This is a genomic window from Cetobacterium sp. 2G large, assembly GCF_014250655.1.
Taxonomy (GTDB): Bacteria; Fusobacteriota; Fusobacteriia; order Fusobacteriales; family Fusobacteriaceae; genus Cetobacterium_A; species Cetobacterium_A somerae.
This window is the reverse complement of record NZ_JACHTH010000005.1, coordinates 1,526,273-1,583,943: the sequence shown is the minus strand read 5'-3', so window position 1 is coordinate 1,583,943 and position 57,671 is coordinate 1,526,273. Positions and strand designations below refer to the sequence as shown.

54 protein-coding genes, 1 pseudogene and 1 riboswitch (1 of these 56 cut by a window edge) are annotated in these 57,671 nt (G+C 27.9%); of the genes and pseudogenes, 33 read left to right on the top strand and 22 right to left on the bottom strand.

The genetic code is table 11. The annotated features are described in order from the left end of the window. Nucleotides 1-177: 177 nt before the first annotated feature. Both H5J23_RS10335 and H5J23_RS10330 read right to left on the bottom strand, forming a co-directional pair. The gene (locus H5J23_RS10335; RefSeq protein WP_185892045.1) at nt 178-531 is read right to left on the bottom strand and encodes a hypothetical protein; all 354 of its coding nucleotides are present in this window, start codon (nt 529-531) and stop codon (nt 178-180) included. A 156-nt stretch (nt 532-687) separates the two neighbouring features. Continuing rightward, nucleotides 688-1,659 (bottom strand): LacI family DNA-binding transcriptional regulator, encoded by a 972-nt coding sequence (locus H5J23_RS10330; RefSeq protein WP_185892043.1) that lies wholly within the window; start codon nt 1,657-1,659, stop codon nt 688-690. Nucleotides 1,660-1,891: 232 nt separating this feature from the next. Between H5J23_RS10330 and H5J23_RS10325 the strand changes: the two genes are divergently transcribed. The 4 genes from H5J23_RS10325 to H5J23_RS10310 are packed head-to-tail and all read left to right on the top strand — an operon-like array spanning nt 1,892 to nt 6,751. Continuing rightward, entirely contained in the window at nt 1,892-3,649 is a 1,758-nt protein-coding gene (locus H5J23_RS10325; RefSeq protein WP_185892041.1) for a beta-galactosidase family protein, read from the top strand. 13 nt (nt 3,650-3,662) lie between these two features. Further along, the gene (locus tag H5J23_RS10320) at nt 3,663-4,946 is read left to right on the top strand and encodes an ABC transporter substrate-binding protein (RefSeq protein WP_185892030.1); all 1,284 of its coding nucleotides are present in this window, start codon (nt 3,663-3,665) and stop codon (nt 4,944-4,946) included. Between the two features lie 16 nt (nt 4,947-4,962). Then, nucleotides 4,963-5,949: a carbohydrate ABC transporter permease gene (locus H5J23_RS10315; protein ID WP_185892029.1), complete on the top strand. Its 987-nt coding sequence runs from the start codon at nt 4,963-4,965 to the stop codon at nt 5,947-5,949. Further along, nucleotides 5,915-6,751, top strand: coding sequence for a carbohydrate ABC transporter permease (locus H5J23_RS10310; protein WP_221892801.1), 837 nt, complete (start codon nt 5,915-5,917; stop codon nt 6,749-6,751). Before H5J23_RS10315 ends, H5J23_RS10310 begins: the two co-directional genes overlap by 35 nt. Nucleotides 6,752-6,801: 50 nt before the next feature. Here H5J23_RS10310 and H5J23_RS10305 read toward each other — a convergent pair whose 3' ends face one another. The 4 genes from H5J23_RS10305 to H5J23_RS10290 form a co-directional block, all read right to left on the bottom strand. Then, nucleotides 6,802-7,620, bottom strand: coding sequence for a carbohydrate ABC transporter permease (locus tag H5J23_RS10305; protein ID WP_185892028.1), 819 nt, complete (start codon nt 7,618-7,620; stop codon nt 6,802-6,804). Between the two features lie 9 nt (nt 7,621-7,629). Continuing rightward, on the bottom strand, nt 7,630-8,511 hold the full coding sequence (locus H5J23_RS10300) for a carbohydrate ABC transporter permease (RefSeq protein ID WP_185892027.1): 882 nt from the start codon (nt 8,509-8,511) through the stop codon (nt 7,630-7,632). Nucleotides 8,512-8,513: 2 nt separating this feature from the next. Continuing rightward, nucleotides 8,514-9,767, bottom strand: coding sequence for a sugar ABC transporter substrate-binding protein (locus H5J23_RS10295; RefSeq protein ID WP_185892026.1), 1,254 nt, complete (start codon nt 9,765-9,767; stop codon nt 8,514-8,516). A gap of 76 nt (nt 9,768-9,843) precedes the next feature. Further along, nucleotides 9,844-10,815, bottom strand: a complete 972-nt coding sequence (locus H5J23_RS10290; protein WP_185892025.1) for a LacI family DNA-binding transcriptional regulator — start codon at nt 10,813-10,815, stop codon at nt 9,844-9,846. A 157-nt stretch (nt 10,816-10,972) separates the two neighbouring features. Here H5J23_RS10290 and H5J23_RS10285 point away from each other — a divergent pair, with 157 nt between their 5' ends. After that, nucleotides 10,973-12,241: a Gfo/Idh/MocA family protein gene (locus tag H5J23_RS10285; protein ID WP_185892023.1), complete on the top strand. Its 1,269-nt coding sequence runs from the start codon at nt 10,973-10,975 to the stop codon at nt 12,239-12,241. A gap of 38 nt (nt 12,242-12,279) precedes the next feature. Here the strand turns inward: H5J23_RS10285 and H5J23_RS10280 are convergent, their stop codons facing one another. From H5J23_RS10280 to H5J23_RS10270, 3 genes are read right to left on the bottom strand one after another with little or no spacing between them, the layout of a single operon-like run. Further along, complete coding sequence (locus H5J23_RS10280) at nt 12,280-13,464, bottom strand: PLP-dependent aspartate aminotransferase family protein (protein WP_221892800.1); 1,185 nt, start codon at nt 13,462-13,464, stop codon at nt 12,280-12,282. Between the two features lie 32 nt (nt 13,465-13,496). After that, complete coding sequence (locus H5J23_RS10275) at nt 13,497-14,957, bottom strand: Na+/H+ antiporter NhaC family protein (RefSeq protein WP_185892022.1); 1,461 nt, start codon at nt 14,955-14,957, stop codon at nt 13,497-13,499. Nucleotides 14,958-14,985: 28 nt separating this feature from the next. After that, a complete protein-coding gene (locus H5J23_RS10270) occupies nt 14,986-15,942 on the bottom strand; it encodes a LacI family DNA-binding transcriptional regulator (RefSeq protein ID WP_185892020.1) in 957 nt (318 codons plus the stop codon). Nucleotides 15,943-16,168: 226 nt separating this feature from the next. Here H5J23_RS10270 and H5J23_RS10265 point away from each other — a divergent pair, with 226 nt between their 5' ends. After that, entirely contained in the window at nt 16,169-17,038 is an 870-nt protein-coding gene (locus H5J23_RS10265) for an ABC transporter substrate-binding protein (RefSeq protein ID WP_255494376.1), read from the top strand. A 13-nt stretch (nt 17,039-17,051) separates the two neighbouring features. Here the strand turns inward: H5J23_RS10265 and H5J23_RS10260 are convergent, their stop codons facing one another. Beyond that, nucleotides 17,052-17,930: a replication initiation protein gene (locus H5J23_RS10260; protein ID WP_185892019.1), complete on the bottom strand. Its 879-nt coding sequence runs from the start codon at nt 17,928-17,930 to the stop codon at nt 17,052-17,054. Nucleotides 17,931-18,171: 241 nt separating this feature from the next. On the opposite strand from H5J23_RS10260, the gene H5J23_RS10255 reads away from it, so the two are divergent. The 8 genes from H5J23_RS10255 to H5J23_RS10220 all read left to right on the top strand — a co-directional run bounded on the left by H5J23_RS10255 (nt 18,172) and on the right by H5J23_RS10220 (nt 24,543). Continuing rightward, the gene (locus H5J23_RS10255) at nt 18,172-18,492 is read left to right on the top strand and encodes a PTS lactose/cellobiose transporter subunit IIA (protein ID WP_185892018.1); all 321 of its coding nucleotides are present in this window, start codon (nt 18,172-18,174) and stop codon (nt 18,490-18,492) included. 4 nt (nt 18,493-18,496) lie between these two features. Beyond that, nucleotides 18,497-19,453 (top strand): N(4)-(beta-N-acetylglucosaminyl)-L-asparaginase, encoded by a 957-nt coding sequence (locus tag H5J23_RS10250; RefSeq protein ID WP_185892017.1) that lies wholly within the window; start codon nt 18,497-18,499, stop codon nt 19,451-19,453. After that, complete coding sequence (locus H5J23_RS10245; protein ID WP_185892016.1) at nt 19,454-20,755, top strand: PTS sugar transporter subunit IIC; 1,302 nt, start codon at nt 19,454-19,456, stop codon at nt 20,753-20,755. After that, the gene (locus H5J23_RS10240; RefSeq protein ID WP_185892015.1) at nt 20,755-21,063 is read left to right on the top strand and encodes a PTS sugar transporter subunit IIB; all 309 of its coding nucleotides are present in this window, start codon (nt 20,755-20,757) and stop codon (nt 21,061-21,063) included. The genes H5J23_RS10245 and H5J23_RS10240 overlap by 1 nt, the downstream gene beginning before the upstream one ends. Nucleotide 21,064: 1 nt before the next feature. Beyond that, nucleotides 21,065-22,468 (top strand): dipeptidase PepV, encoded by a 1,404-nt coding sequence (gene pepV, locus H5J23_RS10235; protein ID WP_185892014.1) that lies wholly within the window; start codon nt 21,065-21,067, stop codon nt 22,466-22,468. Nucleotides 22,469-22,703: 235 nt separating this feature from the next. Beyond that, nucleotides 22,704-23,294 (top strand): sigma-70 family RNA polymerase sigma factor, encoded by a 591-nt coding sequence (locus H5J23_RS10230; RefSeq protein WP_185892013.1) that lies wholly within the window; start codon nt 22,704-22,706, stop codon nt 23,292-23,294. A gap of 97 nt (nt 23,295-23,391) precedes the next feature. Then, nucleotides 23,392-23,925: a DUF2250 domain-containing protein gene (locus tag H5J23_RS10225; protein ID WP_185892012.1), complete on the top strand. Its 534-nt coding sequence runs from the start codon at nt 23,392-23,394 to the stop codon at nt 23,923-23,925. Between the two features lie 15 nt (nt 23,926-23,940). Further along, nucleotides 23,941-24,543 (top strand): DedA family protein, encoded by a 603-nt coding sequence (locus H5J23_RS10220; protein ID WP_221892798.1) that lies wholly within the window; start codon nt 23,941-23,943, stop codon nt 24,541-24,543. A 21-nt stretch (nt 24,544-24,564) separates the two neighbouring features. On the opposite strand, the gene H5J23_RS10215 is transcribed toward H5J23_RS10220, so the two are convergent. The 4 genes and pseudogenes from H5J23_RS10215 to H5J23_RS10195 all read right to left on the bottom strand — a co-directional run bounded on the left by H5J23_RS10215 (nt 24,565) and on the right by H5J23_RS10195 (nt 28,683). Further along, a complete protein-coding gene (locus H5J23_RS10215; RefSeq protein ID WP_185892011.1) occupies nt 24,565-25,311 on the bottom strand; it encodes a MipA/OmpV family protein in 747 nt (248 codons plus the stop codon). A gap of 131 nt (nt 25,312-25,442) precedes the next feature. Next, nucleotides 25,443-26,441: pseudogene (locus H5J23_RS10210) on the bottom strand (PTS sugar transporter subunit IIC). 22 nt (nt 26,442-26,463) lie between these two features. Then, nucleotides 26,464-27,627: an aminotransferase class I/II-fold pyridoxal phosphate-dependent enzyme gene (locus H5J23_RS10200; protein ID WP_185892008.1), complete on the bottom strand. Its 1,164-nt coding sequence runs from the start codon at nt 27,625-27,627 to the stop codon at nt 26,464-26,466. Between the two features lie 12 nt (nt 27,628-27,639). Continuing rightward, the gene (locus H5J23_RS10195) at nt 27,640-28,683 is read right to left on the bottom strand and encodes an iron-containing alcohol dehydrogenase family protein (RefSeq protein ID WP_185892006.1); all 1,044 of its coding nucleotides are present in this window, start codon (nt 28,681-28,683) and stop codon (nt 27,640-27,642) included. 378 nt (nt 28,684-29,061) lie between these two features. On the opposite strand from H5J23_RS10195, the gene H5J23_RS10190 reads away from it, so the two are divergent. Beyond that, nucleotides 29,062-29,832, top strand: a complete 771-nt coding sequence (locus H5J23_RS10190) for a MetQ/NlpA family ABC transporter substrate-binding protein (protein WP_185892004.1) — start codon at nt 29,062-29,064, stop codon at nt 29,830-29,832. An 18-nt stretch (nt 29,833-29,850) separates the two neighbouring features. Continuing rightward, on the top strand, nt 29,851-30,594 hold the full coding sequence (locus H5J23_RS10185; RefSeq protein WP_185892003.1) for a transporter substrate-binding domain-containing protein: 744 nt from the start codon (nt 29,851-29,853) through the stop codon (nt 30,592-30,594). Between the two features lie 38 nt (nt 30,595-30,632). Here H5J23_RS10185 and H5J23_RS10180 read toward each other — a convergent pair whose 3' ends face one another. After that, a complete protein-coding gene (locus tag H5J23_RS10180; protein ID WP_185892001.1) occupies nt 30,633-32,027 on the bottom strand; it encodes a hypothetical protein in 1,395 nt (464 codons plus the stop codon). Nucleotides 32,028-32,113: 86 nt separating this feature from the next. Continuing rightward, nucleotides 32,114-33,508: a hypothetical protein gene (locus H5J23_RS10175; RefSeq protein ID WP_185891999.1), complete on the bottom strand. Its 1,395-nt coding sequence runs from the start codon at nt 33,506-33,508 to the stop codon at nt 32,114-32,116. Nucleotides 33,509-33,720: 212 nt separating this feature from the next. Here H5J23_RS10175 and H5J23_RS10170 point away from each other — a divergent pair, with 212 nt between their 5' ends. Continuing rightward, nucleotides 33,721-33,921: a cold-shock protein gene (locus tag H5J23_RS10170; protein WP_023052283.1), complete on the top strand. Its 201-nt coding sequence runs from the start codon at nt 33,721-33,723 to the stop codon at nt 33,919-33,921. A 128-nt stretch (nt 33,922-34,049) separates the two neighbouring features. Continuing rightward, a riboswitch (cyclic di-GMP riboswitch) is annotated at nt 34,050-34,125 on the top strand. 115 nt (nt 34,126-34,240) lie between these two features. After that, a complete protein-coding gene (locus tag H5J23_RS10165; RefSeq protein ID WP_023052284.1) occupies nt 34,241-34,531 on the top strand; it encodes a winged helix-turn-helix transcriptional regulator in 291 nt (96 codons plus the stop codon). A gap of 35 nt (nt 34,532-34,566) precedes the next feature. Here the strand turns inward: H5J23_RS10165 and H5J23_RS10160 are convergent, their stop codons facing one another. Both H5J23_RS10160 and H5J23_RS10155 read right to left on the bottom strand, forming a co-directional pair. Further along, nucleotides 34,567-35,961: a hypothetical protein gene (locus tag H5J23_RS10160; RefSeq protein WP_185891997.1), complete on the bottom strand. Its 1,395-nt coding sequence runs from the start codon at nt 35,959-35,961 to the stop codon at nt 34,567-34,569. A gap of 84 nt (nt 35,962-36,045) precedes the next feature. Then, nucleotides 36,046-37,446 (bottom strand): hypothetical protein, encoded by a 1,401-nt coding sequence (locus H5J23_RS10155; RefSeq protein WP_185891995.1) that lies wholly within the window; start codon nt 37,444-37,446, stop codon nt 36,046-36,048. Between the two features lie 316 nt (nt 37,447-37,762). Here H5J23_RS10155 and H5J23_RS10150 point away from each other — a divergent pair, with 316 nt between their 5' ends. Continuing rightward, nucleotides 37,763-38,197 carry a CAP domain-containing protein gene (locus H5J23_RS10150; protein ID WP_185891994.1) on the top strand — a complete coding sequence of 145 codons (435 nt, stop codon included), beginning with the start codon at nt 37,763-37,765 and terminating at the stop codon, nt 38,195-38,197. Nucleotides 38,198-38,230: 33 nt separating this feature from the next. Here H5J23_RS10150 and H5J23_RS10145 read toward each other — a convergent pair whose 3' ends face one another. Further along, entirely contained in the window at nt 38,231-38,593 is a 363-nt protein-coding gene (locus H5J23_RS10145) for a YbaN family protein (protein ID WP_023050678.1), read from the bottom strand. Nucleotides 38,594-38,683: 90 nt separating this feature from the next. Here H5J23_RS10145 and H5J23_RS10140 point away from each other — a divergent pair, with 90 nt between their 5' ends. The 3 genes from H5J23_RS10140 to H5J23_RS10130 all read left to right on the top strand — a co-directional run bounded on the left by H5J23_RS10140 (nt 38,684) and on the right by H5J23_RS10130 (nt 43,778). Further along, nucleotides 38,684-39,238: a LemA family protein gene (locus H5J23_RS10140; protein ID WP_185891992.1), complete on the top strand. Its 555-nt coding sequence runs from the start codon at nt 38,684-38,686 to the stop codon at nt 39,236-39,238. Continuing rightward, nucleotides 39,219-40,904, top strand: coding sequence for a DUF2207 domain-containing protein (locus tag H5J23_RS10135; protein ID WP_185891991.1), 1,686 nt, complete (start codon nt 39,219-39,221; stop codon nt 40,902-40,904). The genes H5J23_RS10140 and H5J23_RS10135 overlap by 20 nt, the downstream gene beginning before the upstream one ends. A 90-nt stretch (nt 40,905-40,994) precedes the next feature. Then, a complete protein-coding gene (locus tag H5J23_RS10130) occupies nt 40,995-43,778 on the top strand; it encodes an EAL domain-containing protein (RefSeq protein WP_185891989.1) in 2,784 nt (927 codons plus the stop codon). 22 nt (nt 43,779-43,800) lie between these two features. Here the strand turns inward: H5J23_RS10130 and H5J23_RS10125 are convergent, their stop codons facing one another. Next, the gene (locus tag H5J23_RS10125) at nt 43,801-44,136 is read right to left on the bottom strand and encodes a hypothetical protein (RefSeq protein ID WP_023050674.1); all 336 of its coding nucleotides are present in this window, start codon (nt 44,134-44,136) and stop codon (nt 43,801-43,803) included. A 184-nt stretch (nt 44,137-44,320) separates the two neighbouring features. Between H5J23_RS10125 and H5J23_RS10120 the strand changes: the two genes are divergently transcribed. From H5J23_RS10120 to H5J23_RS10110, 3 genes are all read left to right on the top strand, one after another. After that, nucleotides 44,321-45,244, top strand: coding sequence for a CBS domain-containing protein (locus tag H5J23_RS10120; protein ID WP_185891987.1), 924 nt, complete (start codon nt 44,321-44,323; stop codon nt 45,242-45,244). A gap of 17 nt (nt 45,245-45,261) precedes the next feature. Continuing rightward, nucleotides 45,262-46,539 (top strand): ArsB/NhaD family transporter, encoded by a 1,278-nt coding sequence (locus tag H5J23_RS10115; protein ID WP_185891985.1) that lies wholly within the window; start codon nt 45,262-45,264, stop codon nt 46,537-46,539. A gap of 98 nt (nt 46,540-46,637) precedes the next feature. Then, a complete protein-coding gene (locus tag H5J23_RS10110; protein ID WP_185891983.1) occupies nt 46,638-47,837 on the top strand; it encodes an NRAMP family divalent metal transporter in 1,200 nt (399 codons plus the stop codon). A 46-nt stretch (nt 47,838-47,883) separates the two neighbouring features. On the opposite strand, the gene H5J23_RS10105 is transcribed toward H5J23_RS10110, so the two are convergent. Next, nucleotides 47,884-49,005, bottom strand: coding sequence for a replication initiation protein (locus H5J23_RS10105; RefSeq protein ID WP_185891981.1), 1,122 nt, complete (start codon nt 49,003-49,005; stop codon nt 47,884-47,886). 208 nt (nt 49,006-49,213) lie between these two features. Here H5J23_RS10105 and H5J23_RS10100 point away from each other — a divergent pair, with 208 nt between their 5' ends. From H5J23_RS10100 to H5J23_RS10090, 3 genes are all read left to right on the top strand, one after another. Beyond that, a complete protein-coding gene (locus tag H5J23_RS10100; RefSeq protein ID WP_185891980.1) occupies nt 49,214-51,031 on the top strand; it encodes a fructose-specific PTS transporter subunit EIIC in 1,818 nt (605 codons plus the stop codon). Nucleotides 51,032-51,107: 76 nt separating this feature from the next. Beyond that, the gene (locus H5J23_RS10095) at nt 51,108-52,061 is read left to right on the top strand and encodes a PTS fructose transporter subunit IIC (RefSeq protein WP_185891979.1); all 954 of its coding nucleotides are present in this window, start codon (nt 51,108-51,110) and stop codon (nt 52,059-52,061) included. Further along, complete coding sequence (locus H5J23_RS10090; RefSeq protein ID WP_185891978.1) at nt 52,054-52,611, top strand: N-acetyltransferase; 558 nt, start codon at nt 52,054-52,056, stop codon at nt 52,609-52,611. Before H5J23_RS10095 ends, H5J23_RS10090 begins: the two co-directional genes overlap by 8 nt. Here the strand turns inward: H5J23_RS10090 and H5J23_RS10085 are convergent. Continuing rightward, nucleotides 52,598-54,721, bottom strand: coding sequence for an HD domain-containing phosphohydrolase (locus tag H5J23_RS10085; protein WP_185891977.1), 2,124 nt, complete (start codon nt 54,719-54,721; stop codon nt 52,598-52,600). The two genes, H5J23_RS10090 and H5J23_RS10085, sit on opposite strands and share 14 nt — an antisense overlap. A 198-nt stretch (nt 54,722-54,919) precedes the next feature. Here H5J23_RS10085 and H5J23_RS10080 point away from each other — a divergent pair, with 198 nt between their 5' ends. From H5J23_RS10080 to H5J23_RS10060, 5 genes are all read left to right on the top strand, one after another. After that, a complete protein-coding gene (locus H5J23_RS10080; protein ID WP_185891976.1) occupies nt 54,920-55,690 on the top strand; it encodes a fimbria/pilus periplasmic chaperone in 771 nt (256 codons plus the stop codon). A gap of 56 nt (nt 55,691-55,746) precedes the next feature. After that, nucleotides 55,747-56,268, top strand: coding sequence for a hypothetical protein (locus H5J23_RS10075; protein ID WP_185891975.1), 522 nt, complete (start codon nt 55,747-55,749; stop codon nt 56,266-56,268). Between the two features lie 61 nt (nt 56,269-56,329). Then, nucleotides 56,330-57,166 carry a hypothetical protein gene (locus H5J23_RS10070; protein ID WP_185891974.1) on the top strand — a complete coding sequence of 279 codons (837 nt, stop codon included), beginning with the start codon at nt 56,330-56,332 and terminating at the stop codon, nt 57,164-57,166. 14 nt (nt 57,167-57,180) lie between these two features. Beyond that, nucleotides 57,181-57,456: a hypothetical protein gene (locus H5J23_RS10065; RefSeq protein WP_185891973.1), complete on the top strand. Its 276-nt coding sequence runs from the start codon at nt 57,181-57,183 to the stop codon at nt 57,454-57,456. Between the two features lie 18 nt (nt 57,457-57,474). Next, nucleotides 57,475-57,671 carry the beginning of a hypothetical protein gene (locus tag H5J23_RS10060; protein WP_185891971.1) on the top strand. It continues 2,431 nt past the right edge of the window, so 197 of the gene's 2,628 nt are visible here — the first part of the coding sequence; it begins with the start codon at nt 57,475-57,477; its stop codon lies off the right edge, out of view.

Below are 57,671 nucleotides of genomic sequence, written 5' to 3'. Positions count from 1 at the left end.
TGTATCCTCCTAAAATTCTCTATAATTAATGTATAAATATCTCTGTAGTGATGATATTTATTATATATGTATGAGAAAAAAATATCAATTTGAAATTAAAGACTAAAAAAATGTTATAAAATTTCAAAAGAGAAAATAATAAAAAAAGACTGAACGTATAAAGTTCAGTCTTATTAATTATCTTCTTATTTTGTCTAACTCTCTTTCAGTTACGAACATTGAGTTGTTTTTAGATTTAATCCAAAGTCCGTCACCTTTTCTATCTAAAGTAACAACTACTTTTCTATCAACATCTAAAATAATTCCATTTCTTTCAAAATCAGCAACTGACATAACCTTTCCATATCTTGTCATAGCTTTAAAAATATCTACTTTTTTAACTTTGAAAGTTACATTAGGTATTTTAGATTCGAAGCTAATTTGGTTCCCTTTTTCATAAGATCTTATTTTTGTCATTTTCCCATTAACTAAACCAGCAAAAGCAGTGAAACTTAGTGTAGCAGCAAGTATAAGCATTTTTAATTTTCTCAATTGTATCCTCCTAAAATATGTATAAATATTATATTGTTTTTATTTGTATTAATAATCTTGTATAATATTATACGATTGTTATGAAAAAATATCAATTTGAAAAAAAGTGACAAAAAAGTTGTATAAAATTTCAATAACTTTATATAATTTGAATTTTTATTTCAAATTATAATGGCAACTAGATCTTTTAATTAAAATAGGATCAAGACTTTTTTGTATAAGAGTTTTATTTCCATTTAAAAGATAGTCAATGGCATCTTCCATCATTAAATCCACAGGATGTCTAATACTTGTAATATTTAAAGCTGTGGATATGATAGTGTCATCAAAACTTAAAATAGATATATCTTCAGGAATAGATAACCCTTTTTTTCCAAGTTCTTTTATTAAATTTAAAGCAATAACATCATTAGACGTAATAAAAGCTGTGGGAAAATCTTTTAAGGAGTTTAGCTTTGAAGATAAATTATCAAGATTACTATTAGTTACATCAGTTTCTATAAACCATTCATTTGAAAATTTTAAACTCTTTTCAGAGAAAAACTCTTTTATTCCTAAAAGTTTTATATTTTTTTTATCAGCTCCAATAAAACCTATTTTTCTGTGATTTAAATTATAAAGATGTTCTGTAGCAATTTTTCCACCTTGAAGAAGAGAAGTATAAACACATGGATAGTTAGGCAGACTGCAATCTACAATTACGAAATTTTCATTTTGTTTTTTTAAAAATTCAAGATTTTCTTTTGCTACAGGAGCAATGATAATTCCATCTACATTTCGAGCTTGTAAATTTAAAATATGCTCTTTTTCCAAAGTTTTATCTCCCCCAGAATTGAGGATGATAACTGTGTAGCCATTTTCTCTAGCTGCTTTTTCAACATATCTAATCATCTCTAAGTAATAGTAGTTAGATAGATCAAAAAGTATAACTCCAATTATTTTAGAAGAGCTACTTCTTAAAGTTTTAGCACTAGAGTTTGGTTTAAAACCTTCATCTAAAATTATTTTTTCAACACGAGCCCGAACTTCAGGGTCTACAGTTGGATTTCCATTGACCACTCTTGAGACAGTGGGTTGAGAAACACCAGCTAATTTTGCTATATCTTTCATAGTTAAAGTTTTTTTCATAGAACCACCTTTCAAAAGTATTAAGAACTCAATTAAAGTATTTTTTTCTAAATTTGTCAAACAATTTTTTTTATTAAATATTAATCTTGACAAAAAGAGATTCATAGAATAAACTCATATCAAGAATACGTATTCTTGAAAAATATAGTTTTTTATAGAAGGTATTCAGTTAAAAAAGGTTTGAAATAAAACATAATTTTAAAAAATAGAGTAGTGAAAATAGGGAGGAGAAATGAAATTTGTAGAGGAACATATAGAGATAGATGGAGAGAAAACTCTTATTATATCTGGAGCGATGCATTACTTTAGAACTTTACCTGAGCAGTGGAAGGATAAACTTGAGAAAATAGCATCAGCAGGTTTTAACTGTGTAGAGACTTACGTACCTTGGAATCTTCATGAACCTAAAGAGGGAGAGTATAACTTTTCAGGCATACTAGACCTTGAAAGATTTATAACTTTAGCTGATGAAGTGGGACTTTATGTTATTTTAAGACCATCTCCATATATATGTGCTGAATGGGAGTTTGGAGGACTACCATCATGGTTGTTAAAATATCCAGGTATAAGACTTCGTACTATGGATTTAACTTATATGGAGAAAGTTGATAGATATTATGATACTTTAGTTCCTAAGTTTACGAAACACCTTTCTACAAATGGAGGCCCTATAATAGCTGTTCAAATTGAAAATGAGTATGGAAGTTATGGAAATGACCATAAGTATTTAAGTTATATAGAAGAGGCTTTAATAAAAAGAGGCGTTAGTGTGCCACTGTTTACTTCAGATGGACCAACTCATTGGATGTTATCTGGAGGAACACTACCACATATTTGGAAAACAATAAATTTTGGTTCAAAGACAGAGGAATCATTTGAACTATTTAAAAAATATCAAAGTAATATGCCTAAGATGGTTATGGAGTTTTGGATTGGATGGTTTGATCATTGGGGGCAAGAGCATATAACTAGAAAGGGTGAAGAGGTAGCAGAAGAGTTTAAGTATATGTTGGAAAACAATATCTCTGTAAACTTCTATATGTTCCATGGAGGAACTAACTTTGGCTTTATGAACGGAGCAAACTATCATGATGAGCAACGTTGTACAGTAACAAGCTATGATTATGATGCTCTTTTAACTGAAGCTGGAGATTTAACTAAAAAATACCATTTAGTAAAGGACACTATTGATGGATTAAAAGGAAAAATAAATATTAAAAAACATAAAAATTACAAAGAGTATGAAATAAAAGATTCAAAAAAAATAGCTTATGGAAAAGTAGAGTTTAAAAAAAGTGCATCTCTTTGGAATAATTTAAATATACTATCTAAACACTATACTTCACCATATGTAAAAACTATGGAGGAGTTAGACCAAGATTATGGTTTTATACTTTATAAGACAAAAGTTAAAGGAATTATTGAAAATATGCCACTTACTTTACAAGAGGTTAGAGATAGAGCTCTAATCTATTTAAACGGGGAGTTTAAAGGAGTTATTGATAGAAATTCCAAACAGGAAATAATACTAAACTGTGAAAAAGAGGAGTCAACATTGGAGATTCTAGTTGAGAATATGGGAAGAATCAACTATGGGCCTCTATTAAAAGATAGTAAAGGTATAACAGAGGGAGTTAGACTTGATAGACAGTTTTTATTTAACTGGGAAATTTACACAATACCACTAGATGATATATCTAGTTTAAATTTTGAAGAGAATATTAAAGATGTTGAAAATCACCCAAGATTCTTTAAAGGAACTTTTAATGTATCTGAGATTGGAGATACTTTCTTAGATTTTACAGGATGGGAAAAGGGTGTTGTATATATAAATGGATTTAACCTAGGAAGATACTGGAGTGAGGGACCTCAAAAGAGACTTTATGTTCCATCACCTCTTTTAAAAGAGGGAGAGAACGAAATTGTTGTTTTTGAACTTCATAATAATGGTGAAGTTATGGAACTTTTTGCAGAAGCTAAACTTTTTTAAGGAGGGTAAAAAAATGAAAAGATATTTAAAGGTTTTAGGAGTGGGAACAATGTTATTTATGGCTGCTTGTGGTGATGGGGAAAAGAAAGAGGTAGCTAAAGTAGAGGATAAAAAAATTGAGCTGACTTTTGTAACATATTCTGGAACTGGGGAAGAGTATATGATGGATACAAATAGTCTAGCAGAAGCATATCAAAAGATAGCTCCAAATGTAACAATAAAAATGGAGAAAATACCTGCAACTGAGTATGACAATACAATGAAAATAAGAAACTCAGCACAGAAGCTACCAGATATTTTCCCAGTGAGAGTTGTAACTATGGAAAGTTTTAAAAGTGTACTGCTTCCTTTAAACGAAACAGAAGCTGCAAAAGTAAATAAGTTTGCTAAGGATTTTGAAATTGATGGAAATATATACGGATTACCAATGTATGGTTTTAATGAGTTTGTTTATTATAGAAAAAGTGTATTTAATGAGTTAGGACTTGAAATACCTACAACTTGGGGAGAGTTTGTTGCACTTTCAACAAAGATAAAAGACAACGGCAGCTATATTCCAATGGCTCTAGGAGCAAAAGATTCTTGGACAACATATCCATTTAATGAGTTTATGCCATTTTTAGTGCCTGGAGGTAATGATATTTTAAGTAAAATGGCTGTGGAAAAAGATCCGTTTTCACCAGGAAAACCATTTTATGTAGCTTATGATATGTTAGATAAATACTATAACACAAAACCTTTTGGAGAGGATCCATTAGGATATGGTTGGGATCAGGAAAAAAGTATGTTTGCTTCTAAAAAAGCGGCTATGTTAGCATCAGGACAATGGTTTTATATGGACTTAGAAAAAGATATGCCTAAAGAAACATTAGAGGATATAGGGGTATTTGTACTGCCAGCTCGTGAAACAAAAGAGGATCCATTTAGATATTTAGTTTCAGCTGAGGTATTTTTATCAATTCCAAAATATAGTAAAAATGCAGATGAAGCTAAAAAGTTCTTAGATTGGTTCTTTACAAGTGACTACTATAAAGAGTATGTAACATATATGAATGTGTTGCCAGCTGTAGAGGGAGTGAAAGGTAGAGAGAGTATGTTTAATGTAGCTATAGCAAATATTCCAAATCCAGAGGTTGTACTTCAAAAAGGTGGAGATGAGAAGTTTAGAAAAATAGCTAATTATATCTCTTTTGATGTTAAGAGAATGGGACAAGAGATGATTCAAGGAGTTAATTTTACAGAGTATATGAATGAGTTTAACAAAAGATGGACAGAAGCTCAAGAAAATACAAAGTAGTTGTTAGGAGTAAAATATGAAAGATAAAACACAAAGAAGTATATTATTAGCATGTTTTTTAGCAATACCAACTATATTGCTATTTGTATTTGTTCTTTATCCAGGATTTAAACTAGCTCTAATAAGTTTTACTGATTGGGATGGAATAAATCCTAGTTATAACTACGTTGGGTTAAAAAATTATACTCAAGTATTTCAAAGAAAAGATATTTGGCAAAGTTTAAAAAATAATAATTTATATTTTATGCTACATCTTCTTTTTATTCCAATAGAGATGTATTTAGCAATGCTTTTAGATAGATATATTAAAAAAAGTGAATTTTTTAAAACTATAGTTTTTATGCCATATATAATAAATGGAGTTGCAATAGCCTATATGTTTTCATTTTTATATAGTTCTGAGGATGGAGTATTAAATGGACTTTTAGCTCTTGGAAGCATTGGAAAAATTAGATGGTTAAGTGATCCTAAAATTGTAAACTATTCATTAGTTGTAGTTTCTCTTTGGAGATTTACAGGAGTCCATATAATACTTTTCTTAGCTGGACTTCAATCAATAAATAAGGATATGCTAGAGGCTGCATTAATTGATGGAGCCTCAGTATTACAGCAATTTGTAAAAATAATAATACCTAATATGAAATCGATTCTTAGTATAGTACTATTTTTAAATGTAAGAGGAGCACTTATGGTTTTTGATATTCCATTTGTTATGACAAGTGGAGGTCCAGGAACGAGCAGTACAACATTTGCTCTTCATACAGTAAAAACAGCCTTTGAGTTTAGTAACTTTGGTTTAGCTTGTGCAATGGCTATAGTTTTAATAGTTGCAATAATAGTTATATCAATAGTTCAAGGTTTAGTTTTAGAGCCTGAAAAGTTTAGAGGTAAGCTAAATAAAGTAAAAGGATTTTTTAAAAAAGAGGAATTAAAAGTTGAGATGGCAATGGAAAAGGAGGGGGAAAAGTTTGAAAAAGAAAAAGACGAGCGAGTTACTGTTTAATGTTCTAAATCACACAGTTTTTGTAGTTATAACTTTGATAGTTTTAGTTCCCTTACTTTTAGTGATATTATCATCTTTTAAAACTCCAGAGCAGATAGCTCAAGGGTATCATCTATCTTTACCAGCACCATTTTCACTAGATAACTACAAAGAGGTTTTTAAAAATGGAAATGTTTTAACAGGGTTTAAAAACTCAATGCTTTTAGTTTTAGGAACAATAACAGTGAATGTTATTTTAAGTAGTATGGTTGCTTACTCTTTAAGTAGATTTGAGTTTAAACTTAAAAAGGTATACTTCTTTTTATTTAGTTTTTCAATGCTAATACCTAGCTTTATTGCTGAGATAACAAGATTTGGAGTAATTGGAAGACTTGGAATATATGATACACTACTAGCACCAATGGTAATCTATATATCAACAGATATACTTCAAATATATGTGTATAAACAGTTTATAGATCAGATTCCATACTCTTTAGATGAAAGTGCAAGAATTGATGGATGTTCATATTTTAAAATATATTGGAAAGTTATATTTCCACTGATTTTACCAGCAACAGCTACACTTATAATCTTAAAATCTGTAGATGTATTAAATGATATGTTTACACCGTATCTGTATATGCCAAGTGCTGCTAATGCAACGCTTACAACAATGTTAATGAACTATGTAGGACGTAGCGGTTCATGGGCTAAGTTATCAGCTGCAATAGTAATAGTTATGTTACCAACAGTTATAATGTATTTGATATTTAAGAAGAAGATTTTATCAGGAATAGTAGCAGGAGCTGTTAAAGAGTAAAAGAAAATGGAGAAGTGAAAACTTCTCCATTTTTATTATTCATTTGAATTTTATTTAATACCAGTTGATGCCATTCCTTCAATAAATTTCTTTTGGAATATTATAAACATAATTAACATAGGTAAAACTCCTAAAATTGCTCCAGCCATAGCTAAAGGATAATCAGTTCCGTGTTGCCCAGATAGAGCAGCAAGACCGGCAGAAAGCGTTATCTTATCAGTAGAAGTATTAACGATAAGAGGCCACATAAGTTGATTCCAGCTAGCAAGAGCTGTTATTATAATTAAAGCTACGATACCAGGCTTAACAAGAGGTAACATAATTTTATAATAGATTTGGAAATGATTACATCCATCTATAATTGCAGCTTCTTCTAATTCTTTAGGAAGAGTCATAAAAAATTGTCTCATTAAAAAGGTTCCAAAAGAACTGAATAATCCTGGAATAATAAGACCACTTAAAGTATTTAATAAACCTAATTTTTGAATTATCATATACTGTGGTAATAAAAAAATCTGTCCAGGAACCATTAAAACAGCTAATAATAATAAAAATATTGTATTTCTAAATGGGAACTCAATTCTAGCAAAAGCATATGCAGCCATAGAACAAAATACAATTTGTCCAATCGTTCTAATTACTGTATAAACAATTGTATTATAGTAAAATTTCATGAAAGGCATAGTAGCCATAACATCTTTATAGTTACTCCATTTAAATTCAGAAGGAAATATAACTGGTGGAACTTGTATACTTTCTCCTAAAGTTTTAACAGAGGTTGGAAACATCCAAATAAAAGGGATTAAAGTAAAGATAACTCCAGTTATAAGAACGATGTGTAAAAAAACTTTTCCTTTTTTGTCCTCCATATTATCCTCCTAATAATTAACTAGCTTTTTTTGTAGTTTAAGCTGAATCCAAGTAAAAATCATAATAATGATAAATAAAACTACGGCAATAGCTGCTGCATAACCTCTTTCAGACATTTGGAAAGCGTTTGTATAGAAGAAGTAAACTATAGTCATACTACTTTCAAAAGCTGGGTTAGTTCGATTTACCATCATAAAAACTAAGTCAAATATTTGGAAAGAATTAATAAAAGACATTACAGTAACAAAGAATAACGATGGACTAAGTAAAGGTAAAGTTATTTTAAAAAAGCAAGTAACAGGACCAGCGCCATCTATTTTTGCAGCTTCATAATACATTTTTGGAATACCTTGTAAACCAGCAAGAAGTATAACCATGTTATAGCCTATATTTGACCAGATAGCAACAACTATAACGGCATATAAAGCTGTTTGAGGATCTGATAACCAAGCTCTAGGCTCAAATCCAAAATTACTTAAAAATTGATTTAAAATACCAAACTCTTTATTGTACATCCATCTCCAAACCATAGCTATAGCAGTAGGCATTGTAACAGCAGGTAAAAAATACAAAACTCTATAAATAGTAAGACCTTTAATTTTGCTATTTAACATGGTTGCAACTAAAGTGGAGCAAGTTATTCCCAAAGGAACAGAAAATAAAACATATACAAAGGTATTTTTTAAAGCTTGATACATTTTAGGATCATATATTAATTTTTCGTAATTTTTAAAACCAATAAACTTAAATTGTCCAAAGGCACCAAGATTAGTCAAACTAAAATATAAGTTTTGAAAAAATGGAAATATATAAAAAATTCCAATTCCAAGAACTAAAGGGGCAATCATAAGATATGCCCACATACTATTTTGAAATTTATCCTTCCTCATAATTAAGCTTCCTCTTTTAAAATAGAATTCATTTTTTCATTTATGATTTCACAAGCTTTTTCAGGTGTTAACTCTCCCATCCAAACTTTATTAAGGTATTCATTCATAACATCCTCCCATTTACCAGTATTTAAAGATGCTGGGTATTCAATTCCGTTAGGTAGCATATTAGAATAACCATGTAAGTTTAGATTAGGGTATGAATCTGTCCAAATTTCTTGTGATTCGATATAAGCAGGAATAACTATACCACTTTTAGCTTGAATATCATGTGAATCCTTAGTAGATAAATATGCAACTAATTTTTTAGCTTCTTCAGGATGTTTAGTTTGAGAGTAGATTGCATATCCAAGTCCATGGATAATAGCAGCATCCTTAGTTTTTAAAGGTAATTTTGCTAAATCAACTTTATCTTTTATAATCTCATTTTTCATATACTGTTTAACCATCCAAGATCCAGAGTATGTCATAGCAACCTTTTGAGATTGGAAAAGATCAGAAGATCTAGTGTCTGCAATCTCACCAAGACTAGGAATAACTTTTTCATCAAGAAGTTGCTTTATCTCTTTTACTGCAGCTATAGTGTTAGAATCTGAAAAACCGCTAGTTTTTTTATCAGGAGATATTACTCTTCCTCCAAATTGAGATATTATTTCATAATAGTCTTCTTGTCCAGAAAAACCTAGAGCTAAACCATAATTTCCAGTTTTATTTTTAATTTCTTTAGCAGTTGTAATCATATCATCCCAAGTCCAATTATCATTAGGATATTGTAATTGTAAAGAATCAAAAAGTTCTTTATTATACCAAAGAGCAGTAGTATCAATATCTTTTGGTGCAGCCATAAGTTTATTGTCGTAAGTATACATTTTAATCATACCTTCAGGAAAAGCTTCGGTATTTATAGCTTTATTATCCGCTAAGTCTTGAATAGGAAGAATCATATTTGCTTTGGCATATTTTGTAAAGTTCGGAGCATTAATCCAAAAAATATCTTGAAGTTGTCCGCCAGTAGCAGCAGTTTCAAGCTTAGTCCAATACTGAGAGAATGGTGTGATTTCTACAACGACTTTTACACCAGGGTTTTCTTTTTCAAAATTACTAATCATACTTTCTATAACAGGTTTTTGATTGGCGTCCCAAAGAGCAAGCTTTAAAACTTTTTCTTTATTAGTAGTGGATTTTTCATCACTACCACAACCTGTAAAAGAAGCTAAAAGACCTAAACTTAATAATGATAAAATAAATTTTTTCATAATACCCCCTTAAAATTTGTATACGTATTCATAATTATTTGATAAAATATACCTCATAGATTAAAATTTGTCAAATTTATTTTAAACTACTATTTCGTATTTCAATTCCAGGAGAAAGTTGGAGTGTTTTTTTTATCTTTTCTTTATTTAAAACCATTTCAATTCCAGCTTTAACCATAGCTTCTGTAGGTTGAGTAATACTTGTGATATTAAGAAGTTTAGAAACAATAGTGTTATCAAATCCAACTAAGGCAATATCTTCAGGAATTTTATAACCAAATTCATTAATTTTTTTCATAAATAAGCAGGCTACTTCATCATTAGATGCAATATATGCAGTACAAGGAAGTTTTCGTTCTTTTAAAACGAACTCTATATCCTCTTCTGAAAGGGTTACCGTATTAACTTTTATAAAAAAATCAGGCTTAAAAATTAAATTATGTTCTTTTAATTTTTTCTTTACTCCATCAAGTTTTGGATTATATTTTTTGTGATCTCCTCCAATATAACCTATATTTTTATGACCTTGATCAATTAGATGTTGGCATGCAATTTCTCCCCCTTCAACAAGAGAGGTTGTAACATAATTATGTCCAGGAAAATCTTCATTTAAAGCTACAAATGGCACACCAGTAGTTTCTAAAAAATCAAGATTTTGTTCATCTACAGGAGCTATAAGTATTCCTTCTACATTTCTAGCTAACATCATTTTTATGTGGTCTAATTCAAAATCAGCATTTTTTTCAGAATTCATAACAAGAAGACTATATCCCTTTTCTCTAGCAACTTTTTCTGCATATTTAATCATATCTAAATAGTAATAGTTAGAAAAACTAAAAACAATAAAACCTAGAATTTTACTGCCTACTCCTCTCATAGTTTTTGCATTTTCATTTGGAATAAATTTGTATTTATCTATAAAATATTGAATTTTTTCTCTTACTTCAGGCTTAACTTTTTCAGGTTGGTTAATAGCTCTTGATACTGTAGCTTGAGATACACCAATTAAATTAGCTAGTTCTGTCATAGTCATTCGTTTATTTTTCATCTATCCTCCTTATAAATTTAAACTATATATAAAAAATAATACTCTATAAAATTGTTATAAGCAAATTTTTATGAAAAAAATTTGACATTTTAAAAATCATGTACTATACTCACATTAAAAATAAATGTATACGTATTCAAAAATAGGAGGATGTTTTATGTTAAGAATCGGTGTAATAGGAGCAGGAAATAGGGGAAAGGATGTTTATGCTAATTTTATTTTAAAAAATAGTGATGAAGCAGAGATTGTTGCTGTAGCAGAACCAAATCCTATAAAAAGAGATCAAATGATAAAAACTCATGGGATTCTACCAGAGTATGTATTTAATTCTTGGGAGGATTTTTTAGAAAAAGATAAATTTTGTGATGCTGTAATATTAGCAACAGGTGATGATATGCACTTTGAACCTATGGAGCTTGCTATGAAAAAAGGCTATGATATTCTTTTAGAAAAGCCAATGTCAAACAGGGTTGAAGAGTGTATTGATATAGTTAAAATGGCTGAAAAATATGGAGTTAAAGTTATGGTTTGCCATGTTCTTAGATACACACCATTTTTTAGTAAATTAAAAGAGTTAATAGATAGTGGAGTAATTGGAGAGGTTGTAGATATACAACATAATGAAAATATAGGAAACTTCCACTTTGCACATAGTTTTGTTAGAGGTAACTGGAGAAATTCAGATGAAACAAGTCCTCTTATTTTACAAAAAAGTTGTCATGATTTAGATATTCTATCTTGGCTTTTAAATGGTAATCCTTGCAAAAAAATAGCTTCTTTTGGAAATTTAAAATATTTTAGAAAAGAAAATGCTCCAGAAGGTTCAGCAGATAGATGTTTAGAGTGTAAATATATAGACAGTTGCATATATTCACCGAAAAAAATATATTATAATAATATTGGAGCTTGGCCAACTTTAGTTGCTAGTGAAATACAAACAGAGGAAGCTTTAACAAAATCTTTAGAACACAATCAATATGGAAGATGTGTTTATAAATGTGATAATAATGTTGTAGATAATATGGTTTCTATAATTGAATTTGAAAATGGAGTAAATGTAACTTTTAATCTATGTGCTTTTACAGATGAAGTTTGTAGAACAATAAAAATTATGGGAACTAAAGGCGAAATAAGAGGAAATGATGCAAAAAACCATATAGAAGTTTATGAGTTTGGAAAAGGTGAAGGACGTTTTGCAAATGGAAAGAAAACAGAGGTTATTCCAGATGTTTTAGAAGGTGGACATGGAGGAGGAGATACAGGACTTATGAATGATTTTATAAACCTTTGTTTAGGAAGACAAGAGGATTCTAGAACTAATCCAAGAACATCTTTAGAAAGTCATATAATGGCTTTTGCAGCGGAAGACTCTAGAGTTAATGGAAATGTTGTTTATATGGATGAGTATTTAAATAGATTTAATTAAAAATAGGGGTTAGCCATTTTGGTTAACCCCTTAATTTTTTATTTAATATTTGTTAAAGCTTTATTCAAATCATCAATAAGATCATCAACATGCTCTAATCCAATAGAAACTCTCATTACTCCAAGAGATAAACCAGTTGATTTAAATTGCTCAGGACTCATCTCTTTTAGATAGCTTATAGCAGGAGCGTGAATAAGAGACTCATGTCCTCCCCAGCTAACTCCAATACTAAAGTGTTCTAAAGCGTTAACAAAGTTTTTAATATCTCCTAATTCCTCTGAATCTATAACAAAACTCATAAGTCCACTGTAACCTTTCATTTGCTCTTTTCCAAGTTCAAATTGAGGGTGAGATTTCAATCCAGGATAGTTTACTGATTTTATCTTAGGGTGATTTTCTAAGAAGCTAGCAACTTTTAAAGCATTATTTTGATGTTTTTCCATTCTCATAGGTAGTGTTCTTAAACTTCTCATAAGTAACCATGCTTCAAATGGAGCCATTTTAGCACCAAATAAAAGAAATTCATTTTGATAGATGCTATCAATATCTTTAGCTGAACCAATAATAACACCAGCTATAATATCACTGTGTCCTCCTAAATATTTAGAGCATGAATGTACCTCTAAATCAATTCCTAACTCTAAAGGCTTTTGAAATATAGGAGTTGCCCAAGTGTTATCCACTATAGTTTTAATATTGTGTTTTTTAGCTAAATCAGCTATAGCTTTTAAATTTTGCATAGAAAATATAGCTGATGACGGTGATTCTAAATAGATAAGAGTAGTATTTTCCTTTATAGCATTTTCAATCTCTTCTACAGATTCTCCACTTACAAAAGTTACATCTACATTAAATTTGTCTCTTAAGTAGTTATCTAAAAAATTCATAGCAGGACCGTAGATATTTCTTAAAGTAATCACATGACAATTAGCTTTAACACAACTCATAATAGCACTTGAAATAGCGGCCATTCCAGAAGAGAAAAGTCTAGCTTTTTCTCCACCAGCAATTTTGGCTAATTTTTTTTCAACAATAGAAACTGAAGGGTTGTTACCTCTAGTATATATATTGTTGTTTATAGGATCAGAAAAAGCATTGTCAATATGATCCCAACTTTCAAAAGCAAATAGAGTATTTTGATAGATTGGTGGAACAATAGCTCCATTATGTTTATCTCTTTCTTCTCCATAGTGAGCAAGTATTGTTTCTAAATTATTTTTCATGATAGTCTCCTTATTTAAAGTAATCTTCGTTATTAGATAGTTTCATTAGCAGCAGTTTCGTATTCAGAGATGCTACTTGTATTAGATTTATTAAGTTTTCTAGAAAGCATATATGTTTGAATAAAGAAAACAAATATACCAAATATATTAAAGAAACTCCATTTAACATATTCTGTGGTGAACACTCCTAAAGTAGTAGACATATATATAGCTGTAACATGCCAAGGTAAAAGACTTTCTAATAAAGTCATACTATTTTCCATTGTTCTAGATAGAACTGAAAGAGGAACACCTTGTTTTTTAAAGCTTTCTTTAAATAATTGTCCCGTAGTCATTATAGAGAATTGACCATTTCCAGTAATACCATTCATAATACCACCAGTGAAAAAAGTGACAGTAGTAAGACTAAATACACCAGTGATAGCTTTACTCATCTGTTGAACTACCTTATCTAAAGCTCCAGATACTTCCATGAAAGATCCAAATGGCATAGCTAAGAAACAGAATAAAACAGCTCCACCCATCATTGATGCAAAACCACCACGATTTAAAAGTCCAAGTAATCTAGGAGTTATATCAACTACATTGATTCCAACACTTTCAGCCATACTAATATTAAAACCTGATATTAAAGCATTAGCTGCATCATTAAATAAAAATCCATTGCTAAATACACCAATTAACATGGCTGTAATAGATGAACCAAGCATTAAAAGAAGTGGTGAAATACCAAAATATCCTCCACCAAAAACAATAATAGGTGGTATTAACATAGAAATGTTAAAGTTATAGATAGAGTTTAAATCAGACATTATTTTTAAAGTTGTATCTGTAAGTTCAGAGTTACCATTAAAATAGTATGATCCTACAATTGTAAAAGCTATTAGAGATAGAGCACCAGATATAACCACATTTGGTAACATACCTTTAATATGCTCATAAACAGTTATTTCTGAAGACATAGCACTTAAGTTTGTAGTATCAGAAACAGGAGAAACCTTATCTCCGAAAAAAGCACCAGATACAATAGCTCCAGCTACAACAGGTAAAGGAATTCCCATACTTTGAGCAATACCCATAAAAGCAACTCCAGAAGTAGCAGCAGACCCCCAACTTGTTCCTGTGAATGTTGAAACTAGTGCAGTAACTAAAAATGCAGTAACAACTACAAATTTTGGATTTAAAAATTTAAGACCGTAATAAATCATCATTGGAACAGTTCCACTGAACATCCAAGTTCCAACTACACCACCAATAGCAATAAGAATAAGAATGGCAGGAAAAGCATCTGAAAACTTTTTTGTATAAGCGCTCATCATTTCATCCCAAGATACTCCTACCCTAATAGCAATAATTGCAGAAAAAATAGAAGCAACAATCAATAAAAACTCTAATCTTATTCCCATAATGATATTCCCCACTAATACCATTAAAGCCATAATTATTATTGGTAGAAAAGCTTCAAAATTTGTTGGTGTTCTTTTTGATTTCATAAATACCCTCCGTGTTTTAAAATATATATTAATTTCGAATTAGAAGAGTTGGATCTAATTCAATATTTAATACCTTATTTTCATCCTTACAAGCACCATTTATTTTTTTTGTTAAAGTATTTAAAGATAATTCAATCATTTTTTCCATGGGCTGTTCAATACTAGAAATATTCAGAGCCTCAGATAAAAGTGTATTGTCAAAACCTATAAATTCAATGTTGGAATAATCGATTTTTAACTTTTTTAAAATTTTTAGAAAATGCAATGCCATAAAGTCACTAGATAAAAAATAAGCAGAACATTGAACCCCTTTATTTTTTATAAAACTTTCTAAATCATCTATGAAGTTTGAATCTAAATTAGCAAAAAAATTACACTCATCTATATTAGAGATATATCGACTCTTAAAGCCATCAAATTTAAGGGAGGGATATTCACCAATGTAACCAACATTACAATGACCTTTATTAATAAGAAAATCAGCTGCAATTTCTCCACCTTTAAAAAGCGAAGTAGAGAAACTGTCATAGTCTTTTAAAATTTCATTAACAACAACAAAAGGAATGCCTAATTTTTTAATAAAAGACATATTGTCTTTATAAACAGGACAGGCTACAATTCCATCAACACCTCTTTTTTGAAGTTCAATAATATGTTTTTTTTCTAAAATATGAGAACGTTCAGAGTTCATGACAATAATAGAATATCCCTGTTTTCTAGCTATTTTTTCCACATGATTTACTATTTCTAGATAGTATTGATTTTTAAAATCAACAGTGAGTAAACCTAATATTTTTGATTTCTCTCCACGTAAAATCTGAGCACTATAATCAGGAAGAAATTCATTTTCATCTATAAATTTTAAAACGCGGTCTCTAACTTCTTTTTTTATATTTGGATGATTATTTATAACTCTAGAAACAGTTGATTGAGAAACTCCAAGCAAATCACCAATTTGCTTCATTGTAAGCTTATTTTTTTTCATAAAAGCTCCTCCTTTATTCTTGCATACGTATGCAAGGAAGAATATAAAATGATTATTACATACAATATGTACTGATGTCAATATAAAAGTTTTAAAAAAACATATAAAATTTATAAATATACTTGAAAATGCTAAGAGGATAAGTGTTTAAAAATTCAAAAAGGAAATAAAATAGTGATAATGAATAGATTATTAACGTAAAGCAGATTTCATGGGGGAGATTTATATGAAAATATCTATGTTAGTGACTATTTTATTAGGATTAAATATCTATGCTAGTGATGTTAGAGGAGTTTCAACAGCTCAATTTACAACTGAGATTTTATTGACAATTGGAGCTGAAAAACAGTTAGTAGGAACAGCAAACTTATGGAATGAAATTGCTCCAGAATTAAAAGAGCAATTTGAAAAAATTCCAGAGCTCTCAAAACGCTCTCCAACAAAAGAGCAATTTTATGAATTAAATCCAAATTTTTTAACAGGCTGGAAATCAATATCTACTAAGAAAAATTTAGGTGAAGTTGAAGAGCTAGAAAAAAATGGAGTTGAGGTATATATACCTAAAACTTTAGAAAGTAATAGTTTAGAAAGTTTATATGAAGATATATTGTTTTTTGGTAAAAAATTTAACGTAGAAACTAATGCAAGAGCATTGATAGAGAAACTAAAAAAGCAGGTAGAATTAATTAAAAATAAAAATATTTATAAGAAAAAATTAAAAGTTTTTGGTTATGATGGAAAAGAAGATTTTCCTTATGTAGTTGGTGGTGGTGCTATAGGAAATACTTTAATAGAGATAGCAGGTGGAGAAAATATATACAAAGAAACTAGCTTTGGATTTGGGAGTGGTCAGTGGGAAAAGATAATAGATTCTAATCCAGAAGTAATTGTGATTATTGATTATGACAATGCCAGCTCAGAAGAGAAAATAGAGTTTTTAAAAAATAGATCACCAATAAAAATGTTAGAAGCTGTTAAAAATAACAACTTTATAGTGATACCACTAAATTATATATCTTCTGGAATACATGTGGTAAAAGGAATAGAAATTTTATCAGATGGAATAGATAAAATTAGAAATAAAAATAGAGAGTGAAAGCTCTCTATTTTTATTCATCCTCAAGATTTTCAAATATCTCAATAATTGTAGGTAGATCTTTTCTATATAAGATTTTAAATGTAAACTCTTTATAAGTGTAAACTAAAGTTTCATCATTTTTTATATTATATATTTTAACTAAAAGTTTTGAGTTAAAATGATAGTTAGAAATATATGATGAATCTCCTTTAAGTTTTTTATAAATTTCCATAAGTTCGCTATGAAGTTCAAAAAGATTTTTAAAAGTTTTGGTTAAAGTAAAAACAGGTTTAACATCATTAGTTTCACTATTTTTATAATCTTTTATAATTTTAATTCCTAAAATTTTAGCACTTTTATACTCTCCAACTTTATCCTTTTCATATTCAATATCTAACTCCCCAATAGTTGTAAGGTCTTTAAAAATAGGCTTTAAGAGATTTTTTTCAATGTCATAGAATCTATCGTAAGTTTCTTGTATCTCTAATATATCTCTTAAATTATTCATTGAGATATTTAAAATATTTTTTTCACTGTTTAGAATCTCTTGATAAAATCTGTATGAGTATCTCTCTTTAAATTTAAGTATTTTTTTGATTTTTTCATTTAAAATATGTGATGAAAATTCAAAGGTAACATAATCTTTTTCAAAAAAATAACTATTTAGAATATTGAATCTTTTTTTTAAATTTAGATTTGAATCAGTGATAACTATATTTTTAGAAAAAAACTTAAATAAAAGTTTTTCTAATTCAATAACTTTTGGCTCCTCTTTAACTTCAAATATTTTATAAAGCGTTTCTAAATGAACAGTAACTGAGCTACTGCTAATATCAACTGATCTTAAAAAATCTCTCTCTTTTTTACTCAGTTTTTTAGAAAATTCAATAAAAATATTTTTATTTTCCACTCTGAACTCCTTTTTTCTAATTTTTTTAAATTTTTTTTAATATGAAAAATATTTTTTTAAAACGATATATCAAAATATCTTATATCGTTATATATAATCATAGCTTATAAAAAGGTTAAAATCAAGATTTTATATATAAAAAATGAATGTTATTAACGAAATACGCACTGAAAAAATGTCATTTGACCAATAAAAAGAATTAGTATAAAGTTAAACTATGAAATGATACGGGAGGTTTTTTATGGATATTGAAGCGATAGCAATGGCCATAGTTGGAAATGCAGGTGAGAGTAGAGCTCTATCTTATGAAGCTTTAAGAGCAGCTAAGAAGGGGGAGTTTGAAAATGCTAAAAAGTTACTAGATGAAGCAAAAGAAAGGATGTATGCAGCTCATAGTGTACAAACTGAACTTATATGTAATGAAGCAGATGGAAAAGGTGTAGAGATAAATCTACTTATGATTCATGCACAAGATCATCTTATGAATGCAATATTAGCTAGAGAGTTAGTAGAAGAGCTAATTGAAGTACATAAAGAGTTGAAAGAGTTAAAAGGAGAATAAGAGTATGAGAAAAAAATGGGGTATGATAGCAACTTGGAGAATGGCTTCTGAAGGAGTAACTTTAGGTTCAGAGATGTTAAAAAACGGTGGAAAATGTCAAGATGCTTTGGAAGAAGCAGTTAAATTTGTAGAAGATTATCCATTTTATAAATCTGTAGGTTATGGAGGACTTCCAAATGAAGAGTGTGAAGTTGAATTAGATGCAGCATTTATGGATGGAAAAACTCTTTCTATAGGAGCAGTAGCTTCAATAAAGGATTTTAAAAATCCAATATCTATAGCAAGAAAACTTAGTGCGGATAGATACAACATATTTTTAGTTGGAGCTGGAGCAGAGTCATATGCTCATAAAAATGGCTTTGCAAGACAAAATATGTTAACAGAAAGAGCTAAAAAGACTTGGGAATTAAGAGTTAAAGAGATACAAGAAAAAAATCTTTCTCCATATGATGGTCATGATACTGTTTGTATGATAGCTTTAGATAAGGATGAAGATATGGCTGTGGCAACTTCAACAAGTGGACTTTTTATGAAGAAAAAGGGAAGAGTTGGTGATTCACCAGTTTCAGGTTCAGGTTTTTATGTTGATAATGAAATTGGAGGGGCAGCAGCAACAGGTCTTGGAGAAGATATAATGAAAGGCTGTCTTTCTTATGAAGTAGTTCAGAGAATGAAAAAGGGAGAGCATCCAATGGAAGCTGCTCAAAAAGCTGTTGATGAGTTTTCTGAAACTTTAAGAAAAAGAAGAGGAAAAGCTGGCGAGATATCAATTGTAGCTATGAATAATAAAGGTGAATGGGGAATAGGAACAAATGTTGAGTTCACATTCTGTGTTGGAACAGAAACAGAAAAACCTCAAGTTTACATATCAACTCCTCAAGAAAATGGAGAGATAAAGATAGAAGTAGCATCTGAAGAGTATATGAAAGCATATAAAGAGAGAATTCAAAGGGGGATTTAAATGTCAAAAGTAATTGAGATTTTAGAAGAAAAGCTAGTTCCTGTAGCAGCTTGGATTGGAAGAAATAAACATATTAATGGTATTAGAAGAGCATTCGTTTTAATGATGCCTCTTTTAATGATTGGATCTATATTTTTAATGATATCAGCATTTCCATTACCAGCTTATCAAAAGTTTATGTTAGAAACATTTGGGGCAAATTGGAAAAATGTAATAGATATTCCTGTAAGTGCAACGTTCTCATTGGTAGGAGTTTATGTAGCATTTTTAGTTGCTCAACAACTTGCTAATCAATTTCAACTTGATAGTGTAGCTGTTGGACTTTTATCACTAGCATCATTTTTAATTTTAACACCATTATCTGAAGTTGAAGGTATGGGTTCTGTTTTAAGCTTTAACTGGCTTGGAAGTAAAGGAATGTTTATCGCTATGGTAATAGGTATAGTTACAGCTAATATATTTAGATTCTTTGTAAATAAAAAGATTCTTATTAAGATGCCAGATGGTGTACCACCTGAAGTTATAAAATCATTTGAAGCATTAATTCCAGGAACAGTTATATTATCTTTAGCATTACTATTAAGAATAGGTATGATGAACACTGAGTATGGAACAATTCATGATTTTGTATATAAAGTTTTAGCAATGCCATTAAGAGCTTTAGGAACATCATTCTTTGGATCACTATTAACAGTATTCTCAATTTCAATACTGTGGTCAGTTGGTATAAATAGTGGATCTATGGTAAATGGATTTGTAAGACCTTTCTGGTTAGAGAATCAAGTTGAAAATATCAATGCTTTAAAAGAGGGATTACCATTACCACACGTTATTACAGAGCAATTCTTTGATATGATATGGATGGGTGGAGCTGGAGCAACTTTATCACTACTTTTGGCAATAGGTCTTTTTGCAAAGAGTAAACATATAAAAAGTGTTGGAGCAATTAGTGCTGTCCCAGGGATATTTAATATAAATGAGCCAATTCTATTTGGAATGCCAATAATATTAAACCCAATTATGTTAATACCTTTTAATATAATTCCGTTAGTATTTGTTACAACTCAATATTTAGCAATGACAATTGGGCTTGTAAGTAGACCTTTAGGAGTAGCTTTCCCATGGCCAACACCAGCAATAATTAGTGGATTTTTAACAGTTGGAGATATGTCAGGAGCTATTATTCAAATAGTTAACTTAATATTAGGAGCTCTAATATATCTACCATTCTTAAGAATATTAGATAAAGCAAGTAAATACGAAGAGGATGCGGTAGAGGCATTTGAGAAGGAGGCAAAATAATGAAAAAAATATTACTACTTTGTTCAGCAGGGATGTCAACAAGTATAGTTGTTAAAAAGATGTTAGAGTCAGCAGAAAAAAGAGGAATCCCTGTAGAGATAAAAGCTGTTGGATTAGAGATGTTTCAAGAGAATTTAGATAAATACGATACATTTTTATTAGGACCTCAAGTTAAGTTTAGAAAAGATGAGCTTAATAAAATAGCTCAAGAGGTTGGAAAGAAAGTTGAAGTTATAAATATGATGGATTATGGAATGATGAAAGGGGATAAAATTTTAGATTTTGCTCTTTCATTAATCGAGGAGTAGTTTGAATACTAGAAAAACTCTAGAGCACTATATAGATGAACATTTCCAAGATACTTTAAAAGATATACAAAAGATTGTTAAAATTAAAACTGTAAAAGAGGAGAGCACCGTTGGTGCTCCCTTTGGTTTAGGATTAAAAAAAGGATTGGAAGAAACATTAAAAATAGCAAAAGATCTAGGGTTTAAAACTGTAAATTTAGATAACTATATTGGGTATGCTGAGTTTGGAGAGGGAGAAGAGTATATAGGAGTTTTAGGCCATATAGATGTGGTACCAGAAGGAGAGCATTCAAAGTGGAGTGTTCCACCATTTAGTGGAGAAATAATAGGAAAGAATATGATTTCAAGAGGTGCCTTAGATAATAAAGGACCAATAATCTCAGCGCTACATTCAATGAAAGCTTTAAAAGAGTGTGTTCCAACTTTTAATCATAGAGTTAGAATAATATTTGGGACAAATGAAGAGAGCGGAGATGAGGATATAAAATATTATCTGTCTAAAGAAAAAGCTCCAAAATATGCTTTTACTCCAGATGGACAGTTTCCAGTTGTATTTTCAGAAAAAGGAATCTACACATTCTCTTTTAAAGATAGTTTTATAAAAGAAAAGACTTCAATATTAGATATAGTTGGAGGAACAAGATCAAACGTAGTTCCTGAAGAGGCTAAGGTATTTCTAAAAAAAGATTTATCTGAAAAGGTTTTAAAAGAGTTAGAAAAATTTAAAGATACTCCATGCAAATTTGAAATTTTAGAAAAAGAGAGATATTTAGAAATTACATGTAAGGGAATACCAGCTCATGCAAGTTCTCCACAAAGAGGCGTGAATCCAATAACTTGGCTATTTAGATTCCTAAATAGTGTTATATCTAAGGAAGATTCCTTAAAAAGATTTGTTAATTTTATGGATAAAGTTGTTGGGGTAGAAACAGATGGAAGTGGATTAAATATAAAAACTAAAAACGAAGAAACAGGAGATTTAACTTTAAGTTGTGGGATTGTAAAGATAATCGAGGAAAAAAATTTTTCAATATATGTTAAGTTTAACATTAGATATCCTGTAACTACGGATGAAAAACAGTTAGATACTACACTTGATAAAATAGGAAGAGAAAATAATGTAGAGTTTGTAAAAGAAAATCATAATGAACCTCTATATTTTCCTAAAGAGCATCCGCTAGTTGAAAAACTTCAAAAAGTTTTTAAAGATGTAACAGATAGAGATGATAAACCTGTAGCTTTAGGAGGAGGAACATATGCAAAACTTATGCCAAATACAGTTGCATTTGGACCAAACTTTAAAGAGTTTAGAGGTAATCCTCATGGATTTGATGAAAAAATGGATATAGATATGCTAAAACAAGGAATGCTAATGTATGCATTAGGAGTATTGGAATTAGCATAAAGAAACTACCTTTAAAAAGGTAGTTTTTTTATTCAAAAAAATTGAAAAAATATTATATTAGAATATTATTATATGTTTCAAAGAATATGAATGAAAAAGAAAAATTGGAACGTTTAAATAAAAAAAAATATATGGTATTATTTTTTCATAGTGAAGGACAATTGAAAATTTTTACAGCTTAGGGGCGAGCTTAATTTTACTTTTTTTACCGTTAAATAGTTAAGGGGGCAGACTAATGGATGAAAGAGACGTAATGTTGGCAAAAAGTGGTGACGAAGAGGCCATGGAAAAAGTTTTTTTAAAATATAAAGGTGATATTTTGAGAAACAGTAAAAACTTTTTTATAAAGGGCGGAGACATTGATGATCTACTTCAAGAGGGGTATATAGGTCTTATGAAGGCAGTAAAGTCATTTGACGAAACAAGGGAAGTATGTTTTAGTACTTTTGCAAATCTATGTATAAAAAGACAGATTATTACAGCAGTAAAATCGTCAAATTCAAATAGAAATCAAAAGTTAAATACATCAATAATTGGAGATAAAGATATTAATTTAGATGATTTAGTTCAATATGCAAAACCATCTGTAAACTTTTATTCTCCAGAGGATATTCTTATAGGGAAAGAATTGGTAGAGATGTTAGGAGAATTTTTAAATAGTAATTTAACACCTTTAGAAAAGAAAGTGTTTTTCTATACTTGTAAACAGTATAAATATAACGAAATTGCAGAGCTTTTAGAAGAACCGTCTAAAAAAATCGATAATGCAATTCAAAGAGTAAGAAAAAAAATTCTAGGGTATTTATCAGAATACACTAGAGATTAATATAAGAATAAAGGATGAAAGACAAAACTTTCGTCCTTTTTATTTACCAAATTTTTACCAAAGTTATGATATAATATGAAAAAAACTAGGAGCAAATATGAATGAATTAGAGAAAAAAATAGTATTAACAATCTATAAAATAGGACCTACATTTATATCAAAATTAGCTAATCGTATACTTGAAAATCAAAATGAAGTTAGAGAATGTATAAGAATATTAATTAAAGATAAAATATTAGAGCGAGTTGAAAATATAATGGTTCAGTATAAAACCAAGGAAGCTAATGTAGTAGTTAAACATAGAAATCATACTTATTATAAATTGACAAAGCTTGGAGAAAAAAAGGCAAAAGAGTTAGAGGAAGAGCATGAATTAGAGGTAAGAGAGGCGTTTAAAACATATAATAAAGCTTTACAAAATAAATTAGACAATGTAATAGAAAATACTGAGAAAAAAATATACTGCGTAATAGATTTTCCTTATTCACAGGAACTAAATGTAAAAAATATTTTAAATGAAAAATTTGAAAATCTTCAAAAAGAGTATGGTCACACAATAACTTTAAGAGGAGAGATAACAGAGGTAGAGAAAGAGAAGTTACTAGAACTACCCAATATTATTATAATTTAAATAGAAGGAGAAAAAGTGGAAGAGTTAATAAAACAAGCTAGTGAATTTTTTATGAGTTTAGGTTATTTTGGAATTTTTATAATGATGTTTTTAGAATCTTCATTTATCCCTTTTCCTTCAGAAGTTGCACTGCTTCCAGCAGGGTATCTAATAGGAACTAAAGAGATGAGTTTTATACCAGTATTATTAGCGGGAACTTTAGGAAGTCTAGGTGGAGCAGGTTTAAACTATTTTCTTGGAAGAACTTTAGGAAGAAGCCTTCTTTTAAAATATGGGAAATATCTTTTTTTAGATGAAAATAGATTGGTTCAAATGGAAAATCTATTTGATAAGAGAGGAGAGCTAATAGTATTTTTAGGAAGATTTATACCAGTGATTAGACAGTATATATCCTTTCCTCCTGGAATCTTAGAGATGAATATCTATAAGTTTAGTATTTTTACAGGACTTGGAGCAGGAATATATGTTGCATTTATGGTAAGTGTAGGAACTTTATATAAAGATTATGAGCATATTATAAATATATATATTGTTAGATACAAATATTTAGTTGCTTTATTAGCATTAGTTTATGTAGGTTATAAAGTTTTAAAAATGAGAAAAAATAAAAAAGACTAACCTTAAGTTAGTCTTTTTTTGCTAGAAGAAGTATTTAGCTCCAATACTTGCAATAAATAAAGGATCATCATTAACGATAGGAGAATCAGTAACTTCGCTAGAAAACTTCTCTACTCCTAAAATTCCTATGAAAGATACCTTTTCATTGTATTTATATTCAGCTGATAAGTTAGCTCCAATTGAATACGCAGTATCAGCTTTATATTCTCTAGTTAATTTATCATTGCTTGATCTATTAACTTCGTCTGATGTTACACCAAAATAGTAATCTGTGTAATCTCCAGAGAACCCTTTAACATAAATTCCTGGAACTAAAGTAAATTTATCATTGATGTTGTAAGGTCTAAAAGCACTTAATTTTGCTTCAGAACCATGCTCACCAAACTGAACAGAAGCTCCTGTTCTAATTCCAGCAATTCCTGTGTTTAGGTCAGCTCTTAATCCAACCATAGCTTGGAAGTCTCTGTCATCAATATTAGTATATCCATCTCCCATATCTTTAGCTTTAATAGGAAAACCAGCCATAGGATCAAGGAATACAGATAGAGATAGATCTTCACCTTTAAAGAAGAAGTATCCAGGAGTAATTCCTTTAATATAGAAGTTACCATAGTTAACATCTAAAAGGGGTACAGGATAAGCTTTGTCTTCAGCTCCTTTATAGATACTATTAGAAACTCCAACCCCAGCTCCTACGCCATATCTATTCTCTGCCAAAGCCATAGTAGATAAAGTCATGGCTAAAATTCCAAAAATAATTTTTTTCATAATGCTCCTCCAAATATATAGATTTGTAACGGAACAATTATATCATAGAATATATAGTTTTAAAACTAAGTATAATATAGAAATCTAATGCTAAAAGAGGTGTACTTTTTTTCAAAGAACTAAGATTTCAACTATATAGTTACTTTATAGTCTTCTTCTTTAATTAAAACTAACTTATTTATAAAAATAAAGTTACAAATATATCCAAAAACAATTGGTAGAATAATGAACAAAGTAACCACAAGAAGTATATTTTTTAAATTCCAAGAGAGATGATTTAAAGCATTAATTGGTCCAATTAAACCACTAATTCCGAAACCAGCACTAAAAGCAGTTCCTTTAATATTAAATAAAGCTCCTAAAACTCCTAATGTAAAAGCATTAATAACAATAGGGACAATAATAAGGGGATTTTTAACAAAGTTAGCCATTTGTATTTTAGCAGAACCTAAAACAGGCACCAAAGTTATACCAATAGGATTAACCTTAAGTCCAGCAAGAGCAAGACCAAAGGCTGCAGCACAAACTCCAAGGTTTGCAGCACCAGCAGCAATACCACCAAGATTTACAGCAAGGGCTATTCCAACAGTAGAAAATGGTGAAATAATAAGAATAGAAAATATAATTGCTATAATTCCTCCAGTTAAAAGAGGTTGCATTTTAACAACTTCTTCAACAGTAAGACCAATGGCTCCATTGACTTTACTAACATAAGGTAAAAGATTTAAACCAATCCATCCAATAGCAGTTGAAATTAAGATAGGAAGAGCTACCATGCTTAATCCCTTCACTTTATCTCTAAAAAGATAGATAGCTAAAGATGCAATAAATGCTGTAACACCTGCATTAACAACATCACCTGTTCCAGTTAGAACTATATTTCCATTAACAAAAGATACAACACCTGATCCAATAAAAGTGGCAACAGAAACACATATACTTTCTAAAGGAGTGAAGCTTAATTGGTATGAAACTCCAGTTCAAATTGCAAAAGGAAGTAAGCTTGTAGAAATTTTTGTTAGATTTAGTATACTTATTAAATTTAAGCTCTTTGCAATTTCACCAAGAATTGCTGATGGAATAAGAGTAGCAACAATCCCTAAACTCATACCATTTAATATTTTAAACATTAGCTCTTTTATCTTCATTTTTTCACCTTCCCATACTAGTTATTGAATTTTTTTCAATTCTATCAAAAGCTTCTTTTAAAACTTCTAAACTATTAGAACAAGCTATTCTAACTGCTTTATCATCACCAAAAGGCTTTCCAGGAATAACTTTAACTTTTAATTTTTCAAAAAGATAATCTGAATACTCAATAGAATTAAGGTTTGTTTCACTGATATCTATAAAAATATATATTCCACCTTGTGGAGCAAAAGCTTTTAAACCAGAGATATTATTGATTCTATTTAAGCTATATTCAACTCTTTCTTTATATAGAGGAACAACACTATTTTTTACATGTTCTCTATTTTTTAAAGCTGCAAGAGCTGCTCTTTGAGATATGGCTGAAGCACTATAGACAATAACTTCATTTATTTTTCTAATTGTATCTACAATAGCCTTAGGTGCAATATTGTAACCAACTCTCCAACCAGTCATAGCAAAATTTTTAGAAAAGCTACAAACAGAAATAGTTCGTTCCTTCATTCCAGCTAAAGTGTAAATAGGAATAAAACTATTAGAATAATCATAAAAATCATAGATATCATCAGCATATACAAGTAAGTCATGTTTTTGAGCTAACTCACTAACAATCTCTAAACTTTCTAAAGAGTAACAAACTCCTGTAGGATTAGAAGGAGTGTTGATAATAATACCCTTGGTTTTATTAGTAATAGCTTTTTCTAAATCCTCTTTAATAATTTGATAGTTATTTTCAATAGTTGTATGAACAATAACTGGATTGCCTTTAGCTTCTTTTATTTGATCTACATAAACAGGGAAAAATGGTGCAATTACAATAACTTCATCCCCTTCGTTTAACGTGGCTTGTAGAGCTAGATACATACCATGACAAGCTCCTGATAAAACAATAACTTCATCAAGATTAACATTGTAATTATTAAATTCAGTTTTATGATATTTAATAATCTCCTCACGAAGTTCTAAGTCTCCTAAAGGATCAGTATAATGAGTATGACCATTTAGTGCATCTTGAAAAGCTGAATTTATAATGATTTTATCAGTGTGTATATCTAAATCTCCAATTCCTAAATTTATAATTTTGTCTTTTTCTGATTCATCAATACTTTTAAAAGTTGTTTCCTCTTTATTTTGAAATCTTTTAGCTAAAAATTTTGTTCCATTCATCTTAATTACCCCCTATAAATTTCCTTCTAAAATAGCTATAAACTCTTCTCTAGTAAATTCAAGTGGCATTTCACTACCAGCGATAGAGTTTAAAATTTTATTAATAATTTCCTCTTTTTTCTCAAGATACTCATCTTTAATAACTATCTCTTTAAGAGTAGTTGGAAGATTAATCTCTTTATAAAACTTTAAAAGATTATGAAGCTCTTCACAATTACCTTCTAGTTGAAGTTGAATTAATATACCGAAAGCTACTACTTCTCCATGTAAATGTTCCTCTTCCACTCTTTTAATTTTAGTTAAAGCATCAAAAATAGCATGAGCTAGAGCTCCGTTATATTTAAAATCAATAAGATTTGAAACGACTCCAGTTGTAACAAGAATAACTCCAGCTACTTCTTTGAAATCATCATCTACAACTGTTGTAGATAAGGCATGTTTTCCATAATTTAGCATAGTCTCTTTACAAAGATGACTTAATTTCTCTCCCATTGTAGTATTAAAATTTAATCTCTTTCCACGAGCTTTTAAATTCATTTCATAATATTTAGCGAGTGTATCCCCTATTCCAGCCCATAGATATTTTTTAGGAGCAGTGATTAGAGTTTCTAAATTTATAAAGGTTTTATGAGGAGGTCTATTTAAAAAATATAGTTCTTGAAATACATGATTTTCTTCGTACATTACTGAAATATATGAAACTGCAGCACATGTAGAAGCAATAGTGGGGATTGTGAAAAGTGGTAGATCTAATTTATCCATTAGGACTTTTGAAGCATCAATAGATTTACCACCACCGACACCAATTATTAAATCATAAGTGTTATTTTTTAGATTATCTAAAATGGAATTAATAATAGTGTGACAACACTCATTTCCATAGTGAACTAGATGAAATTTTTTTCCTTCTAAAGTTTTTAAAAATTCATTTTTAATTGATAAAAGGGATTTTTCCCCATGAATAACTAAGATATTATTATAGTTTTGAATCTCTTTACCTAAAACATTCCAAGTGTTGCTGTCCATATAAACTTCTGTTAAAATAGATTTTTCCATAAAATTTCCTCCCAGTTCATAAATTTAGATAAAATAAAAAAGCTTTTGGTTTCCCAAAAGCTTTAAATAATAAATCTTTAAAAAGTTAGTTGGGATATAAGCCTATATTTTTTTAATACAAATAGGCTCATATCTATATTTCTAGACATAAACCATAGTTTTAAAATAATACATAAACCAAAACATAGCCCTAACTTTTCTTAAAGACATTTTTAATCTCCTCCAAAATTTTTTTATTTGCATAAATATAACATAAAAAAATAGGGTTGTAAACATTTTTTTGAAAATTTTTTTTTAAAAAAAATAAAATAAAAAAAGATTGACAAAATTATAAAAAATTATTATCATTTTTAAAACATTTATAGCTGGGGGGATTTTATGAAAAGAACATTATTGCTATTAATTATTGTTTCAAATTTTGTCTTTGGAAAAGATGTGTTTAAAATTGGGGCTACTCCAATACCTGCTGGGGAGATTTTAAATGAGGTAAAGGAGGATTTAGCAAAAGAGGGATTAAATATTGAAATTATTGAATTTACAGATTATATAATGCCAAACTTAGCTTTAGCAGATGGATCTTTAGATGCGAACTTTTTTCAACATAAACCATATTTAGCTAATTTTATGAAAGAGAAAAATTTAGATTTGGTTCCTCTAGAGGATATATATGTGCCACCTTTAGGAGCTTATTCTAAGAAATATAAAAGTGTAAATGATTTAAAAGTTGGGGATAAGATAGCTATTCCAAATGATCCAACAAATGCTGGAAGAGCATTGATTTTACTACACAATAATGGAGTAATAAAATTGTCAGATCCTAAAGATCTTATGGCCACAGAGTTTGATATAGTTGAAAATCCTAAAAAGTTAAAGATTGTTTCTCTTCAAGCTGCTCAATTACCAAGATCTTTAGATGATGTGGACTTAGCAGTAATAAATTGTAATTATGCTTTAGATGCAGGATTATCACCTCAGGAAGATTCTTTAATTGTTGAGGGAAAAGAGAGTGCTTATGGAAATGTAGTAGCAGTAAGAAAAGGCGATGAAAATAGTAGAGAAATTGCAACTTTAATGAAAGTTTTAAGGAGTGACAAAGTTAGAAGTTTTATATTAGAGAAGTATAAAGGAGGAATAATTCCTCTATTCTAAACTATTTTGGAGGTCTTTATGAAAAATATATTAAAAGGAATTTTTATAGCATTAATTGCATTGATTATTTTTAGCTGTGGAGAGAAAGAGGAGAAAATTCAAGAGAAAAAAGAGAGAGTTTTTGTAATTGGAACTAATGCAGAATATCCACCATTTGAATATTTAGAAAATGGAAAAGTTGTAGGATTAGATCCAGATATAATTGAAGCTATATTTCAAAAGCTTGGATATCAATATAAGTGGGCTAATATGGAGTTTGGAGGTTTAATATCAGCCCTTCAAACAGGAAAGATAGATATGGTTATAGCTGGTATGAGCATTACTCCAGAAAGAGCTAAGATGGTTCACTTTACATCTCCTTATTTAACTTCAAAGGTAGCATTCATAACAAATAAAAAAAATCCTATAAATGGAATGGATGATTTGGAGAATAAAAAATATGGAGCAGAGTTAGGAACAACAAAAGAGAATACTGCTAAAAATATTTTGGGGTCAACAGTAATACCTTTTCAAAATAATACTTCAGCTTTACTAGCCTTAAAAAATGGTCAAATTGATGGAATTGTTTTAGATGAAAGTGTGGCAGAGGAGTATGTTAAAAACAACTCAGATTTACTATTAATTGGTATTTTAGAAGGAGAACCAAAAGCTATAGCTCTAGGAAAAAATGATAAGGATTATGAGAAAATAAATGAGGCATTAATTCAATTAGTTAATGATGGGACTATTGAAAAATTAAAAGAAAAATATAAAGTTAAATAATTAAAAGGTGGTTTTATTTTATAAGACCACCTTTTTAATTATTCTTTATAAAATTTATTAACTCCTAAACAGAAAGCTTTTTCTTCTAGAATATTTTGAACCTTTGAATTACAATAAAAATCTATAACGAAAACGTTATGATTTATCTTTTCATCACTAATAACAAGATCATATTCATCAAAATTTCTTAATATATTTTTTTTATGAAAAAATGAAGCTTCTAAATCAAATTTTATATCTGGAGCTAGTCTAGTTAAACTTTTTTTAAATAAAGTATAGTGATTTGCATTTATTTCGTTAAAAAGAAACAAAACATTTTTTATGTTGTTAAAATTATCCTCAATTAGAGCTCTTTTTAGAGCAAAAACAATAGAAAATTTATCTGCTAAAAAAAACTCATAAGAATGTTTTTTTGAAATAAAATCCAATTTATCTAAAAGGACTTTTTCATTTTCATTAAAATATGTATTTTTAAAATCTACTATATTATTTTTAAATTTAAATAAAGCGAGATAGATATTATGAAAAAGCATATCTTCTAGCTCTGAGTTTAAATTAGATATTTTAAATTCAGTTTTTAAAATGTGTAAAAACTTTAAGGTTTTTACTTTGTTATCTTTGTCTAAAAAATAGTAATCTAAAATCAAGGTAGTTAAAAAGAAAGTTAATTCATCCTTATATTTAGGATTAAAATCTCTACCATATTTATTAATTAATGATTTTATATGATTAAATTCTTTAGTTTCAATGTAACTTTCATTTCTAAATAGAGATTCTTCAAAAATTTCAGAGCAAATTTCTAAAGAGTATAAAAAAGAAAGTAAAAAATAATTAACAGATATATTAGAAAATTTAAGTATAGGATAAATTTGAGACAATCTAGTTTTAGTGTCAAATTTTTTAATATCCACTAAAAGAGATTTTAATGGAGGAACTAAAATATCCTCTTCAATAAAAAGCTTCATAAGCTTTCGATGAAAGTTTTTTTTGTCAGTAAGGCTCAGTTCAGTTATTAAAAGTCCCTTTCCATGAAGATACTCATAGCGAGTCCCATTTTTTGAAAACTCATCTTTAACACTTTGAAAGCATCGAAGAATAGTGCTTCTCGACAATTCTAAAATCTCTTTTTCCCTTTCTAAATTTAAAAATCCATAAGCAATAAATTTAATATAAAGATAATCAACTCTTTCCTCAACAGTTAAAACGTTAAAATTATCAAAGAGTATTTCCCATTGTTTTTTAGTGAGTGGTAAATAAAAAATATCCTCTTTTTTTTCAATTTTAGGTAAATCAATAGATTCTAAAAAATCATTAATTTGTGAAATCGTTTTTAGAATAGCGTTTTTTTCAACTTTTAAATACAGATGCATATCTTCTATTGACATCTCAGTTTGAGATAAAATTTTTAAAACATTAGCAGCTGTTGTATTCATTTAATCACCTCCGACATTTATAGTTTAACATATATTTTAAAGGAACAGAACATAAAAAAGAACACTTAGAAAGTGTTCTTAAATATTTAAATAGTGTTTAATTTATTTAATCCACTTGTTAAAGCATGATTTTCTAAAATACTGTGGATATTGATAGTGTTATAGTACTCAACAACTTTTACATTAGGCACAATATTACTATCGCTAATAATTATATCATAGTTTTTATGATTTTGTATAATATCTTTTTTATGAAAAAAAGTTGCTTCAACATCAAATATTATATTTGGGTAGAATTTTTTCAAAGATTTTTTAAATACAATTTGATCAACGGCAACGACTTCATTGAAAAGTAAAAGAACACTTTTTATATTTGAAAAATTTTCGTCCATAAGAATTCTTCTGATAACATATACAATCATAAATTTATCTACTAAATAAAGAGTATACGAAGACTTATTTAAAATTTCATCTAATTTATTTAAAATTATTTTATGTGGTTTATTGAAAGAAACATTAATAATTTTTACAATTTTATTATTATATTTAAAAAATGAAAGATATAACTTATTAAATAACATTTTCTCAAGATCTTTATTTGAGATTTTTATTTGAAATGTTTTTTTAATAGATTCTATTAAATTAAAACAAATATTTTTAATGTCATCTTCTAAAATACCATTTTCAAAATAAAGAGATGTTAAAAAGTGAGTTAGTTGATTTTTAAAATCATTATTAAAATCATCTCCAAATATAGTTATACTTTTTTCAATCTCTTTAAATTTATCTAAATTTAAGTTTGAATCATTAATAAAATTAAAACCACCAAAGATGTGGATACAAACTTCTAAAGAGCATATAAAAGAAAGTAAAAAATAGTTTATAGAAATACCTGAATTTTTAAGTATAGGGTAAAGTTGAGAAAGCCTTTTTTTTGTATCAAAAAGTTTAATAGAGTTTAAAAGTTCTCTCCTTGCAGGAACTAAAGTATCTTCTTCAATAAAAAATTTCATAAGTTTTTTATAGAATAAAATTTTATCTTTTTTTGATAGTTTTTTTAATACTAGACCTTTGCCGTGATAATATTCATAGGTAGTACCATTTTTAGAAAAATCATCTTTAACAACTTGAAAAGATCTTAAAATAGTGCTACGAGAAATATCTAAAATTTCTTTTTCCTTTTCTAAATTTAAAAACCCAGTAGAGATAAATTTAATAAATAAGTAGTCAATCTTTTCATCTGCAGTCAAAGTTGTAAAGTTTTCAAATAAAAATTTCAATTCATGAGGCATCAATTTTAAAAAATAGAAATTATCATTTTTTGAAATAATAGGTAAATTGATTGAAGCTAAAAAATCATTAAGCTGTGAAATTGTTTTAATGATAGAATTTTTTTCCACGTTTAAATACAGTTGCATATCTTCAATAGAAATCTCAGTTTGAGATAATAGTTTTAAAATATTAGCAGCTGTTGTATTCATTTAATCACCCCCGACATTAATAGTTTATCATATATAGATATATATTAAAATAGAAGTGAATGAAAAAAATAGATATGATTATATACCACTTTTGCTTCTATAAAAAGAAAAAATGGAATATTTAATTTATAAATTATATATGATATTATTAGAGCATATAAGAAATTAATTAAATTTCAAAAAGGATTATAAACACGGAGGGGAATAAAGAAATGACAAAAGGTACTGTAAAATGGTTTAACAAAGAGAAAGGATTTGGATTTGTAACTTGTGAGGAAGGAAAAGATTACTTTGTACATTTTTCTGGAATTATAGGAGATGGATTCAGATTTTTAGAAGAGGGGCAAAATGTATCTTTCAGAGTTGAAAGTGGAGATAAAGGGCCTTTAGCAAAAGAAGTTCAAGCAAACTAATACCTAATCCTAATAATATATAAAGGACGGAGATGTTCCGTCTTTTTTATTTGTAATTGTTTTTGTATAGAGCATTTTGTAAAAAAAACATTGCATAAAATGGTAAAAATAGGATATAATTAGAGTACAAAATTATATGGCAAACTATGAGAAATCATAGGACGCAAAGCTATAGGGCCTGTAAAATGGTAGCCAGTTGCACTTATCTTTTAAATTGAGGGATAAGTGTTTTTTTTTTGAAAGAATAAGTTAAAAAAAGGAAAAAGAGATAATGTCTATAATAGTATATATAGATAAAATCTATTAGGGGTGTTGTATTATGTGTAAAACAGAAATAAAAAAAGAGTTAGGGAAATATCATATTAATTACACACATGAGAGGATTTTAAGAAGAATAAATGAGAACCCAGGAATAACTATGTGTGAATTAACTAAGGGATTGGATTTGTCAAAGGGATCAGTTTCGCTTTGTATAAAAAGATTAGAAGAAGAAAATTTGATTCAAAAATATGGAACGTTTGATGATAAAAGAGTTTTTAGACTTCATCCAACAAAAATAGGAAAAGATTTATGTAGTAAAATTAAATTAATACAAATATTAAAAATATAACCTCTGTGTAAGTTTTTCTACAGAGGTTATTTTTATTATATTGGTAAAGGATAATATTTAATAAAAGGATAGTTAGAATTTAAATTTAAATTTTCAAAAGTTATTACTAAAGAAACTTCTTCGTGTAAAAGATAAGTATCTAACTCATAATATTTAATAAAATGAGATATATGTATATTTTCTTTTAAAAGAAAAAGATTTTTAATAACAGGATGTAAAAATCTAGGAAGATCTCTAAAAACAACTATTGTATTTGTAACTTCTGAAAAAGTGTTTTTATTTAAATTTAAAAGATAAAGAAAAATAATATTTGAAAATTGAATATTAAAATAAGTTTTTCTTAATTCAAGAAATAGATGATAACATTCATTTTTTGCTTTAATATTTAAATTTAAACTAAGAAATGAAAGATCATGCATTGATAAAAAAGAGCTTTCTTTACTTGCAATATGAATTCGATTACTAAATTTTTCAAAATAACTTTTTTGAAAACAGTTTATAGATATAAATTTAGAAAAGAGCTTTATAAGTCTCTGAGACTCTTTATCCAAAGATACATTTGTTTCTTTTAAAATTCCAGCACAAAATTTTAAAGTTAAAATAAAAACATTTATATTCTTTAAAGGAAATTTTCCCAAAGTTGAAGTTTTGAAAAAAGTATATGCTTTTTCAATATGTTTTAAAGAAAAAATATCGGAGAAATATTTTTTAAACTCTTCTAGAGATAGCGTAGAGATATCTTCAGAACAATTTTCATCTAAATATACTCTGTATATACTGCATAAAAGTTTTTTATTGTTAGCAAAGATATCTAAATCAAAAGCATAAAGAAAATAATCTATTTCATGAGTAGTTTTTTCAGATATTTTTTGTTGAAAAAAATTAAAATAATCTTCAGCCATTAAAAGTGGTAACTCTTCAAATTCAACTAAAAATTTAAAAAAATATGAAAGAAAGCAATTTTTAATATTATTAATATCTCCTAAAATACTAACCCCTTTACTAGGAATACTACAAATATTTAAATTATAAAATTCTAAGGATTTTTTTACAGAGATTAAATCAGCGCTTAATGTTCTTCTAGATATATTAAAAATAGAAGATAAGGTATTTAGATTTAAATTTATGTTTAAATCATAATGTCTTAGCAAAACTAAAATAATATAAAATATCCGATCTTCTTTAGCAAAAGTCTGTTGTTGCTTTAAAATTTTAAAAAGAGATTCATTATTTATAATCTCATTAACCATATTTTGTAATAAAATATTTTGTTTTTTATTTCCTATAAACTGATAAATTTGTTTTATATATAAAATAACATTTTGTTTATTCATTCTTAAGAAGTTACAAATAAAATCTATATTTTTATCAGGAATAAAATTTAATAATTTATATATTCTGATATGATTAGCATTAATATTTATTTTCATTTTATTATTCCCTTCTTTAATTAGATACTATTAATATAGTATATCATCTATATATAAAAAATTAAATCAAAAGGATACAATTTTTTATTTATAAGAAAAATTTTCAAGAGCTTTATCAAAAATATAACCATAAATAGCTGAAAGAACTTGCATAGAATTAAAACTATTTACTACAATTGTTTTTGAATTTAAACTAGGTTCATCACTTAAAATCAAATCATATTTATTTTCATAATTCTCTGGATTTAATTTATAAAAAAAAGTTGGTTCTATATGAAAATTAAACTTTTTGTTATGATTGTATAAAGAATCTTTTAAATGATTATCATCTAAAATGATAACTTCATTAAAAAGTAATAAAATATTTTTTAATGAATCTTTATTATGTTCAATAATTATTTTTACAATGATTTGTATAATTGAGATTTTATCACAAAAAAATAGATTTAAGTTATATTTTTTTAAAATATTATCTAATATATTTAATAAAGTTTTTTCTTTATTAGTTATAGTAGAACTTTTAACTTTAAAGATATGATTTTCATATTTAAAAATAGAAAAACAAATTTTTTTTAATAACATTTTTTCTAAAAATGGATTTAAATTATTTAAATTAAATTTTTCTTTTACCTCTTCAATAGTTTTAAAAGCTTTTTCTAAAGTACTTGGTTCAAAATTTATTTCATCTCTTTTTAAAGAGATTATAAAATAAAATATTTGCTGTTGGTATAAGGCATCATAATCTTTTAAATTTGATTTAATAATATTTTCAATATCAGAAAAATCTTTATACTCATAGTCTTTTTTAAAATTAAATCCTCCAAAAACTTTTATACAAATATTTAGCGAACATAAAAAAGATATAATAAAATGTGTTGTTGGTAGATTTAGAGCTTTAAAAATCCTATATAAATGGTTGAGTAATTTATTAATATTGTAGTCTTCAATTAAGTCTATTATGAAAATAGAATGATTTAATGAGAAATCACATTTTATAAAAAATTTAATTAACTTTTTAGAGAAAATATTTTTATCAGTTTGAGATAAAAAAGTTAATTTGAGTCCTCTTCCAACGATATATTCATACTGCGATCCATTGGTTTCTAATGTTTTTTTGATATCATTAAAATATCTGATAATGGAACTTCTAGATATATTTAATCTTTCCTTTTCAGATTCTAAATTGATAAAACCATTATGTATAAATTTAAGATAAAGATAATCTACAATTTCATCACTAGTTATAAAATCCTTTCTTCGAAAAAGATTTTCCCATTGAGATTTAGAAAGTTTTAAAGAATAAATACCTTCATTTAAGGTTATTAATGGAAGATTTTCATCCTTTAGAAAAGAGTTGATAGAATTGATATTTTTGTAAATAGATTTTTTCTCTAAATTTAAATAGAGAGAAAGTTCCTCTAAAGAAAAGTCCCCTTGAGAGAAAAGTGTTAAAATATTAATGTTTGTTGTATTGATTTGAATCACCCCCATCTTAACTTATATCACGAAAAAAAGATAAAGAAAATATGAAGAATTTTAAAAAATAAGAGAAAAGTGTTATAAAAATTTTCTACAAATAAAAAAGATAGTTATAAAAATTACAACTATCTTTATAAAAGTTAATTTTAAAATGATGGTGGATTTGAAACCCAAAGAATTTTAGCACTACCTTTTCTACAATTAGATAAATAGTGATTTTTACTAAACTATATAAAAACTCAATTAGAAGAAAAATAAATTTGGAGATATAAAAGAGATTTTGCTAAGATATATTATAGAAAACTATAATAGGGAGGCAAAATTGAAAAAATTACTAGGAATAATGGTTTTTCTTTTAGGAACATTAGTTTTTGGAGCTAATGAGGATCAAAAGGTTATTTTAAAATTAGTTAATAGGGAAAGAGTTAGTAGAGGATTAAGTCCTATGAAGTTAAATTCAAAATTAAATAAACTAGCTAAAATAAAATCTGATGATATGTATAAAAATAGATACTTTAGTCATAACTCTCCTGTTTACGGGACACCTTTTGATTTAATGAAAAAGCATAGGGTAGATTATATGACTGCTGGAGAGAATATAGCAAAAGGTCAAAATACACCAGAATATGTTATGAAATCATGGATGGATTCTCCAGGACATAGAAAAAATATTTTAAATCCAAGATTTAAAGAGATGGGAGTCTCAAGAGATGAATATGGAAATAATATCTGGACACAAATGTTTATAGGAAGTTAATGAAATAGGTTATAGTGAGTTAATCGCTATAATCTATTTTTTTATTGTTTCAACATTTATAATATGAAAAATAACACCTACAAGGATAAGTAAAAGTAAAATTTTACCAATGATAAAGGGCATAAAAAACATTCCTAATGTCATCCCAAAAATTGTGGATAATATAGCAATAATCTTATTTTTTTTAGTAATTCCCTTATTAACTCTATAATCTTTTAAATGCTCACCAAAATATTTATTATTAAGCAACCAGTTATAGAATTTCTCTGAACTTTTTTCAAAAAAATACGCAGCAACTAATATAAAAGGCACAGTTGGAATTATAGGTAAAAATGCTCCAATGATACCAAATCCTAAAAATAGGAAACCTAAAAATGTAAAAATCTTTTTCTTCATGCAAAAAGCCTCCAGATAAAAAGTTTTCATAAGGATTTAAAAATAAATATAGTATAATACATAAAAGAAAAAAATAATAGGGAGGAAGTTATGATTTTAGGAATAGTATTTATAGTTTTGTTAGTTATTTTAATTGGTTATATTATAGGAGTGTACAATAAGTTAGTTAAAGAAAGAAACTTTGTGGATGAGGCTTTTTCAACAATTGATGCATACTTAAAGAAGAGATATGACTTAATACCAAATTTAGTAGAAACTGTAAAGGGATATAAAAATTATGAAGGTAGTACATTAGAGGCTGTAATAGCAGCAAGAAACAGATATATGACTGCTACAACTCCAGAAGAAAAAATAGAAAACGAAAATATGATAACAGGTGCTTTAGGAAAATTATTTGCTTTAACAGAAAATTATCCTGAATTAAAAGCAAATGAAAACTTTATGAAGTTACAAAGTGAATTAGTAGCAATAGAGGAAGATATTTTGCAAGCAAGAAAATATTATAATGGTAGTGTTAGAGTTTATAATACAATGTGTGAAACATTTCCAAGCGTTATAGTGGCTAATAACTTTGGATTTAAGAAATATCCATTCTTTAAAGTTGAAAATGAAGAGGAAAGACAAAATGTTAAAGTTCAGTTTTAGCCTATTTTTTCTTTTAGTTACAACTATTTTTGCAGATGCAGGATATATAATTGATAACTATAAAGTAAATGTAAAAATAGATGATAAAAATATCTACAGTGTTGATGAAAATATAAGAGTGGATTTTTTACAGCCAAGACGAGGAATATATAGAATAATTCCAGAGGAGTTTAATGGAAAAGAGATAAAGGTTACAAATATAAAGACGAATGTTCAAACTGTTGCAAAAGATGAAGGGAATTACATCTACTTGAGATTAGGAGATCCAAATAGATATTTGACAGGAATAAAAGATTATATAATAAAATATACCTATAATATAGGTTGGGATAGAAACTCTAGTTATGATGAAGTTTATTATAATCTAATTGGAAATGATTGGGATACGACTATAAAAAAGGTTGAATTTACTATAGAACTACCTAAAAGTTTTGATAGTAATAAAGTGAATTTTACTCTAGGAAAGTATGGTAGTACAGATACTAATGGGGTTAAATGGAACGTAAATGGAAACATAATAAGTGGTTATACAACAGTAGATTTAAATCCAAAGGAGAGCGTAACGATAGCTTTACCGTTGCCAGAGGGATATTTTAATTTTAGAGATCAAAAAATAACTTATTATATATTTAAGGGTGTTTTATATCTAATATACCTTTTTATTCCAGGAATGGCATTTGGACTTTTAAAAAAATATAAAGATAGAGATAGTGTTATCCAAACGGTTGAATTTTATCCTCCTGATAATCTTACACCAACAGAAATAGGATATTATATAGATGGAATTATACATTCTAAAGATTTAACAAGTTTAATTTTTTATTGGGCTAATAAAGGTTATTTAAAAATTAATGAGTTGAAAAAAGGTGGGTTATTTACAAAGGATGAATTTGAAATAGAATTCTTAAAAGATAAAATAGAAACAGAAAAAGAGTTTGAAAAATATATGTACAATGCTCTATCTGCTTATAAGAATTCATCAAATAAATTAAATATTAAAGATTTAAGAAATAGATTTTATAAACACATTGATAAAGCAGCAGAAATTTTAGAGATAGATTTAATTATGAGTAAAAAAACTTTATATAGCTCTAAAAGCTTAAGAGCTGGTGGGAGTGTTAGAACATCTATTTTATTCATAATAGCTGCTAGTTTTGGATACTTTTATTATTTTGGTACAAGTGCAGGAATAGATACAGCAATCACTATTATATTAGGTGGGTTATCAGTATTAGTGACCTTAGCTATAAGTGGTAAAATAAAAAGTAGAACACAATACGGAAACGAAATTTTAGGAAAAATACTCGGCTTTAAAAGATTTTTAGAAACAGCAGAGAAAAGAAAATTAGAGATGTTATTAGAAGAAAATCCAAGTTATTTTTATAATATACTTCCTTATACAATTGTATTGGGAGTTAGTAGTATTTGGGCAGATAAATTTAAAGATCTTGTAGTTGAACCTCCTCAGTGGTACGGCGGTTCTAGTATGGGGAATGCATTTGTATTAGGTGCTTTCATGGGAAGCTTTAATAACTCTTTGTCTGCTTTTAATGATACAATGTTATCCGCTCCAAAGGCTCCAAGTAATTTTGGTGGAGGTAGTTCATCTATGGGTGGAGGTTCATCAGGAGGTGGAGCTGGTGGAGGTGGAGGCGGAAGCTGGTAAAAAACATTAGTAGAAACCAGAGTATTAAATTGACCCTTTTAGTAGGATTTGATATAATAAAAGTCTATTTATAAAAAAGTGGGAGGATGGATGCTAAAGGTTTTTATATTGTGTTTTCTTTTGACTCAAATTTTATTAGCTGCTGGTTATATACCTAAAAATATTAAAGAGGAAAAAGTTCTAGAAAGTTATAGAGAACATCAACTAGTTTTAGGTTTAAAAACATCAGATTTTGACAATACTATTATAGATAATCAATCATTAAACACTATAATAGAGGATTTATTTAAAAATTATTTAGGTTTGAATGTACAAATAGTAAAAGGGAATTGGAATGAATTACTAGCAATGTACAATAGAAAAGAGATTGATATTTTAGGGTCTGTTACTCAAAGTGAGGAAAGAAAAGAAAACAGTGTATTTAGTCTACCTTTGTATGATGACTCAATCTATTTAGCTACTTCAAATACAGAAAAATATGATTTAAAAGATTTGAAAAATTTAAATGAAAAAGATATTTATGTTACTAAAAATTCAATTTATACAGGATATTTGAAAAAGTTTTTAAGAGGCAATGATATAAAAGTTAATATAGTTGAAGTTGAAGATAGCTTTTTAGAGCAAGATAAAATATTTTTAACATCTAAATATAATATAAGAGGATGGGAAAATATTATTAAAATTGGTTATCTTCCGGATATATCAATAGGGTTACAAAAGAGATTAAATGATTTAGCAGCAATAGTAAATAATGCTCTTTTAGAGAAATATCAAGGTGATATTACAAAATATTTAGAAAAGCAATCTAATGTAATATATAAAAATAAGTTTTTAGAATCGCTAACACTAGAGGAGAGAGAGTACTTAAATAATCTTTCTCAAGTTACAATAGCTTTAGAACCAAATAATACATTAAGCTATTATTCAAAAGATTTAAAAAGATTTGTAGGTGTTATTCCGTTTTTTATAGAAAAATTTTCTAAAAGAACAGGCATAAATTTTAAAATAATAAATGATCGAAATAATAATTGGAATAATATATATAATGATTTTTTAAAGAAAAAAATTCGAGTAGTCCCATTACCAGAAAATAAAGAATGGAATGATGATATAATATTTACAGAACCAATATATAAGCCAACACTATATAAAGTCTCTAGTTTTTTCTCACATAATACTAAGATAGGAGTAGTAAGAGGATCAATAGAGGAGAGTTTTGTACAAGAATATTATTTGAAAAACGATATTTTATTTTTTAAAAGTTATGATGAATTAGAAAAAGCATTGAATAGTTATATAATAAATGCAGCTTTTTTATTTGATATTAATAAAATGGATACAAGTAAGTTTAAAGTTGATGAATTTATGGAGATTCCAATATCTTTAGGGTTATATAAAAGCGATGAGATATTAAAAAAGATAATAAATAAAGGTATAAAAAATGGATTAAGTTTAAAAAAGTTAGAAGAAGAAGCAGATATAATGAAAAAGCAAGAAGCTTTTAATGAGTATCAGCACTTTCAATTAACAAATAAGATACTGTATTTATTGTTAGCTATTTCTACAATATTCGTAATGATCTCTATTTATAAAATACTTTTAAATCACAAAATGACAAAAGAACTAAAAAAAGATTTAATTACAACTCTTCCAAATAGAATTGAATTCTTGAATTTTATTAATGAAAAAAAAGATATGAAGGGATTTGCCGTAGTAGTAGATATCAATAATTTTAAAGAGCTAAATGATAAATATGGTCAAAGCTCAGGAGATGATATACTAAGAATTGTAGCAGATAAACTAAAAAGAATATTTAAAAATCAAAATATTTTTAGAGTTTCAGGAGATGAGTTTTATATTTTTAGTGAAGATGAGTTTTTAATCGAAAGGTTAGAACGATTAAAAAAAGAGATGCACTCTTTAAAATTAAGTTATCAAGTAGATTTAAGCATTGGTTTTTATAAAAACAATAATAAAGATTTAGAAACTGCTTTTAAATATGGGTATATGGCTATGGAAGATGTAAAGAAAAAAAATAATTTTTATTATATTGAAGCTACTGAGGATTTAATAAAGAAAAAAGAGAGAGAGTATTCGATAAAATCACTATTAAGAAATAAAAATTTAAAAGGGTTATATGGCGTATATCAACCAAAATTTAGTATAAAAAGTAAGGAAATTATCGGAGCAGAAGCTTTAGCGAGATGGAGTGATGAAAAGTTAGGTTTTATATCACCTGGAGAGTTTATACCAATTGCAGAAGAGATTAATTTAATACATTTAATTGATTATAAAATAGCAAGTGATGCTATAAATTTTGTAAAAAATTTAAAAGAAAATGGCTATATAAACGATAATTTTAAAATGTCTTTTAATCTATCTATGAAATCTCTTGAAAGAGACGATGTAGTATCTGTAATTAAAAATTTACTAAAAGAAAATGGTATTTCAGGGGACTATATGGAGATTGAAATAACAGAGTCTATATTTTCAACAAATTTAAAAACAACTTTGGAAAAAATAAATGAATTAAAAAAAATAAACATATCATTTTCAATGGATGACTTTACAGCAGGACACTCCACTGTAAGTTTGTTACCACTAATACCTTTAGATATAATAAAATTTGATAAAGGTATTTTAGATGCTATAGGAACTAAAGGAGATTTAGTTGCATCGAATATATATATGGCTTTAGTAGGACTTATAAAGGATTTAAATCTTAAAATTGTATCAGAAGGAATAGAAACAAAGTTACAACTAGAATTTTTAGAAAAAGCGAATGTTGATATTGGACAAGGATATATTTTTAGTAAACCTATAGAAGACCTGGAATTTATAAAGAAGTTAACAAAAAAAAATACAGGCTCTTAATAGAGACCTGTATTTTTTATTATTATTGAGCAGTTTTAGTATTTGAATCTGGTGTTACAGTTTGAACTTGTTCTTCAACAGTTTCTTCTACAGCTTGAACAGGATTTTTACCAGCAGCTTCTTCAGCAGCTTTAATCTCTGCAGGAGTAGCAGGAGTAACTTCTTCTACAACAGTTTCTTCAATAGCTTCAACTGGTTGATTAGCATTATCTGCTGCTTGAGAATCAGTAGTCTGAGCTGGTTGAGCAAGATCAGTAGTTTGTACTGGGGGATTAGGATCATTTGGAGTTGTATCTTGTTTCTCTCCACAAGCAACCATTGCTAAAGATAAAGCTAACATAGCTAATAATTTTTTCATATAAATCTCTCCTTTTAAAATAAGTTATTTTTTCAATCTATTATACTAAGAAGAAAAGAGGGTTCCTTCAAAAAATTAAAAAAAAAGTTGACTCACCATTCAAAAAGTATTTACTTTTTGGAAAAATGTGCTATACTAAAAATGAACAAAAGATAAATAAGTGTAAAAAAACGGAGGTGTTCCAATGAAGCTGTCTAGCTATCTATCGGAAAAAGTAATTATTCCAAACATAAAAGGGAATAATATCAACGAATTGATAGAAAATCTTTTAGATCAACTTGTTGAAAATAACAAATCATTAAAAAATGAAAAGGCTATCATGAAAAAAGCCGTGTTAAAAAGAGAAGAAGAAGCATCAACTTACTTAGGACATGGGGTAGCCATTCCACACGCAAGATTAGAGCATTATGATGATATTTTAGTAGCAATAGGATTTCCAGAAAAACCAGTTATGGTAAAAACACTTGATAACAAAGAGGAAGAACTAAAAATAGTTATTCTTGTAATAGCTGATGTTTTAAAAGGTAAAAAAATACTAAAGATAATGTCAGGAATATCTAAATTAGCTATGAAAAATAAAGTTATTTTAGATAGAATAATTGAAGAAAAAGACCCAATTGAAACTATTAAAATATTAGAAGCTGCAAATATTGAAGTAGATCATAATATTACAGCAGAAGATTTAATGACTAATATACCAAAACCAGTAAAAGAAACTAATACATTAGAGGACATTGCAAAAATAATAATAATGGAAAAGGTTAGCGGAATTCCTGTGGTAGATAAGAATAATAACTTTTTGGGAGAGATAACAGAAAGAGAGTTAATCTCATTTGGAATGCCTAAATACACAACTATTTTAAATGACTTAAACTTCATGACTGTGGGAGAGCCATTTGAAAACTATCTAATAAATGAAAAAACAACAACTATCGAAGAGTTATATAGAAGAGAGGGCGTTGTAACAGTTGATAGAGAGGCTTCATTAATGGAGGTATCGTATCTATTTATGAACCGTGGTGTAACAAGAATATATGTTGTTGAAAGTGGAAAGTATCTTGGAATTATTTTAAGATCAGATATTATAAGAAAAATATTACATATATAAGAAGGAAGTGAATGTTTATGTTAAGCTTAATATTAGGGCTTGGTATTTTTATAGCAGTGTTCTATTGTATCATAACAGAAAAGGTACCTGGAGCATGGGCAACTATGCTTGGTGGACTAGCAATGTCAATGGTAGGTATTTTTAATGAAGAGCAAGCACTACACGCTATAGCAAGTAGATTAGAGATTTTATTTTTATTAATTGGTATGATGATAATAGTTCATTTGATATCTGAAACAGGAGTGTTCCAGTGGTTTGCTATTACATTAGCAAAATTTGTTAGAGGAGAACCATTTTTACTTATAGTTTTCCTAGCAATAGTAACAGCAGTTTGTTCGGCATTTTTAGATAACGTAACAACAATCTTACTAATGGCACCAATATCAATATTGCTAGCGGGAGAGTTAAAGTTAAACCCATTCCCATTTGTAATAACAGAGATAATGGCAGCAAATATTGGTGGAACAGCAACACTAATAGGTGACCCAACTCAACTAATCATAGGTCATGAAAGTGGATTAGGATTTAACGAATTTTTATTTAATACATCACCAGTAGCAATAATCTCAATGGTTATATTACTAGTAAATGTTTATTTTATTTATGGTAAAGATTTCCATGTTTCAACAGAGTTAAAAGCTAGAATTATGGAGATGAACCCAAGTAGAAGTTTGAAGGATAAAAAATTATTAAGAGAAGCAGGAGTAATTTTCTCATTAGTAATTTTAGGATTTATTTTAAATAACTTCATAAATAAAGGGCTAGCAATAATCTCTTTAAGTGGAGCATTTTTACTTGTAACATTAGCAAAGAAAAAACCAGCAGATATATTTAAGCACGTAGAGTGGGATACTCTGTTCTTCTTTATTGGATTATTTATGATGGTACTTGGAATAGAAAAAATACATGTAATAGATATAGTAAGTGATAAGATGATTGCATTAACTAAAGGAAATTTTGAGTTTGCAACAATGTCTGTTATGACTTTATCAGCATTATTTACATCAGTAATTGGAAACGTTGCAAATGCTGCAACAGTTTCAAAGATTATAGATGTTATGGCTCCTACATTTAAAGGAGTTCATACAGATGCACTTTGGTGGGCACTATCTTTTGGTTCATGTTTAGGTGGAAATATATCTATTCTTGGTTCTGCAACAAACGTAGTAGCAGTTGGTGTAGCAGGAAAATCAGGATGTAAAATAGATTTTGTGAAATTCTTAAAGTTTGGTGCATTAATAGCTATACAAACTTTAGTAGTAGCAGGAATATATTTAAAATTAAGATATATGTAATATAAAAAATAATTAAAATACCCTCTAGTAAAAGAAGTAACAAAGGTATATAATAACTGAGCAAGTTATTTTGTTACAATTTACGGAGGGATTTTTTTATGAAAAATAATATGAGTTCAAAGAGTGGTGGTGCTGTTTTAGGTGCCGCTTTTTTAATGGCGATGTCTGCAGTAGGACCGGGCTTTTTAACTCAAGCATCAATTTTTACAGAGCAATTTAAGGCTAATTTTGCATTTTCTATTTTAGTTTCTATAGTTATAACTTTAATAGTTCAATTGAATATTTCTAGAATTATTGGAGTTTCTGGCTTGAGAGGACAAGATTTAGCAAATAAAATTGTTCCGGGATTAGGGTATTTAATAGCAATATTAATTGTTTTAGGAGGTTTTGCTTTTAATATAGGAAATGTAGGAGGAGCAGCCTTAGGGTTAAATGTGTTATTTGGAATCGATCTTACATACTCAGCATTATTAGCTGGGGGAGTGGGGGCATTAATTTTTATTTCAAAAGATGCAGGAAGGATTATAGATAAATTTACTAAAATACTAGGTGTTTTAATGATTTTAGTAATATCTTATGTAGCTTTAGAAAGCAAACCACCGATTTCACAAGCAGCTTATAGTGCTGTATTTCCAGAGTCTTATGGAGATTTAAGTTTCTCATTATTAACTTTACTTGGGGGAACTATTGGAGGATATATAATTTTTGCAGGTGGGCATAAGCTATTAGATGCAAATATTAAAGGAAAAGAAAATTTAAATAATATAAATAAAAGTTTACTAATAGGAGTAAGTATAGCTTCGATAATAAGAATAGTATTATTTTTAGCTGTCTTAGGAGTTGTTTCAACAGGAGCAACATTAAACCCAGAGAATCCTCCAGCTTCAGCTTTTATGCAAGGAGCGGGAGTTGTGGGATATAAAATATTTGGAGTTGTAATATTAGCTTCATCTCTAGGGACTATAGTTGGAGCTGCTTATACATCAATTTCATTTTTAAAAACTCTTTTTCCTATTGTTTTTCAACATGAAAAAGGATTTATAATAGGATTTATTCTACTTTCAACTTTTGTTATGGCAGGTATAGGAAAGCCAGTTTCTTTACTTCTTTTAGCAGGAGCATTAAATGGATTAATTCTACCAATAACTTTAGGAATTACACTGCTAGCTTCAAGAAAAAAAGAGATAGTAGGAGATTATAGACACTCAGTTATACTTACAATATTTGGAATAGCGATAGTTGTTATTATGGGATATGAAGGAATAATATCTTTAGGAAGCATAGCAGCTATATTGTAAAAAAGAAGCTAGTTTATCTAGCTTCTTTTATTATATCTAAAAAATATTAATTTTGAGTTTGGAAAATTTTAAAGCTTCCACGGTTTTCAATATATGTTCCAAAGACAATATAGTTTTCATCTCTATAAAAGAAAGTATCCCCTTCTTTAAATTCCTTAATATCTTTTAAAAATTTAAAGTTTAAGGAGTAATAGAAATTATAACCAATCATGATGTTGTAGATAGTTTTAGTAAAGGTTGTCACATCTTTGTATAGAGATATCTTCTCTTTAATAAGTGTGTGATTATTTAATTGTAAAATCTCCTCAATATTTTCACCTTTTCTTTTTAAGTAGTTTATAAGCTCATTATCTGAAAGAGCAAGATTATTCTCTTTTAAGAAAAGAATAGCTCTTTTGCACTGAATAAATCCAATATCATTAATAGATGAATTGATACTTTCCCAAATTTTTTTATAATCTTCAATATTATTTTTTATAAGTTGAATTAAATAGTTAGTTTCAGCATTTTTTTCAATGAGAGAGTTATTTTTTAAAATAAACTCAATAGCAGTAACTTTGTTATTTTTAGACTCACCTTTTTTTATTTTATTGTAGATAAGAGTGTAATTTGAATAAGAGTTTATATTTTCTACTAAAGGTTTTAATAGAGCTTTTTCAAAATCAAAAAAACGCTCATAAGCTTCCTCTTTTATATTAAAAATATTTTTTAACTCTTCAATACTTAGAATTAAATTTATGTTTTCTGCATTATTTTTTAAAACTAGATTAAAGAAATTATGTGAAGATTTTTGTCTGAAGTAAAAAAAAGTTCTTAAAGATAAAAAACTTTCAATAGTATTTTTTTTAAAAGCATTAACTATCATAGGTGGAATAGTTATATAAAAAATATCGTCAATTTTGCTAAAGTAACTAACATGTGGGAATTGTGAAAAAGAGTTTTTACCATACTCGTTGATAAATGAATAAGAGATATATTTAGTCATAAGTCCATTAAGAGCTTCGATAATATCTTGAGAACCTAATTTTTTAAATTCATTTGACTTTAAAGTAATGGTTTCTTTTAAATCCGTTTCTAATTTTTTTAATATATTTAAAAAAATGGTATTTTCAATTTTAGAAGTTCTTGTATTGAAGACAATATTTTGATTGGAAATTTTAAAACTCAATGTATAACCTCCATTAAAAAAAATTTTTTTAATTTTTTTTATATATTTTATCATAAAAATAGACGAAACAAAAAATAAAAAATATATAATAAAAAAATAAAAAACCTATTATAGACGAAAAAAAAGTTAGAAAATAGCAAATTTGACAGAAAAAAGTGAAATAATGTATAGTGAGAGCATAAGACAAAGAAAATAAGGGAGTGAAAAAATGTTAGAGAAAAAGTATATAAAACTAAAACTAACAGGGGAAACAAAAGATGAGATACTACAAGAACTTGTAGATGTTTTAGATAATGGTGGAGCATTAGAAAATAAAGATGAGTTTTTAAAAGTTGTAAAAGCTAGAGAAGCAACATCATCAACAGGATTAGAAGAGGGAATTGCTATTCCACATGGAAAAACAAAGGTTGTAAAAAAACCAGCAGTAGCTTTTGGAAGATCAGAAGGAGTGGATTTTAACTCTTTAGATGGAGAGCCATCAAAACTATTTTTTATGATAGCGGCCCCAGAAGATGCAACAGATTCTCATATAGAAACATTATCAAAGTTAACAAATAAACTTTTAGATGACGAGGTAAGAGAGAAGTTAGAAAATGCTAAAACAGAGGATGAAATTTTAAATATATTAAATGAAGAGAAAAAAGAAATTATAAACTCTTCTGAAAAAAGAGATGGTTATGTAGTTGCTGTAACAGCTTGTCCAGTTGGAATAGCTCATACATACATGGCAGCGGACTCTTTAGTAAATAAAGGTAAAGAGTTAGGTGTAGAGATAAAAGTTGAAACAAATGGAAGTGTTGGAGTAAAAAATGAATTGACAGAAGATGATATAAAAAGAGCAACAGGTGTAATAGTTGCAGCAGATAAAACAATTGATATGGACAGATTTGCTGGAAAAAAAGTTATTCAAGTTCCAGTAAAACAAGCTATAAGAGCTCCAAAAGAACTAATAGAAAAGACATTAAACGGAGAGGGAGAGATTTATAAAACTACTTCTAATGGAAAAAAAGAGACTCCGAAGAATGAGAAAACAGGAATTTATAAGCATTTAATGAATGGGGTTTCTCATATGTTACCATTAGTTGTATGTGGAGGAGTTTTAATAGCTCTTTCAATAGCATTATCAGGAATTAAAGCTGGATCAGGAGCGGATGTAACAAATCCATTCTTTAAATCAATGCTAGATTTAGGAGTTGCAGCATTTGGACTTATGATACCAATTCTTTCAGGATATATAGCTATGAGTATAGCAGATAGACCAGGACTTGCTCCAGGACTTGTGGGTGGTGCTTTAGCAAATACAGTTGGTGCAGGATTTTTAGGTGGTATGGTTGCCGGTTTTGCTGCAGGATATATAGCTAAGTGGGTTAAATCATGGAATGTTCCAGAGGGATTAAAACCAATTATGCCAATATTTGTAATACCTTTAGTTTCAACATCTTTAGTTGGAGTGATAATGTATTTCATAGGAGCACCTATTAGTGGATTTATGAATATGTTAACAGATGTACTAAAAGGAATGGAAGCTGGATCAGTATTTTTAGCACTTATTTTAGGATGTATGATATCTTTTGATATGGGAGGTCCAATAAATAAAGTTGCATTCCTATTTGGTTCAGCAATGATAACACAAGGAGTTCCAACAGTAATGGGACCAATAGCAGTTGCAATTTGTATTCCACCAATTGGTATGGGAATAGCAACAATGATGGCACCGAAAAATTATGAAGTTGGTGAAAGAGAAGCTGGAAAAGCTGCTTTTGCAATGGGATTAATTGGAATTACTGAGGGTGCAATACCATTTGCAGCAGCAGATCCATTTAGAGTTATTCCATCTATAATGGTTGGAAGTGGAGTTGGAGCAGTTATTGCAGCAATAGGAAAAGTTGCAGATCATGCACCTCATGGAGGACCTATTGTATTACCAGTTGTAGATAATAAATTGATGTTTATTATAGCAATTGTAGTTGGATCTCTAATAAGTGCAATAATGGTAAATATTTTAAAGAAATTTAAGAAACAATAGTTAGAAAACTATTAATATATTGATGAAATAAAACTCCCATGATACTATTTAAGAAAAAGTACGTGGGAGTTTTTTTATGAGAAAAAGGGTATTAAAAAGTATAATTCAAGTTATACCAGTATTTATAATTGGTGGAATTTTATCGGTAATATCATTATATACAGATAATCAATTTTTAAAAGATTTAAGTGGGTATAGTTTTTTAATGGCACCACCTCTTTTAGCAGGATATATAGCTAAAGAGATATCAGGAAGCGTAGGTTTTATACCAGGAATTATTTTAGGGTATTTATCTGGAGCAATTGGTCTTGGAATGTTTGGAGGAATATTAGTAGGTGTTGTTTTAGGATATTTTATAAATGGCCTAAAAAAGATTGAGATATCTATAGAGGTTTCTTCGATAATGTATCTAGTTATAATTCCAATACTTTCAACCTTAGTTGTAGGGATGGGATTTTACTACGTATTTCAAGGACCTATGAGATTTGTATTGGATGAACTAGGAATCTATTTAAATAGTTTAGATGATAAGAATAATGTATTTTTAAATTTTGTTTTAGGTGGACTTATTGGAGTGGATTTAGGAGGCCCAATAAATAAAGTTGCATATGTTTACGCTGTAAATACTATTGAATATGGAAGAGGGGATATAATGGGACCAATAGCAGTAGCTATTTCGACACCACCATTAGCTTTGGGATTATCACAATTTATATTAAAAAATAGATTTTCTAAGACTGAAAGAGAAGCTGGAGTAATATCAATACTTTTAGGTTTTTTGGGAATTACAGAGGGAGCACTTCTATTTTTAACAAGAGATATAGCGGTACTGCCGACAACAGTTATTGGAGCAGCCATTGGAGCTGGAGCAGCTTCAATTTTAGGTGTAAAATCAATAGTGCCTCATGGTGGTATTATAATACTTCCACTAACAGAAAATAAAATAGGATTTTTAATAGCTTTATCAATAGGTGTAGCATCAACAATATTTATGTTATATTTTTTAAAAAAAGGGGAAAGTAATGGATAGAAGTGTCGAAAATATACATCTGATTATGACTAAAAAAAGTTTAGAGTTTAATGAAAAACAACTTCCAGAGGGATATGAGTTTGTAGCATATGAATCTGGAATGATAGATAAATGGGTTGATATTCAATTTTCTTCCAAACATATATTAGAAAAAACAGAGGGTGAACTTTATTTTAAAGAGGTTTTTTTACAAAATGAAGATTTGTTAAAAGAGTTCATGGTTTTTGTTAAAGACGAAAGTGGAGATTTAGTAGGTACAGGATCCATTTGGGAGGGGAAGTACTTTCCAGAAGATAAGGATAAAAAATATCGGTTACACTGGATTGGAATAGATCCAAAACATGGTGGAAAAGGGTTAGCAAAAGCTTTAGTATCAAAGTTATTATCTATATTTAAAGATAAAAAAATGGGAGAGGGATTATACCTCTCCACACAAACATGCAGCTATGTAGCTATAAAAATATATTTAGATTTTGGATTTAAACCCTATGATTTAGAAAATAATAAAAAGGGTTGGAACATAGTTTTTGATAAAATTAATGTTCGATAAAAATTTTATTAAACTCTTCATTAAATTTTAAAAATATATCAACGAGAGTAGGATCAAAATGTTGACCACTCTCTTTTTTTATTATTTCAACAGCCTCTTCGTGAGAAAAGCCATCTTTATAAACTCTTTTTTGTCTTAAAGCATCATAAACATCAGCAAGAGCAACAATTCTAGCTTCTAAAGGTATTTCATTTTCTTTTAAACCATAGCAATATCCTTTTCCATTCCATTTTTCATGATGGTAGAGAGCTATATTTTGAGCAATAACTCCAAGTTGCATTTTATCAACAAGTTTTTTTCCAAAAAGAACATGTTTTTTCATCTCTTCAAATTCATAAGGTGATAATTTTCCAGGTTTTTTTAAAATAGAATCTGGAATTCCAATTTTACCAATATCATGAAGTGAAGCATATTCACCAATTTCATCAATAAATTTTTTATGGCATTTTAGTTTTTCAGCCAAAAATTTAGAATAAAGATTAACTCTTAAGATATGGTTTCCAGTATCTTCATCATTTAACTCATTGGCAGCTTCAAAACTTTCTACAAGAGCTTTAGTGATAAGACGTTCTTTTTTAGTAGCAATAATAGCTTTTCTTAAAAAATAAAAAAGAGTTAAAATAATTATTGATGATATAGAGAACATAAAAATAAAAAATTTATAATTTAAAGACAATTTTTTAGGAACTACAAGTTCACTATAAAGAATTCTACTTTCAGATAGATGGCTAGGAAAAAGTTTATCTATAAATTTAGCTAAATCTGAGTCATTTTTTACTCCAAAGCCAATAGGAGTAATTCTATTAAAGAAACCAGCTACTTTAATCTCGTTTTCCAAATATTCATTTGAAATAGCCATAGAAACAGTTTTGAAATCTCCGTAGAGATAATCAATATCTTTATCAACTAATGCTTTTAGAGCGGATTTTGTATTTTTAAAAAATTTAAAATTATTTGATAAAGTTATTTTTTTTATTGTATTTTCATTTATTTCTTCAGAAGATATAAATCCAATATTTTTATTTTTAATATCTGCATATGAATCTACAAAGTTATTGTTTGTAAGAGAAAAAGCAACAAGTTGAGATTCATAATATGGAATAAAAAACTTATTTGTCATATTGAATACAGGAGTATCGATAGCTTTAATATCATAATTATCATTTGGATCTTGAGTATAATTAATTGGAATATCTGTTAAATAAGAGAGTTCTTTAATTCGATCAATAACGTATCCTTGATAACGTCCTTTAGATATATAAAGAAGAGGTACTATTTCATTATTTATCGGCATCAAAACTTTAAAACTTTTATATTTTTTCTTTAATTTATCAATAAGTGGATCATTTTTTAAAAGTTGTTTATAAAAAACCAAACGTTCTCTTTTTAAAGAATCGACGACATATTTTTCAGAAAAATCCACTTGAAATTTTTCAATAATATTTGTTAATAGAGGATATTTTTTGTTTACAACTAACCAAAGTTGTGATGAAGGAATATTTTCTAAAGGAGTAAAATTATAGCTTTTGAAAACATCGTTGCTACTTTTTCCAATGATTGCATCAGTTTTATCATTTTCTAATGATGAAAAACCAAAGTTTCCGTTATCCTCAATAGAGATTAAATTTTTGAATTTAGGATAAAATTCTTTAACTAAAATAGAGTCAGAAGTTCCTTCAATATATCCGAGTTTTAAGTTATTAATATTACTAAAATCTAAAGGCTTACTTTTTTTTGAAAATAAACCGACATTATAAGCATTGTAAGTAGGTATAAAAAAATAATATTTTTCTCTTTCAGTAGTTTTAGCAATATTAAAAAGAATATCCCCTTCTCCATTTTTTAATAAATTTTTCATATGATTCTTATCAGTTGATTGGACCTTAAATTTTAGTCCGGTTTCCTGTTCTAATTTTTCAAAAAATTCAATATAAACACCAGCTAATTTTCCAGAATCTTTTTGGAATAGATAAACATGATTGGGACTATATATATCAATTAAAAATGTTTTGTTTTTATTATTTTTAATCCATGATTTTTCTTCTTTTGAAAGCTCTAGTGAAAATGTGCTTAGAAAAATGAAAAAAAATAGCAAAAAAGATTTGAGCAAAATAACACCTCCCCTATTTTAAAGAATTATATCATAGAACTAAAAAAAGATAAATAAATAGGAAAGTTAATTTCAAGTAAAAAAACAATTCGAGAAAAATGAAAAAGAGTGTAGGGAGCTAAAAAAAAGAGTGAAAAAGTTTTGGCGAATAAAAAGGCATGAAAGTAAAACATATGATTAAAAATTTTGGAGGGGTATATGAAGATAATGAAAAAACTGTTTTATGGAATTGCATATTTATCATTATTTACAAAAATAATGGCATTTAATATAGGAATAGCTCCAACAGGGTTTTACACATCTTTAGATAAAAATCAAACTCATGAGATTATGGTTACTAATAATACTGCGAATCCAATGAGAATTGAAATTTCGGCGGAAAAAGATGAGGGTTGGGAAAAGTATGATATGGGAGATATGATGAAAATATATCCTAAAAGTATTACTCTTAAACCAAATGGAAGTAGAAGTGTTAGATTTGCAGTGAGAGGTACAAAGGATTTAGAAGAGGGAGAGTATAAAACAAGGCTAGTATTTAAAGAGATTCCGGGAAATTCAAAAGGAACAACTAAAAATATAGCAGGTGAAACAGGACAAGAAGTTGGTGTAGAGTTTCAACTTTTAACAGAGATACATGTGGCAGCTTACGGTCTTAAAGGAAAAAGAAAAATCGGAGCTCAACTAACAAGTACACAAATTAAAAAAGATGAAAATGGAAATAAAAAACTTGTAGCTAATTTTAACTTAAATGGAAATAGTGGATTGGCAGTTATTGGAGATATAGAATATTTAGATAGTAGTAAAAAAAGAATATCAAAACAAGAAGTTAAGCTAGGAATAACAACGAGAGAAGCAAAAACAAAAATAGAATCAGGACTAGGGAATATTCCAAAAGAAGCTAAATTTGTCAGAATAGATTTTAAAGATAAAAGTGGCTTAAAATTAGGTAGTAAAGAGCTACCTTTATAAAATTGCAACTCAACTAAATTGAGTATATAAAAAATAAACAGTGGAGGTATTAAAGTATGAAGAAGTTATTATCGTTATTATTTGTTTTAGGTTCAGTATCAATGTTAGCAAATGAAGTATCAACTCTTCCTGCAGATGCAGATCCTGCATTTTGTTTTACAAATCCATGTAGTGCAGAGACTAGTTTTGATGTAAAAGTAAAAGTTCCTGAACAGTTAGTAATAACTGCTGGTGATGTTGACTTAGGATTATGGTGTGGAGATAAAGATGTTGATAAATCAATACCAATTCACCACACAATAAAAGGGGAAGCTAACACTAAAGTTAATGTAGGATTTAAATATGGTGGAAAGTTAGCTTTCATAAAAAATGGAGAAAAATTTTCAGCATTTGGAGGACAAGTAACTCATAAAACAGGATATGTAGACTTAGATGAAAACGGAGCAGGAACAGGTGGAATAGATGTTCATGTAGATCAATTACTAGTACCAGGAAAGTTAATACCAGGGCATGAGTATAAAGCAACAGCTACTTTAGTAGCAAGTTATGACACTTCTAGTTTTATTGATCCATTATAAAAATAAAAATCAAAGGGCATAGTCAAATACTATGCCTCTTTTCATATAGAGGGTGGTGAAAATGAAAAAATTATTGATTCTATTATTTTTAATATTTTCAAACTATATATATTCTTCAGAAATATATGGAAATATATATAACTTAGAAAAAAGAGGTTCTGGTTATCGTGGCTCCCTTGAAGCTAGAGTTTTTAGTCATAAAAAAGATTTAAAAATAAAAATAAATCCAAGTAAAAATGTAGAGATATTAAATGTAAATGGAGATAAGGATGAAAAGAATATCTATCTTATAAAAAAAGAAACGATAAGAGTAGATTTTATCTATAAAGCACAAATAAATTCTATAGAAGATAAAATAGTTTTAGGAAGAGTAGAGTATTTAGATGAGGTTGGAAAAAATGAACCTTTAATTGGAAATATAGCTGTTGAATTTAGAAAAATAGGAAAGATAGATATGAGTGTAAGTGGTGAAATGGATTTTGGAGTAATAAATTCAAGAGTGCCTAAAAATGGAGTAGCCAGTAAAAAAAATCCAGAAATAACAATAGATTTAGATATTGATAAAAATGATGTAGGAAATACAAAGTTATATTTTGAGTATCCTGAACAAATAAAGTTGGGGAATGGGCAGATTTTTATAAAAATAGAAACTCAAAATAAGACTAATTATACAACTAAAGTCGCTCAAAGTGGTGAAACTGTAAATATAATTTCATTTATTCCAAATAGAGAAAAAACAAAAGAAAAAATAAGAATGAAAGGGAGACTATATTCAACAGTTCCAGTTATAAAGCCAGGAGAGTATAGTGAAAAAGTTAGAGTAAAAGCTTTTTATGAGTATTTAGATTATTCTATTGAAAATAAAACTAATAATAAAAAAGTTGTGATAAGAAGATAGAAAGAGGGAAAACTATGAAAAAAAATTTTTTTTTAATGATGTTGATTATAAATATGTTAATAACAGCTTCAGAAAAAGCTTGTTATACAAATAGTATAAATAATGAAACAATTAAAACAATAAAGATAAAAATTAAAGTTGTTCCTTCTTTAAATATAATTGTGACAAAAGATAAAAATAAGGTATTAAAAAATATAGAGATAAAAGGAACAGCAGCGAAAGAAACACTTGTTAAAATAAATAAAAAAGAAGTAAAGATTATAGCGAGCTGTGATAATTATAAATGGTAAGAATATTGGGGAGGGGAAATGAAAAGAATAGCAAAACTAATATTAATTTATTGTATTGTAAAGAGTACTATTTTTTCAGAAGCTCCTGAGGAAGCTTATATTGAGTTAGTGATGAGGGGGCAAAAAAATGAGTTTTATAGAGTTTTGATAAATGAAGAAACTGAAGATATTTATTTAGGTATTGGAGAGTTTATAGATTTTGCAAGAATGGATGA

Coding starts and splice junctions, on each gene's coding strand:
- H5J23_RS10125 (WP_023050674.1), bottom strand. CDS start 44,136: ATGAAAAAATTATTAGCTATGTTAGCTTTATCTTTAGCAATGGTTGCT.
- H5J23_RS10075 (WP_185891975.1), top strand. CDS start 55,747: ATGAAGAAGTTATTATCGTTATTATTTGTTTTAGGTTCAGTATCAATG.
- H5J23_RS10295 (WP_185892026.1), bottom strand. CDS start 9,767: ATGAAAAAATTTATTTTATCATTATTAAGTTTAGGTCTTTTAGCTTCT.
- H5J23_RS10255 (WP_185892018.1), top strand. CDS start 18,172: ATGGATATTGAAGCGATAGCAATGGCCATAGTTGGAAATGCAGGTGAG.
- H5J23_RS10170 (WP_023052283.1), top strand. CDS start 33,721: ATGACAAAAGGTACTGTAAAATGGTTTAACAAAGAGAAAGGATTTGGA.
- H5J23_RS10300 (WP_185892027.1), bottom strand. CDS start 8,511: ATGAGGAAGGATAAATTTCAAAATAGTATGTGGGCATATCTTATGATT.
- H5J23_RS10165 (WP_023052284.1), top strand. CDS start 34,241: ATGTGTAAAACAGAAATAAAAAAAGAGTTAGGGAAATATCATATTAAT.
- H5J23_RS10240 (WP_185892015.1), top strand. CDS start 20,755: ATGAAAAAAATATTACTACTTTGTTCAGCAGGGATGTCAACAAGTATA.
- H5J23_RS10190 (WP_185892004.1), top strand. CDS start 29,062: ATGAAAAGAACATTATTGCTATTAATTATTGTTTCAAATTTTGTCTTT.
- H5J23_RS10245 (WP_185892016.1), top strand. CDS start 19,454: ATGTCAAAAGTAATTGAGATTTTAGAAGAAAAGCTAGTTCCTGTAGCA.
- H5J23_RS10145 (WP_023050678.1), bottom strand. CDS start 38,593: ATGAAGAAAAAGATTTTTACATTTTTAGGTTTCCTATTTTTAGGATTT.
- H5J23_RS10230 (WP_185892013.1), top strand. CDS start 22,704: ATGGATGAAAGAGACGTAATGTTGGCAAAAAGTGGTGACGAAGAGGCC.
- H5J23_RS10070 (WP_185891974.1), top strand. CDS start 56,330: ATGAAAAAATTATTGATTCTATTATTTTTAATATTTTCAAACTATATA.
- H5J23_RS10095 (WP_185891979.1), top strand. CDS start 51,108: ATGAGAAAAAGGGTATTAAAAAGTATAATTCAAGTTATACCAGTATTT.
- H5J23_RS10120 (WP_185891987.1), top strand. CDS start 44,321: ATGAAGCTGTCTAGCTATCTATCGGAAAAAGTAATTATTCCAAACATA.
- H5J23_RS10115 (WP_185891985.1), top strand. CDS start 45,262: ATGTTAAGCTTAATATTAGGGCTTGGTATTTTTATAGCAGTGTTCTAT.
- H5J23_RS10215 (WP_185892011.1), bottom strand. CDS start 25,311: ATGAAAAAAATTATTTTTGGAATTTTAGCCATGACTTTATCTACTATG.
- H5J23_RS10315 (WP_185892029.1), top strand. CDS start 4,963: ATGAAAGATAAAACACAAAGAAGTATATTATTAGCATGTTTTTTAGCA.
- H5J23_RS10110 (WP_185891983.1), top strand. CDS start 46,638: ATGAAAAATAATATGAGTTCAAAGAGTGGTGGTGCTGTTTTAGGTGCC.
- H5J23_RS10270 (WP_185892020.1), bottom strand. CDS start 15,942: ATGAAAAAAAATAAGCTTACAATGAAGCAAATTGGTGATTTGCTTGGA.
- H5J23_RS10325 (WP_185892041.1), top strand. CDS start 1,892: ATGAAATTTGTAGAGGAACATATAGAGATAGATGGAGAGAAAACTCTT.
- H5J23_RS10160 (WP_185891997.1), bottom strand. CDS start 35,961: ATGAAAATAAATATTAATGCTAATCATATCAGAATATATAAATTATTA.
- H5J23_RS10090 (WP_185891978.1), top strand. CDS start 52,054: ATGGATAGAAGTGTCGAAAATATACATCTGATTATGACTAAAAAAAGT.
- H5J23_RS10100 (WP_185891980.1), top strand. CDS start 49,214: ATGTTAGAGAAAAAGTATATAAAACTAAAACTAACAGGGGAAACAAAA.
- H5J23_RS10195 (WP_185892006.1), bottom strand. CDS start 28,683: ATGGAAAAATCTATTTTAACAGAAGTTTATATGGACAGCAACACTTGG.
- H5J23_RS10200 (WP_185892008.1), bottom strand. CDS start 27,627: ATGAATGGAACAAAATTTTTAGCTAAAAGATTTCAAAATAAAGAGGAA.
- H5J23_RS10225 (WP_185892012.1), top strand. CDS start 23,392: ATGAATGAATTAGAGAAAAAAATAGTATTAACAATCTATAAAATAGGA.
- H5J23_RS10275 (WP_185892022.1), bottom strand. CDS start 14,957: ATGAAATCAAAAAGAACACCAACAAATTTTGAAGCTTTTCTACCAATA.
- H5J23_RS10080 (WP_185891976.1), top strand. CDS start 54,920: ATGAAGATAATGAAAAAACTGTTTTATGGAATTGCATATTTATCATTA.
- H5J23_RS10285 (WP_185892023.1), top strand. CDS start 10,973: ATGTTAAGAATCGGTGTAATAGGAGCAGGAAATAGGGGAAAGGATGTT.
- H5J23_RS10065 (WP_185891973.1), top strand. CDS start 57,181: ATGAAAAAAAATTTTTTTTTAATGATGTTGATTATAAATATGTTAATA.
- H5J23_RS10185 (WP_185892003.1), top strand. CDS start 29,851: ATGAAAAATATATTAAAAGGAATTTTTATAGCATTAATTGCATTGATT.
- H5J23_RS10290 (WP_185892025.1), bottom strand. CDS start 10,815: ATGAAAAATAAACGAATGACTATGACAGAACTAGCTAATTTAATTGGT.
- H5J23_RS10180 (WP_185892001.1), bottom strand. CDS start 32,027: ATGAATACAACAGCTGCTAATGTTTTAAAAATTTTATCTCAAACTGAG.
- H5J23_RS10175 (WP_185891999.1), bottom strand. CDS start 33,508: ATGAATACAACAGCTGCTAATATTTTAAAACTATTATCTCAAACTGAG.
- H5J23_RS10265 (WP_255494376.1), top strand. CDS start 16,169: ATGAAAATATCTATGTTAGTGACTATTTTATTAGGATTAAATATCTAT.
- H5J23_RS10280 (WP_221892800.1), bottom strand. CDS start 13,464: ATGAAAAATAATTTAGAAACAATACTTGCTCACTATGGAGAAGAAAGA.
- H5J23_RS10130 (WP_185891989.1), top strand. CDS start 40,995: ATGCTAAAGGTTTTTATATTGTGTTTTCTTTTGACTCAAATTTTATTA.
- H5J23_RS10330 (WP_185892043.1), bottom strand. CDS start 1,659: ATGAAAAAAACTTTAACTATGAAAGATATAGCAAAATTAGCTGGTGTT.
- H5J23_RS10140 (WP_185891992.1), top strand. CDS start 38,684: ATGATTTTAGGAATAGTATTTATAGTTTTGTTAGTTATTTTAATTGGT.
- H5J23_RS10305 (WP_185892028.1), bottom strand. CDS start 7,620: ATGGAGGACAAAAAAGGAAAAGTTTTTTTACACATCGTTCTTATAACT.
- H5J23_RS10135 (WP_185891991.1), top strand. CDS start 39,219: ATGTTAAAGTTCAGTTTTAGCCTATTTTTTCTTTTAGTTACAACTATT.
- H5J23_RS10320 (WP_185892030.1), top strand. CDS start 3,663: ATGAAAAGATATTTAAAGGTTTTAGGAGTGGGAACAATGTTATTTATG.
- H5J23_RS10250 (WP_185892017.1), top strand. CDS start 18,497: ATGAGAAAAAAATGGGGTATGATAGCAACTTGGAGAATGGCTTCTGAA.